We start from the raw sequence: 56995 nt of genomic DNA, 5'->3' as shown, positions 1-56995 counted from the left end.
CACCGACTTCGAGGTCGGCAACCCCGAGGCCGTGTTCAACGGTGAGATCGACGGTTTCCTTGAGGCCGGCATTCGCTGGCGCAAGCAGCAGGAGAAGTAACTCCGGGTGCCCGCCGCGGGCCGACCGCCCCGGAAGCCCCGTTTTGTCGACAAGGCAACTGCCGCCCTCGTGGCGACAGTTGCCTTTTTTCTGCGGCCTCTCGTGACGAAAGCCGCGACATAGGACATCACGTCCGCAACGGCCTTGACGTTGCTTAAAAAAATCGGAAAGGTGTCGGGTGGCATGCGCATTATCGGGGCGCATGTGAACCGGGGGAGATCCACTTCATGACCTGCCCCCGTTGATCACGGCCCCGTGGCGCTGCTCCACTGACGATCAGCTACTGGGGGTAGCAGTCATATGACGAAGAAGACGCGGATCCGCGTGGCGCGTGTCGCCGCGGGTGCCGTGATTGCGGCGGGTGCGTCGCTGGCGGCGGCGGGGGTGGCCTCGGCCGCCGGCGCCGACATCGGCCTCGACGCCGGTGTGGCCACTGTCGACGTGAAGGTGAACGCACCGGCGGACAGCGAAGGTGCCGACAACGGCGGCACCGACGACGGTGGCACCTCCGTCGGCGCCACGGTCGGCGGCGGCATCGGTGGCACCGACGACGGTGGCACGGGTGACGTCGGCGGTAACGGCGACGACGGCGGTGCGGGTGACGTCGGCGGCAATGGCGACGACGGCGGTGCGGGTGACGTCGGCGGTAACGGCGACGACGGTGGCGCGGGTGACGTCGGCGGCAATGGCGACGACGGCGGTGCGGGTGACGTCGGCGGTAACGGCGACGACGGTGGCGCGGGTGACGTCGGCGGTAACGGCGACGACGGTGGCGCGGGTGACGTCGGCGGCAACGGCGACAACGGCGGCGCGGGTGACGTCGGCGGCAACGGCGACAACGGCGGCACCGGTGACGTCGGCGGTAACGGCAACGGTGGCGGCAACGGCAATGGCGGCGGTCACGGCAACGGCGGCGGCTCCGGCTCCGGCGGTACCGAGACCGACGGCGGCGGCAACAAGCCCGTCGAGCAGAGCAAGGGTTCCTCCGCTCTGACCGACACCGGCACCGAGACGTCGGACACCACCGCCCAGGGCGGCGACGGCGGCGAGCTGGCCGAGACGGGCGCCGGTCAGACCGCGTTCCTGCTCATCGGCGCGGCCACGATGATCGCGGGCGGCATCGGCTTCCGCTTCCTGCCCCGCCTGGTGAGCGGCCGGGACGGCGCCGCGGCCTGACGTCCGTGGGTCGTGGACCCGCCACGACGTACCGCGTGACGTAACGCGAAGAGACAACGAAGAAAGGCCCGGAGCAGCCGGCTCCGGGCCTTTCTCACGCCGGCCCGGACCGACGGGCCCGGGAAGATCAGCTGTGCGCGATCACACCGTCTGGTGCGCCACCAGTACCAGCGCCGCGATCAGCGCGACGAGCAGCGCGATCAGCACCATCGGATTCAGGTCGGTGAACGGGCTCTGCCGCTGCATCCGTTCCCTGCTGGCCCGGCACACCGGGCAGCGGCCCTCACTCACAGGCCCGGCACAGTTCGCGCACACCAATCGGTCGTACGTCATGCGCCTCGCCTTCCTCGCCCGTCTTCACCCCGTACAACGTGCCGGACGCCCATTCCGTTCCCGGAGCCCGTCACCACCTCCCACTGTGCCAGGTTCCGCGAGGTCGCGCGGCGGCGCGGGGGAAGCCGTACGTGCCTTCGGCCCCCCGACAAAACGCACAACATTCGCGCATGCCCACCGGCGACTGCACGCACACACCCGGTTCGCGTATGGTCACGCTCACCAACCCCGGCGACTTGTGGTGCATCCCGTGATCCGATTCGACAACGTCTCCAAGGTCTACCCCAAGCAGACCCGCCCCGCGCTCAGGGATGTCTCCCTGGAGGTGGAGAAGGGCGAGTTCGTGTTCCTCGTGGGATCGTCCGGCTCCGGAAAGTCCACCTTCCTGCGTCTGATCCTGCGCGAGGAGCGGTGCAGCCAAGGTCAGGTGCACGTCCTGGGCAAGGACCTCGCCCGCGTCTCCAACTGGAAGGTGCCGGGAATCCGGCGCCAGTTGGGAACGGTGTTCCAGGACTTCCGGCTGCTGCCCAACAAGACCGTCGCCGAGAACGTCGCCTTCGCACAGGAGGTGATCGGCAAGTCGAAGGGTGAGATCCGCAAGTCCGTGCCGCAGGTGCTCGACCTCGTCGGGCTCGGCGGCAAGGAGGACCGCAGACCGGGCGAGCTGTCCGGTGGTGAGCAGCAGCGCGTCGCCATCGCACGCGCCTTCGTCAACCGGCCCAAGCTGCTGATCTGCGACGAGCCCACGGGCAACCTCGACCCGCAGACCTCCGTCGGCATCATGAAGCTGCTCGACCGCATCAACCGGACGGGCACCACCGTGCTGATGGCGACCCACGACCAGAACATCGTGGACCAGATGCGCAAGCGCGTCATCGAGCTGGAGAAGGGCCGCCTCGTCCGCGACCAGGTGCGCGGCGTCTACGGCTACCAGCACTGACGACGAGGAACGAAAGGCTTAACCAGACGCCATGCGCGCCCAGTTCGTGCTCTCGGAGATCGGCGTCGGTCTCCGCCGCAACCTGACGATGACCTTCGCGGTCATCGTCTCGGTCGCCCTGTCCCTGGCCCTGTTCGGCGCGTCCCTCGTGCTGAGCGACCAGGTGTCCCAGATGAAGGGCTACTGGTACGACAAGGTCAACGTCTCGATCTTCCTCTGCAACAAGAGCGACGCCGACTCCGACCCGAACTGCGCCAAGGGCGCGGTGACGCCGGAGCAGAAGGAACAGATCAAGTCCGACCTGAGCAAGATGTCGGTGGTCGAGAAGGTCACCTACGAGTCGCAGGACGAGGCGTACAAGCACTACAAGGAGCAGTTCAAGGACTCCCCGCTGATCAGCTCCCTCACCCCGGACCAGATGCAGGAGTCGTACCGCATCAAGCTGAAGGATCCGCAGAAGTACCAGGTGATCGCGACCGCCTTCGACGGGCGGGACGGCGTGCAGTCGGTGCAGGACCAGAAGGACACCCTGGACAACCTGTTCCAGCTGCTGAACCTGATGAACCGGGCGGCGCTCGGTGTGATGGCGCTCATGCTGATCGTCGCGCTGCTGCTGATCGTCAACACCGTGCGCGTCTCGGCGTTCAGCCGCCGCCGCGAGACCGGCATCATGCGGCTCGTGGGCGCCTCCGGCTTCTACATCCAGGCCCCGTTCATCATGGAGGCGGCCGTCGCCGGCCTGATCGGCGGTGGCGTGGCCTGTGTCTTCCTGGTCTTCGGCCGCTACTTCACGGTCGACCACGGCATGGCCCTGTCCAGCAAGCTCACCCTGATCAACTTCGTCGGCTGGGACTCGGTCCTGACGAAGCTCCCGCTCATCCTCGCGGCGAGCATCCTGATGCCGTCCCTCGCCGCGTTCTTCGCGCTGCGCAAGTACCTGAAGGTCTGACGGTGTGAGGCACGCCGGTGGTGCGACACCCACCGGACGCGTGACGCACACCGAGGGTGTGACGTACGCCAACGGGGCGGGCGGGTCAACCGCCCGCCCCGTCACTTCCCTACCCGAGGGCCTGCCCGGCGGACCCTGCCGGAGACGCGGGGTGCGGCACGCCCATCTGCGGCGTTGTCGTCGGTCACCGACGTTCCGCGTCGATTCCCTCCTCCGCCTTGCAGTTGGACGCACCACACCCCGCTCACCCCTGCTCACGAGGTGCCTTCGGTCTCCTCCGACATGATCCGCCGGGCAGGCTCTAGACTCACCGCCATGCCTGGCCGAGATCCGCTCTTCTCACCGCCCCGCCACGCGGGCCGCGGGGCCGCGTTGACACTGCTCTTCGCGAGCGTGCTGGTGACCGGCGCCGCGAGCGGCTCGTTCAACGAGACCCTGGGCGCGAGCCGGGCCGCCGCCCGGCAGACCCGCACCGACGGCGCGGGCGGCCCCACCGCCCCGGCCGCCGCACGCCGGCAGGAGGTCACCCGGGCCGCCGCCCGCGCGATGGCCGACGGCACCTCGCCCATGGAGGCCGCCGAGCGGGCCGTCAGCCGCAGCGGCGACCGCTGGGGCGCCGTCTACTCCCCGGACGAGTACGAGGAGTTCCAGGAGGCCCTCGACGGCGAGTACACCGGCGTCGGGCTCTCCGCCGGACGCGAGAGCGACGGCCGCATCGAGGTGACCCGGGTCCGCTCCGGCTCGCCCGCGGCCGCCGCCGGGATCCGGACCGGGGACCTGCTGCGCAGTGTGGACGGGAAGCGGGTCGACGACCGCCCCGTCACCGAGGTCGTCGCCCTGCTGCGCGGGGACGCCGGGGGCGGCGGCAGCCAGGACGCCACCGAGGGCACCCGCGTCTCCCTCGGCCTCCAGCGCGGCTCGCACACGTGGACGAGGACCCTGCACCGGGCCCGGCTGTCCACCGAGGACGTCACCACCCGCCGGGTCGCCGGCCGGACCACCGTGATCCGGGTGGCAGCCTTCACCAAGGGCTCCGGCGACCTGGTGCGCGCCGCCGTCGCCGGGGCGCCCGCGGGCGACGGGATCGTCCTCGACCTGCGTGGCAACTCCGGCGGACTGGTCACCGAGGCCGTCTCCGCCGCCTCCGCGTTCCTCGACGGCGGCCTGGTCGCCACGTACGACGTCGGCGGCGAGCAGCGGGCGCTGCACGCCAGGCGCGGCGGCGACACCACCAGACCCGTGGTCGTGCTCGTCGACGGCGGCACGATGAGCGCGGCCGAACTCCTCACCGGCGCCCTCCAGGACCGCTGCCGGGCGATCGTCGTGGGCACCCGCACCTTCGGCAAGGGCTCGGTGCAGATGCCGAGTCGGCTGCCCGACGGCTCCGTCGCCGAACTGACCGTCGGCCACTACCGCACCCCCTCCGGCCGCGGCGTCGACGGCCGCGGCATCACCCCCGACCTGGAGGCCGACGAGGACGTCCTCGCCCGCGCCGGACACGTCCTGTCGGGCCTGGGCCGCTCGTAGCCCCGCCCCCGCGGCAGGTCGGGAAACGGTTTTCCCTCCACCCCCTCCGAGGTGCGAAAATGGCCAGCACTATGGCCAAGGGAATGTACGTACCGAAAGAGGCCCAGCCGAAGCAGGGCAAGGCGACCGCGAAGGCGCGGGACGGCGAGAAGGGCGGCAAGCGGCGGATCGTCGCGCAGAACAAGAAGGCACGCCACGACTACGCGATCATCGACGTCTTCGAGGCCGGCCTCGTGCTGAGCGGCACGGAGGTGAAGTCGCTGCGCCAGGGACGGGCCTCGCTGGTCGACGGCTTCGTGCAGATCGACGGGAACGAGGCGTGGCTGCACAACGCGCACATCCCGGAGTACAGCCAGGGCACGTGGACCAACCACTCCGTGCGCCGCAAGCGCAAGCTGCTCCTGCACCGCGAGGAGATCGACCGCCTGGAGACGAAGTCCCAGGAGACGGGCCACACGATCGTGCCGCTGGCCCTCTACTTCAAGGACGGCCGCGCGAAGGCGGAGATCGCCCTCGCGCGCGGCAAGAAGGAGTACGACAAGCGGCAGACCCTGCGCGAGCGCCAGGACCGCCGCGAGTCCGACCGCGCCATCGCGGCGGCGAAGCGGCGCGAGCGGGCGGCGCAGGCGTGAGCGTCCCGGAATAGGCTGGCACCGGACAGCGTTGGTCACGTACGATGGGATCGCACTGCTCAGCCGGTGCAAGCGATTGAAAAATCAACATGGGGATGATCGGTTTCGACAGCGGATGTCGAAGCAGGGGAAGCGTGTCGAGGAAGCGGCCATGATCTCGTAAACCACAGGCCGAAAACAATAATCGCCAATACCAAGCGCGATTCCTCCGCCTTCGCCCTCGCTGCCTAATTAGGTAGCAGGCGAAGACTCTGCGGAGTGTCAGCCCGGGGCTGTTCCCGACCCGGATCCTGGCATCAGCTAGGGGACTAAACCTTGATCCCGGTCACGGGGTGAAGAGGGAAATCTAACAGTGACTGGGCCCGTCGGAGACTTGTTCGCGTGATCTCCGGGGCCGAGAAAAGCGCAGCGAACTGCACACGGAGAAGCCCTGATTCCGCACCGTTGGACGCGGGTTCGATTCCCGCCATCTCCACCACCAGAAGCCCGGGGGTTCGCCCCCGGCCTCCCGGTACCCCATGTGGGCAAAGGCCCCGCCGCGCAAAGCGGCGGGGCCTTTGTCGTGCGCGAATGGTCAGAGGTGATCGGTGGCTCTCACTGGATTGTTCGGTGACCGGAGCATGGCATCAGTCTCCTCTGATGAAGAGGTACAGACTCTCGCGCCAGGCGTATCGAGCGGCGTCGAGGATGTCGACGACAACCGGTGGAGGTTCCCCTTCGAGTGCTTCAAGCTCCTCGATCAGCCTCATCAGCTGATTCCTGTTGAACATGGCGTCTCCGTATTTCATGACACCGCTGCGCACACTCTCCGGCGGGGCGGACTCGCAGATTTTTATGAAGCTGTTGTCCATGTCATCACTGAGGTACCTTGATTGCCGCCCTGATCGATCCAACACGTACACGCCAAGACTCATCAGGCCTCACTGGGGTTTATCGATGAAGTGACCGGGTGGGGTTCGCAAGCGATGGCGAATTCTTCCGCTGTCAGTCCCGCACGAGACAGAACGGGTGTCCTGCTGGATCCGCGTAGATCCGCCAACTCCGCCTTCCGGCTCCCTCGTCGAGCAGCGTGGCGCCGAGAGTGAGGACGTCTTCCTGGGCCTGGTCCAGGTCCTCGACCGCCAGGTCGAGGTGAAACTGCTGAGGGTGAGCGGAGTCCGGCCACTGTGGCGGTTGATAACCCTCCACGCGTTGGAAGGCCAGTACGAATCCGTTGTCGGCGTGCAGCGTCGCCCAGCCGCCGCCGAGCGACCACCGTGGATCCGGCCGGTTCATCACGCCGCCCAGAAGCGCTTGGTAGAACTGGGCCAGCGCATCCACATCGACACAGTCCAGCACCACACACTGCAGCTTGGCGACGACCATAGACGCAGCGTCTCACGACGCCGGGCCACGATCTCCTGGCGGACAACACCGGTAGCAAACTCACTTCAGCCGATGCGGCGGCCAAGGGCTGTCCCGTGATCCCCGGCGGGCGCGCGACGACAGCTACGGCACCTCGCCGCGTTGTCGGGACGTCCGCATACATCCAGTATGCGGACGCCCCTCCGCCTTGCGATGCACCGCACCCGACGCCGCGCGCTGATCCACCGGGGATCACGGGACAGCCCTTAGCGGGGCGCGGTGCGGAGTTCGCACCAGACCGTTTTGCCGATGCCGCAGGGGCGGGGTTCCGCGCCCCAGTCGTCCGCGAGGGCGGCGATGAGGGGGAGGCCGCGGCCGGATTCGTCGTCCGGGGTGGGCTCTCGCAGGGCCGGGAGTGTGTCGCTCGCGTCCATGACTGTCAGGCGGAGGCGGTCGTCGGTCTCCACGCACCGGGCCCAGATCTCGCGGCCGGCGGGGGCCTTGGCGTGCCGGTAGGCGTTGGTCATCAGTTCGCTGAGCAGGAGTACGGCCGTCTCGGCGACGTCCTCGGGGACCTTCCACAGCCTGGCCTGCTCGCGGAGGAGTGTGCGGGCGCGGCCCACGCTGCGGGGGTGGCGGGGGAGCCGCCATTCGATGTCGTGGGGGAGTGCGGTGCTGTTGAGGGGTCGGGATGACGTGGTCGCCATGGGGGATGGATTCCTTGCGTGTGATTACCCGTCGTTCGGTGAAATCAGGGTGGCGACCTGTGTCTACTCTCGCGAGTAGCGGTCCGGGTACGCAGTGTGGCTGTACCTCGGGTGAGTCCAGGGAGCGGGTGGTGTGGATGGTGCGGGTGGCGACGGGGGAGTCCCAGCAGGCGCAGCAGAACTGGCGTTACTGCGGCGGTCAGATCAAGCTGTGGCGCGAGAGCGCGGGCGTCACGCGGCAGGGCCTCGCGGACGAGGCGGGCTACGACTACGAGTACGTCAAGTCGATGGAGTGCGGCCGCCGTCGCCCAACCTTGCGGTTGCTGCAGATCGCGGACCAGATGTGCAGGGCGGGCGGCAAGCTGACAGCCGCGCACGAGTTCCTCAAGCCGGAGCCGTTCCCGCAGCGCACGCAGCAGTACGTGGCGGTGGAGGCCGAGGCGATCACTGTGCAGTGGTATGAGCCGTTGCTGATCCCGGGCCTACTGCAGACCGAGGAGTACGCAAGGGAACTGATCGGCAACGACTGCCCTCCGTTGGACGAGGAGACCGTGGAGGAGCGGGTCGCGGCACGCCTGAAACGGCAGGTGAAGCTCACGAGCAAGCCGCTGGCCCGGTTCACCTTCGTCATGCACGAGGCGGGTTTGAAAGCCGTCGTCGGCGACAGGTTGGTGATGGGCAGGCAATTGGAACACCTTCTGCACGTCGCCGAGTTGCGCAACCTCACCCTCCAGGTGCTGCCCTTCGGGACTGCTCCCACAGTCGCGCTCAGCGGTGCGCTCATTCTCGTGGAGACGACTGAGCACGATGTCTACGCACACGTCGAGGCGCAGGAGACGGGAGCGCTCTATGCTGACGGCGGCAAGATCAGCGCGCTGTCGCAACGCTATGGTCTGATCCGGTCGCAGGCGCTTAGCGTTGAGGAGTCTGTCCGGTTCATCAAGGAGTTGGCGGAGGAACTATGAGCGCGGAACTGGCCTGGTTCAAGTCGAGTCACAGCGATTCGTCCGGCGGCGCATGCCTCGAAGTCGCCCACTCCCCGCACACGTCGCACCACACCGACGCCGAGGCAACCGTCCACCTGCGGGACTCCAAACTGGGGGCCCGCAGCCCCCGCCTCGGCCTGCCCGCGAGTGCCTGGGCCGCGTTTCTCGGGTACGTCTCCCGCGACGGCGCTTGAGCTCCGGGGCACTCGTCGCGCGGCTTCGCGAGGCCGGGGTACGCGGTCGCGGTTGCCGGAATAGCGACCCCTGAGGACGACTTGCAGGTGTTCGCGAAGACACTGCCGTCAGTCCTCACACGAGCTGAGGGCTGACGGCTGACGGCCGATCGTCAACCGATGAGGGGTCCCGTCTCGAATTCGCCGGTTCAGGCGGGGCCCCGCCTTCATGCCACCGCAGCGGGGCCCCACGCATCACCCGCACGGGTGAGGGCACCCCCTCACCCGGCGTCCCGCACCTCCAGCGACACACCCCCCGTCCCCGCCTCCGCCCACACCACCCGTTCCCCGGTTGCCAGGGCCCACGGGGCCCTCGGGGTGTCGCAGGACGCGTGCAGGGTGTGGCCGTGCCGTTCGACGGTGAAGGTCACCTCTGCCACCTTCACCGTCACCCGCGCCCCGTCCGCCAGTTCGTACGCGCGCAGGGTGACGCCGTCGGCGTGGTCGTAGTCGGGGCGGTCCGCCACCGCGCCGACCGGGATCACCGACCCCGGGCGCACCAGCAGCGGCACGCTCAGGAAGCCGTGGCGTTCGCGGACCCAGCGAGGGCCCGTGACCGTGCGGCCCGTGCCGTAGTGGGTCCAGATGCCCTCGGGGACGTAGTAGGAGACCTCGCCCTCGTCGTCGAACACGGGGGCGACCAGCAGATCCGGGCCCAGCATGTACTGGCGTTCCAGGTGCGCGCAGCCGGGGTCGTCGGGGAACTCCAGGACCATCGCCCGCATCATCGGCACCCCCTCCTCGTGCGCGGCACGGGCGGCCGCGTGGAGGTACGGCATGAGGCGCAGCTTCTGCCGGGTGAAGTGGCGCAGGACGTCGACGGACTCCTCGTCGAACAGCCACGGCACCCGGTACGACGAGGAGCCGTGCAGGCGGCTGTGGGAGGAGAGGAGGCCGAAGGCGATCCAGCGTTTGAAGAGGGCCGGTGACGGGGTGCCCTCGAAGCCGCCGATGTCGTGGCTCCAGTAGCCGAAGCCGGTCAGCCCGAGGGAGAGGCCGCCGCGGAGCGATTCGGCCATGGACGCGTACGTGGACTCGGAGTCGCCGCCCCAGTGCACCGGGAACTGCTGGCTGCCGGCGGTGGCCGAGCGCGCGAAGACGACGGCCTCCTCCTCGCCCCGGTGCTTGCGCAGCACGTCGAAGACGGTCCGGTTGTAGAGGTGCGTGTAGTAGTTGTGCATCCGCTCCGGGTCGGAGCCGTCCGCCCAGGCCACATCCACCGGGACGCGCTCGCCGAAGTCGGTCTTGAAGCAGTCGACGCCCTGTGCGAGCAGCGCCTCCAGTTTGGTGGCGTACCACTCGCGGGCGGCGGGGCTGGTGAAGTCGACCAGGGCCATGCCCGGCTGCCACAGGTCCCACTGCCACACGCTGCCGTCGGGGCGTTTCAGCAGGTGGCCCAGGTCCCGGCCCTCGGCGAAGAGGGGGGAGCGCTGGGCGATGTAGGGGTTGATCCAGACGCAGATCCGCAGGCCCTTGTCCTTGAGCCGGGCGAGCATCCCCTCCGGGTCGGGGAAGACGCGCGGGTCCCACTCGAAGTCGCACCACTGGAACTCGCGCATCCAGAAGCAGTCGAAGTGGAAGACGGAGAGAGGGAGTTCGCGCTCCTTCATGCCGTCGATGAAAGAGGTGACGGTGGCCTCGTCGTAGGAGGTGGTGAAGGAGGTCGACAGCCACAGGCCGAAGGACCAGTCGGGCGGCAGGGCCGGGCGGCCGGTGAGGGCCGTGTACGTGCGGAGGATCTCCTTGGGGGTGGGGCCGTGGATGACGTAGTACGTCAGCTCCTGCGTCTCCGCGCTGAACTGGACGCGGGACACCGCCTCCGAGCCGACCTCGAAGGAGACCCGGCCGGGATGGTCGACGAAGACGCCGTAGCCGCCGTCCGTGAGGTAGAACGGGGCATTCTTGTACGCCTGTTCGGTGGCGGTGCCGCCGTCCGCGTTCCACATGTCGACGGCCTGGCCGTTCTTCACCAGCGGGCCGAAGCGTTCACCGAGGCCGTAGACGTGCGTGCCGACGCCCAGGTCGAGCTGTTCGCGCAGGTAGTGCGCGCCGGTCGCGTCCCGCACGATGCCCATGCCCTTGGGACCGCTGGTGGTCAGGACGCGGCCGTCGGCGAGGAAGTCCAGGTGCCAGGGCGCGGTCCGGGCCACCCGGAGCGTGAGCGCGCCGGAGGTGAGGGTCGCGGACTCCTCGTCGCACTTCGCCTCGGCGGTGAAGTCCTCGCGGGCCACGGCGAATTCGGGGCCGTGCGGGGGTGCGCCCCGGAAGTGGGTGAAGGTGACGCCGATGACCCCGGGCATCGGCGCGTGCGCGGTGATCGTGACGACCGGCCCCTTCAGCAGGTCGCCGCGGTGCCGGATGGGCCGGGTGGGCGCGTGGATCTCCAGCGTGCCGGGCCCGGCGGTCGCGTCGAGGACCTCGGCCGGGTGGGCGGCGGTGACGCCTTCGCGCAGCATCCAGTAGCCGTCGGTGAACTTCACGCGGGATCCCCTTACTTGACGGCACCCACGGCGATGCCGCGGGTGAGGGTGCGTTGGAAGACGAGGAAGAAGACGAGGGCGGGGAGCACGCCGAGGAGGGCGGCCGCGTTGGTCATCGTCGCGTCCATCAGGTGCTGGCCCTGGAGGACGCCGAGCGCCACCGACACCGTCTGGTTGTCGTTGGAGATCAGCATGACCAGGGGGAGCAGGAACTCGTTCCACGTCCAGATGAAGAAGAAGACCATCAGCACGCCGAGGGTGGGCCGGCTCATCGGCACCACGATCCGCCACAGCACCTGCCAGGCGTTCGCCCCGTCGATGCGGGCCGCCTCGATGATCTCGCGCGGGAAGGTGCCGAGGACGGAGGAGAGCAGATACGTGCCGAACGCGGCCTGGATCACCGTGAAGACGATGATCACGCTGAGCCGGGTGTCGTACAGACCGGTCTCCTTGCTCAGGTAGTACACCGGGTAGACCAGCGCCTCCTGCGGGAGCACGTTGGCCAGCACGAAGAACGCCAGCACCCAGGTGCGGCCCCGGATCCGGCCGATCCCGATGGCGTACGCGTTGAGGACGGAGAGGATCACGGCCAGGACGGCTACCGAGCCACTGATCAGGACCGAGTTCCACAGCTTCTGCCCGTAGTCGACGCGCTCCCAGAAGTCCTTCAGGCCGTCCAGGTGGACGCCGTGCGGCAGGCTGAGCGGACCGTTCTGCGCGTACTCGGTGGGCGACTTCAGCGCGTTGACGGTGACGATGACGAACGGCACGACCATGAACAGCGCGCCGATGCACAGCGCCACCAGGACGGGGTAGCGGGCGACGACGGAGCGGGAGGGGCGGGGCACCTTCCGGGTCCGCGGCGCGGTGGTGGGTACGGCGGTCATGCGCGGCCCCCTTCCTCGGCGTCCTCGGCGCGGGTCTGGAGCTTCAGACCGACCAGGGACAGCAGCAGGATGATCACGGTGAGCACGGTGGAGATCGCCGCGCCGTAGCCCACCTGGGTCTTTTCGAAGAAGGTGGTGAAGGAGAAGTACGAGGGCACGTCGGTCGCGCCGCCCGGGCCGCCCTTGGTGAGGACGTACACCGCGCCGAACACCTTGAGCGCGGCGATGGAGCACCAGGTCAGCACGACGTAGATCTCGGGCCGGATCTGCGGCAGCGTGATGTGCCAGAAGCGGCGCCACCAGCCGGCGCCGTCCAGCTCGGCCGCCTCGTAGAGCCCCGGGTCGACGCGCTGGAGCCCTGCCATGAAGACGACGAGCGGGAAGCCGATCTGTACCCACACCATCACCCCCATCACGCTGTACAGCGCGATGTCCGGGTCGCCCAGCCAATCCTGCTGCCAGGAGCCGAGCCCGACGGCCTTCAGCAGCTCGTTGAGCGAGCCGTTCTCGGGCGCGAGGATCCAGCTCCAGACGATCCCGGCGACCGCGATCGGCAGCACCTGCGGCAGGTAGAAGCAGGCGCGCAGCACGGCCGCGATCCTGGGGCCGAAGTGCTTGCCGACGAAGTCGAACAGCGCTGCCGCAAGCACGAGTCCGACGACGGTCGGCACGGCGGCCATCGCGACCACCATGAACAGGCTGTGCCGGAACGACGCCCAGAACTCGGAATCGTCCAGCAGTTCGCGGTAGTTGGCGAGCCCGGTCCACTTCGGGCTGCCCACGCCCGACCACTCGGTGAAGCTCACGCCGGTGTTCATCAGGAACGGCCCGACGATCACGACGAGGAAGGCGAGCACGCCGGGGAGGAGGAAGAGCGGATACGGGTTGCGGGGGCGCCGCGGGTGCGAGGGACCGGCGGGGGCGCGCCCGCCGCGGTCGACGGTGACCGTCATTTCTTCGGCGCACCCTTGTCGTAGGCGCTCTGCAGGTTGTTCAGGAACGCGTCGGGCTTCTCGCTGCCGGTGATCAGCTTCTGCGTCTCGGAGACGAGGACGTCGTAGAAGCCGGCGACCGGCCAGTCGGGGTAGAAGGCGAGGCCGTCACGGTCGGAGACGGTGGTGAAGTCGCCGATGAGGGTCTTGGCCCGCGGGTCGGTGACGGCCGAGGCATCGGCGGCGACGGGTATGCCGCCGCTGTTGCCGAGCAGGTTCTGGATCTTCTTCGACATGGTGATGTCGATGAAGTCGTACGCCAGCTTCTTGTTCTTGGCGCCCTTGGGGACCACCCAGAGGTTGCCGCTGGAGCCGAGGGTCAGCTTGGAGCCGGGCCACAGGGCGGTGTCCCAGTCGAACTTGTTCTCCGACTTGAAGCGCCCGTACCACCAGCTGCCGCTGAAGAAGATCGGTGCCTTGCCCTGGATGAAGGAGAGCCCGGTGTCCTCGGCCTTGGTGCTGCTGGACCTGTCGCTGATGTACCCCTTCTTCACCCAGTCGGCGAAGGTGGTGGCGGCGTAGGTCCAGGCAGCGTCGTGGAAGTCGACCTTGCCCTTGTAGAGCTGGTAGCCGTCGACCCAGGAGCGGTCGGCCTTGGAGAGGGCGAGCTGGTAGAGGTACTGCTGGGCGGGGTATTCGGCGCCGCCGTTGGCGAGCGGGGTGACGCCCTTGGCGACGAAGGCGTCCATCGCGGCGGTGAGGTCGGCAATGGTCCTGGGGGACTTGGGCTCGGCGACGCCGTACTTCTTGAACAGGTCCTTGTTGAAGTAGACCATCGCGTACTCGGCGTAGTTGGGCACGCCGTACCACTTTCCGGAGCCCATCACGCCGTTCGCGTCGTAGCGGGCGGTGGTGGCGACGCCGGCGCTCAGCTTCTTGTCCCAGCCGTGCCCGGTGACCTCGCCGGACAGGTCGGTGAGCAGACCCTGCTTGGAGAGCAGACCGGCGGTGGCGTTGCCCTTGTTGTACTCCATGACGTCGGGGGCGTCGGAGGAGTTCAGGACCATGGGCGCGGTCTTCTGGATCTGTTCGAAGCCTTTCTCCTCGAACTCGACCTTCACGCCCGGGTGCTGGGCCTTGAACTCCTTGATCGCCTCGTTCCAGGCGATGCCCATCGCGCTGTCCGCGGTCTCGTAGTGCCACAGCTTGAGTGTCTTGCCGTCCCCGGACGCGCCGTCCGAGTCGCCGCCGCAGGCGGTGAGCAGCAGGGCTCCGCTGAGCAACGCGGCCGCGGTCGCGACCAGACGCCTTCGTGCCGTCAACATCCCGTGCCTCCTGGGGGCGTCGGAGTGGGGTGGGTGCCGTGGAGGGGCGTGGGGGCGCCTACCGTCCCGTCGAACCGCTTCGATGCGATTGATCGAAGCGCTTCGACGGGACGGTAGGCGGGGGGAGGGGGCGCGTCAATGGGGTGTGCGGGAATCAGTGTTTTCGAGGGGGGTTTTTGAACGCGTTCAAGATTCTGGGCTATGGTCGTTCCGAGGTGAGGCGAAGGAGGGGGAGACGATGAAGATCGTGGTACCCGGTGGGACCGGACAGGTCGGTGCGATCCTGCGGCGCGCGCTCGGCGCCGCCGGACACGAGGTCGTGGTGCTCACCAGGCACCCGCGGGGCGAGGGCGAGATCGCGTGGGACGGCCGGACGCCGGGGCCGTGGACGGCGGCGGTCGACGGCAGTGACGTCGTGATCAACCTGGCCGGGCGGAGCGTCAGCTGCCGGTACACCGAGGCCAATCTGCGGGAGATGATGGCCTCCCGGGTCGACTCGGCCCGGGTCGTGGGCACCGCGATCGCGGACGCCGCCCGGCCGCCCCGGCTCTGGCTGCAGATGAGCACCGCCACGGTGTACGCCCACCGCTTCGACGCACCCCACGACGAGGCCACCGGTGTGATCGGCGGCGGCGAGGCGGGCGTGCCGGACTACTGGTCGTACAGCGTCGACATCGCGAAGAACTGGGAGCGGGCGCAGGAGGAGGCGGACACGCCGGCCACCCGCAAGGTCGCCCTGCGCGCGGCCATGGTGATGAGCCCGGACCCCGGCGGCGTCCTCTCCGTCCTGCTGGGCCTGACCCGCCTCGGACTCGGCGGCCCGGTGGCCGGCGGGGCACAGTACGTCTCGTGGATCCATGAGCACGACTTCGTACGCGCGGTGGAGTTCCTGATCGACCGTGAGGACATCACGGGGCCGGTGAACCTGGCGGCCCCGGGCCCCCTGCCGCAGCGGGCGTTCATGCGCGCACTGCGTTCCGCGTGGGGGATGCCGGTGGGCCTCCCGGCGACCAGGTGGATGGCCGAACTCGGCGCGTTCGCGCTGCGCTCGGACACGGAACTACTGCTCAAGAGCCGTCGCGTGGTCCCGGGACGGTTGACGGGGGCGGGGTTCGCGTTCCGGTACCCGGAGTGGGACGGGGCGGCGCAGGAGTTGGTGGGGCGGGTGCGCGGGCGCCTTCTCGGGCGGGCGCGTGGGCGGGTCGGGGGAGGGACGGGTGCGCCGGTACGGCGCTGAATTCGGGAGCCATTTCTTCGGTTCCATGAATTCGTGAAGTGTGCCCGCACGGACCGACCTGAAGGGCAACCTTTCGGGGTCGCCGTATCACCTCGGACTTCCAAACCCCCGTTCCGGACAACTTCCGGGCGATTCTGCGGTGGTGGCCAAAAGATAATCTTGCCTCCTTCTCCGACGCATACCTAGCGTGCTGCTCGGCAGAACAGTCAGCTCCGCATCCAGGTCGTGTCTCGTACAGGAGGAATACATGCGCACTCTTCGACGGATCGCCGCAGCGGTCGCGGTGCCGGTGGCGGCAGGTGCCGCGGTCGCGCTTCTGCCTGCTACGGCCCAGGCGTCGGCAGCGGGGGGAACGCTCACGCTGTGTTCCCGCGGCTCCTACGCCTCCCAGATCGAGTTCCCCAATCGAGGCCACTGGATCAGTGACCTGGTTCAGCCCGGACAGTGCCGAAACGTCGCCAATATCGGCAACAGCGGTGTGGAACAAGTCAACGTGGACAGCGCCGGCGGAGGTTACATAGCCTCATTCCAGTGGGACATCTCCCGGACCCTCACCATCAATACCATCGACACGTCGAGCGGTAAGAGTTTCTACCTTTCCTGACTCGGAGCGGCGGCCCCGGCTCGCTGCCGTCCCGAGCAGCAGAGCCAGGGCCGCCGCCACCGCCGGCACGGCGTAACCCGTCCGCGGTGAGAGGTGTTCCGCCATCGAGCCGCCCGTCGCCGAGCCGCCCGCCATGCCCGCCAGCAGTGCCGTCACCGCAAGACTCATGCCCTCGTTCAGGCGGCCCCGCGGGGAGCGGCGCTGGACCAGGGTCATCGCCGTCACCATCGTGGGAGCCGTCCCCGTCCCCGCGAACAGCAGGGCGACGGCGAGCAGGACGAGGGAGCCGGACGTCCGGACGGACACGCCCGGCAAAGTCATGAGACCGGTCATCGCCAGCAGGCACCACGGCAGCCGACGTTCCGCAGGGCCCTTCCCGCCCGCGCGCAGCGCCCCGTACACCAGCCCCGCCGCGCACGACCCGGCTGCCTGCAGCGCCAGGATCACGCCCGCCGCCGAGCGGTGCCCGCGCGCGTCGGCGTACGCGATCGTGACGACCTCCATCGCCCCGAACACCGCGCCCGTCGCCACCAGGGTGAGCAGCAGCGCCGGCATCCCGGGGCTGCGCAGGGGCGAGCGGCCGCGGGTCCCCGCACGGGCCGGGGGCGGTTCCGTGGCGCGCTGGGCGGCGAAGACCAGGATGCCCGCGATGAGCAGGACCGCCGCGACCAGCGTGCCCGCCTCGGGAAGGAGCGAGCCGCACAGGAAGGCCGCGAGTACCGGGCCGAGCATGAAGCACAGCTCGTCCGCGGCCTGTTCGAAGGAGTTCGCGGTGTGCGCGGCGGCCGGGTCGTCGCGGAGAAGGTGCTGCCAGCGGGCGCGGGACATGCCGCCGGTGTTGGGAGTGGTGGCGGTGGCGGCGTAGGCGGCGAACAGGGTCCACCCGGGTGCGTCGAAGTGCACGCAGAGCAGCAGGGCGAGGCTGCCGAGCGCCGCGGTCAGTGCGGCGGGCACGGCGATCCGGGCCTGGCCGTACCGGTCCACGAGCCGCGCGGTCCAGGGCCCGGCCACCGCGGTCGCCGCGAGCCCCGTGGCGGTGACGGCACCGGCCAGGGCGTACGACCCCCGCGCCCCGGCGATCATGGTCACCGCACTGACACCGAACATCCCGGAGGGCAGCCGTGCCATGAGATTGCCGAGCGTGAAGGCGCGGGTCCCGGGGCGGGAGAAGAGGGTGCGGTAGGGGGCGAGGAGGGTGGTGGCGGAGGTGGGCCGGGTCGGGGAGGGGGACGCCGCCGGGGCGGTGGAGGCCGCGGGGGCGGTGGATGGGGTTGCGGCGGGGGGCGCGGTCGCGGTCGCCGGCGCGGCCGTGAGGTGGGCTCGGGCGGGTGGCGCGTCCGGGGCTTCCGGGTTCGGTATCGGCACGCGTCCACCGTCGCGGCGGCGGTGAGCCGGGGTCCAACACCTGTTGTGGCGTCATTCACGCACCTCGGTTGTAGATTCACCCGATGTCAGCGATGTCGGCGACGCCATCCAGTCCCTCGGGCACTCCCGGTTCCTCCGGCCGTGCGCTCGATCCCCGTCTGCTGCGCGCCTTCGTCGCCGTCGCCGAGGAGTTGCACTTCACGCGGGCCGCCGCCCGGCTGTACGTCGCCCAGCAGGCGCTCAGCCGGGACGTCCGGCGGCTCGAACGGGAGCTGGGCGTCGAACTGTTCGAGCGCAGCACCCGGCAGGTCTCCCTCACCGCCGACGGTGTCCGCCTGCTGCCGTACGCCCGCCGGGTGCTGGACGCGCAGCGCGCGCTGCTCGCGGCGTTCGGGCGCGGGGAGCCCGAACGGCCGCTGCTCGTCGACGTCAACAGCCCGGGGCTGTTCGGGCTGCGGGTGCTCGACCGGGCCCGGGAGCTCGTCCCGGAGCTGGAGTTGATGGCCCGCTTCGAGTCCGGGCTGACCTGGGCCGCCGGCGAGATCCTGGCCGGTCGCGTAGACGCCTCCTTCGGCCGGTTCGCCGGGCTCGACCCCGCGGTGCGCGACCGGCTGCTGCACCAGCCGGTCCGGTACGAGCGGATGGCGGTGCTCCTGCCCGAGGGACACCCGCTCGCGGACCTGGAGGAGGTGCCGGTGCGTGCGCTGGCGGGCGAGACCGTGTACGCGGGCGCGGGCAACCCGCGCACGCTGGAGTGGACCGACCTCGCGCGTCGCCTGTTCGAGGGGCGTGGTATCGAACTCGCGCCCCCTGCGCCCCTGGCCGTCGGCGTCGAGGAGTTCCGGCGGATCATGGCGAAGACCCGGTACCCCGTCCTCGCCGTGGAGGACTTTCCGGCCATGCCTCATACCGTCATACGACCTCTGGTTGACCCCGTTCCGCTGTCTCCCGTATCACTCGTGTGGCGAAAAGGAGCGGTTCATCCGGGATTGGATGCACTCAGGCGTTCTGTTACCGAACTGGCGATCGAGGAGAGGTGGCTCGACCGGCCTGAGGGGGGCTGGATTCCGGCCATGGATGCACTCGTCATGGTGACCTCTCGTTGAGAACGATCTCCACCACATGGGCACATGCGCTACATTCAGTGCCCCGGGCGCAATGTGATAAAGGGGGCGCTCGGACCGGGTGGGGGCCCGGTCCGACAGTAAGTACGTAGGCCCGGACGCGTACGCCCACCTGAAGTGTGATGCCCCTGGGGGGATGTACGTGCGCGTGGAGAAGTGGCGGAATAACGCCCAACCGAACGAGCGGAAAACCCGTACCGAACAGGGCGGGACGGCCGGAGGTCCGAACGAACCGGCCGAGCGCTCCGCCGTACGGGAGCCGGGCGGAACCGGCGAGGCCGGTGACGGCCCCGGCAGTCGCGGCCCGGTCGTCTGGCCGGAAGCGGGCGGTCGTACGGCCGCCTGGCGGGCGGTCCGTCCGGAGGGCGGGCAGGCGGGACAGCCGGGCGCCTCGGAGGAGCCCGCCGGTACGCCGGGGTCGTGGTTCGACAAGAAGCGGGGCCCTGGCGCCGGCGCCGCGGCGCTCGACGAGGGTTCCGGGCCGCCGGGCAAGGCGTCGGGTGTCGCGCCGGACTCCGTGCCGGGCACGGCCTCGGGGGTCACGCCGGACTCCGCGTCCGTCGGGGCGGATCTGCTCGCGCCCTTCGACACGGCACGTCCGTCGGCACGTCCGGCGGCTCCTGTGCCGGGCCGTCCGCCGACACCTTCGTCGACCCGCCGTCTCTCGCCGCGGCCGGGAGCCGGAGTGCCAGGAGGCAGACCCGGGCCCTCCGTGACCGCCGCGCCCGCCGAGCCCGAGACGCGCCCGTTGTCGAAAAAGGACCAGGTCGAGGCGTCCGCACCAGTGACACGTGTGACGTCTGACATGAACATGTTTGGGGTGTCCGAGCCGGGGACCGCCGTCCTCCCCGAGCCGGTCCCCGGTGCCTCCCGCACCACCGGCACCCCCTCCACGCCCGGCGGCGCACCCGCACCCGCGCCCCGCCCGCCGAAGGGCGCCGGCCCCCGCCCCGCCTGGGAGCGCACCGGCGAGCCCGGCCGCAACCACGACCCGCACGAGGTCACCGTGCAGCTCGACGGCGTCGGCCGGCGGCTGGACGGCGGCCGTACGCCCGCGCCCGGCACGGCTCCCGGAGCCGCCGGGACGGGGCGACCCACCGGCCCCGTCGCCGACGGTGGTGGCAAGGACTCCGACGGGCCCGTCTTCGTCGACGAGTCGGGCCGCCGCAGCCGTCGCTTCCGCCGCATCGGCATCGCCGTCGGCATCGCCTGCGGCCTCTACGCCGTCGTGATCGTCGCGACCCTGCTGTCCGGCAACTCCGCCGCGCCCTGGGTCCCCGTGCCCATCCCCGGCGCGGCCGACAAGGCTCCGGCGAACAAGGTCGAGACCTCCTCCCGTCCCTCGCACTCCGCCGCCCCGTCCGCGGTCACCGGTGGTGTCCTTCCCGGCGTCAGCGCCGACCCCGGTGGCCCGACCGGCGGTGCCGCCCCGCCCGTCGGTGCCTCCGCCTCGCCCGGGGTCTCCGCGGGCAGCAGCAAGAAGCCGGGCACCTCCGGCAAGAAGCCCAAGCCGTCGGCCTCCACCACGAAGAAGTCGTCCGGCGGCGGCACCAAGACCGACCCGGGCACCGGCGGCGGTGGCACGGGCACCGTCGACAACCCGCCCGCCTCCCCGTCCCCGACCACCTCCGCCGTCACCTCCCCGGACCCCTCCCCGTCCGTCGGGCCCGGCGCCGCGGGCGGCACCACCGACAACGCCGCCGACGGACCCGCCGCCCAGACCCCCGTCGCGGCCGACGGCCCGTCCGCCGCCCCGCCCGCCCAGTCTCCGGAGACCACCCTCTGATGGCACGCCGCTCCGACCGACGCCGCTCCTCCGGGGGCGACGCCCACTCCCAGACCGGCGCGCGAAAGGTCGACGCCCGCCGCGTCCGGCTGCCGATGCGCTTCTTCCTGCCGGCCGCGCTGCTGCTCGCCATGACGGCGATGCTGCTGCTGCGCGGCTACGTGCACAGCGAGATCCTCGCCGACTACCGGGTCCGCCCCGAGGCCGCCACCGACCAGGTGCCGGACAGGATCCTCGACGGCGGCCCGGTCATCGACACCCGCAACGGCAAGGCGTCGACGCTGAGCGTGCCCCGGCACAGGCTCGTCCTCACCTTCGACGACGGCCCCGACCCCACCTGGACCCCGAAGGTGCTCGACGTGCTGAAGAAGCACCACGCGCACGCGGTCTTCTTCATCACCGGCACGATGGCCTCGCAACACCCCGACCTGGTCAGGCGCATCGTCGACGAGGGCCACGAGATCGGGCTGCACTCCTTCAACCACCCCGACCTCTCCTACAAGTCGCACAGCGGCATCGACTGGCAGCTCTCGCAGAACCAGCTCGCCCTGGAGGGCGCCGCCGGCATCCGGACCTCGCTGTTCCGGCCGCCGTACTCCTCCTTCGCCGACGCCATGGACAACAAGTCCTGGCCGGTGACGGAGTACGTCGGCTCGCTCGGCTATCTCACCGTCGTCAACAACACCGACAGCGAGGACTGGCAGAAGCCGGGCGTCGACCGGATCATCGAGAACGCCACCCCGAAGGACGGCGAGGGCGCCATCGTCCTGATGCACGACTCCGGCGGCGACAGGCACCAGACCGTGCAGGCGCTCGACCGGTTCCTCCCCGAACTGCGGGCCAAGGGGTACCGGTTCGAGAACCTCACCGACGCGCTCGGCGCACCCAGCGCCCACACCCCGGTCGGCGGCGCGGAACTGTGGAAGGGCCGGGCATGGGTCTTCCTCGTCCAGGCCTCCGACGGCATCACCGACGCGATGGTCGTCTGCCTCGCCGTCGTCGGCTTCCTGGTCTTCGCCCGCTTCGCCCTGATGCTGCTGCTCTCCGGCCGGCACGCCCGCCGGGTGCGCCGCAAGGGCTTTCGCTGGGGTCCCGACGGGCCGATCACCGAACCGGTCAGCGTGCTGGTGCCCGCGTACAACGAGGCCAAGTGCATCGAGAACACGGTGCGTTCGCTCGTCGCCAGTGACCATCCCATCGAGGTGCTGGTCATCGACGACGGCTCCAGCGACGGCACCGCCCGCATCGTCGAGGACCTGGACCTGCCCGGCGTACGGGTAGTGCGCCAGCTCAACGCGGGCAAGCCGGCCGCGCTCAACCGGGGCCTGGCCAACGCCCGGTACGACATCATCGTGATGATGGACGGTGACACGGTCTTCGAACCGGCCACCGTGCGCGAGCTGGTGCAGCCGTTCGCCGACCCGAAGGTCGGCGCGGTCGCGGGCAACGCGAAGGTCGGCAACAAGGACTCGCTGATCGGGGCCTGGCAGCACATCGAGTACGTGATGGGCTTCAACCTCGACCGCCGGATGTACGACCTCCTCGGCTGCATGCCGACGATCCCCGGCGCGGTCGGCGCCTTCCGCCGCAGCGCGCTGGAGCGGGTGGGCGGCATGAGCGACGACACGCTCGCCGAGGACACCGACGTCACCATGGCCCTGCACCGGGACGGCTGGCGCGTGGTCTACGCGGAGGACGCGCGCGCCTGGACCGAGGCGCCGGAGTCCGTGCAGCAGCTCTGGTCGCAGCGCTACCGCTGGTCGTACGGCACGATGCAGGCGATCTGGAAGCACCGCGGGGCGCTCGTCGACAAGGGACCCTCGGGCCGCTTCGGCCGCGTCGGCCTGCCGTTCGTCTCCCTGTTCATGGTCGTGGCACCGCTGCTGGCGCCGCTGATCGACATCTTCCTGGTGTACGGGGTGGTCTTCGGCCCCACCCAGAAGACGATCGTGGCCTGGCTGGGCGTCATGGCGATCCAGGGGGTCTGCGCGGCGTACGCGTTCCGGCTGGACCGCGAGAAGACGCGGCACCTCGTCTCGCTCCCGCTCCAGCAGATCCTCTACCGGCAGCTCATGTACGTGGTCCTGCTCCGCTCCTGGGCCACGGCGCTCACCGGCGGCCGGCTCCGCTGGCAGAAACTGCGGCGTACGGGCGTCGTGGAGGCACCGGGCGTCATCCCGCAGCAGCGCACGGGTGAGCGAAGCGGCAGCGGTGTCGGCAGCGGCAGCGGTGCCGGCAGTGAACGGAGGCCCGTCGGATGACGGCACATGAGGGTAGGGGCGCGTCCGGCGCTGGATCGTACGGGGAAGGCGCGAGTGTGGGGGACCGGCGGCGGCCGGCGGGTTCCGCGGCGTCCGGGGGGCCCGCCTACGGTGGTCCGGACGCCGGTTCGGACGCCGGCCCGGACTCCTGGACGCGCGCCTCGGCCGCCGGGCGGGAGGCGTGGGCGGGTGCCCCGGTCGCGGGTGCGGACACGTACGACCCGGCGACGGACCCGGCGCTTGTCACGGACCCGGTCCCGGCGTCGGCGGCCGGCCCGCTCACGGACGGCTTCCCGGTCCGGCGAACGGCGGCGACGGCGGGGAAGGCGGCGACGACGGAGGCCGAGACCGAGGCCGCCCCGGGAACGCCCCCGTCGAGGAAGCCCGGCCGGGACCGCTACCTGGACCTGCTGCGCTCGCTCGCCCTGGTCCGCGTCGTCGCGTTCCACATCTTCGGGTGGGCCTGGCTGACGATCCTGTTCCCCTCCATGGGCGTCATGTTCGCCCTGGCGGGCTCGCTGATGGCCCGATCGCTCAAGCGCCCGGCGGTCAGCGTGATCCGGGGCCGGCTGCGTCGGCTGCTGCCCCCGATGTGGCTGTTCGCGGCCGTCCTGCTGACGATGATGATCGTCGGCGGCGGCTGGAACCCCACCAAGGACCCCGACCTCGGCTCCGGTTTCGCCGGACTGGTGAAGCTGCTGGAGTACATCGTCCCGGTCGGCGCCCCGCCGTACCCGGCCGAACTCGGCAGCGACTCCACCGGCATCCTCGGCGCCACCTGGCCGGACGACGCGGCCGGCCCCCTGTGGTACCTGCGCGCGTATCTCTGGTTCGTGGTCGCCTCCCCGCTGCTGCTGTGGGCGTTCCGCCGCTTCCCGTGGCCGACACTGCTCGCGCCGCTGGGCCTGACGGTGCTGATCGACGCGGGTCTCGTGAGCATCCCGGGCGAGACCGGCAACGCCGTGACGGACTTCGCGGTCTACGGGAGCTGCTGGGTGCTCGGGTTCGCGCACCACGACGGCATGCTGAAGAGGATCCCCCGCTACGCCGTCGTCTCCGGCTCCGCCTTCGTGATGGCCTTCGCCCTGTGGTGGGCTTCGGGCCACCTCGGCGACGAGGGCTGGAACCTGGACGAGATGCCGTTCGTGCAGGCGGCCTGGTCGCTCGGGTTCGTGGCCATCCTGCTCCAGTACTCCCCGTCGTGGCAGGAGCTGCCGGGCAGGCTGGCCAGGTGGGACAGGCTGGTGACCCTGTCGAACAACCGCGCGGTCACGATCTACCTCTGGCACAACCTGCTGATCGCGTTCACGTTCCCGATCCTCGACAAGGCCTACGAGCTGCCGTTCATGCAGAGCGAGGGCGCGGTGTCGATGCTCGACTCCACATACGACTACTGGCCGTTCGTCCTGGTCTGGCCGATGCTCGCGGTGGCGATCGTCGCCTTCGGGTGGATGGAGGACCTGGCGGCGAGGCGACGGCCGAGGCTGTGGCCGAACGGGGCCGGGAAGGGGCGGGCCAGGGCGGCCGGCTCCCGGTCGGCGGGCCACCCCGCCTGACGGTGGAGCCGCCGCCGCACGCGCTGCGGGGCAGCCGGACTCCCGGCTGCCCTACCGCCCTTCTGATTCCCCGGCCCGGCTCTCCGACCTGGCGCGATGCCCGAACCGTATCGGCCCGTGCGAAACAGGCTTTGGACGCAGTGGGCCACCCGCTCCGATCCTGAAGGAGGACGACGGAACGAAGCGGTGAGAGGACGGCGGTCAGGGTGTCGGAGAAGACGGGGACCGAAACGGAAACCGGGCCGGCCGGTGACGGCGGCGGCATCTGGATCCTGGGCGCGACCGGCCGCACCGGCCGGGCGATCGCCGCGCTGCTGGCGGCGCGCGGCCTCGCCCTGGTCCTGGTGGGCCGCGACGCCGGCCGCCTGCGCGACCTGGCCGGAGAGGTGGGCGGGGACGCGCGCACCGTCGTGGCCGGCACGGTGGAGGAGACGGCCGCGGTACTGGCGCGCAGCGCGCCGACCGTGATCGTCAACACGATCGGCCCGTTCACCTCCACCGCGGTCCCGCTGATCCGCGCCTGTCCGCCGGGCACCCACTACCTCGACCTCTCCAACGAACTCACGTCGATCCGCCAGGTCCTCGACCTGCACGACGAGGCGGTGGCGGGCGGCAGCACCCTGGTCCCCGGTGCCGGCTTCGGCGTGTGCGCCACCGAAAGCGCCGTACGCAAGGTGTGCGAGGGCAGGCCGCCGGCGGAGCGGCTGCGGGTGGACGCGGTGCCGTCGGTCCGCACGGAGCCCGGCCTGCTCGGCGAGGCGCTGGCGGCCAGCCTGGTCGACGGCGCCACGGTCGGCGGCCGCCGCTACGAGGGAGGCCGTCTCGTCCGCGCCCGGACCGGCGGCGGAGTCGAGAGGTTCACCCTGCCGGACGGCTCCGCGGTCCGGGCCATGGCGCTGCCGTCCGGTGACCTGGAGGCCGCCCACCGCGCGAGCGGCGCCCCGTATGTGACGGCAGGCAACACGGAGATCCCGAGCGCCCTGGTGGTCCGCGCGCTCCTGCCCCTCGCGGCGGCCCTGCTGGCCCGCCCGGCGATCGGCAACGCGGCGAAGCGGCGGCTCGCCCGGGTCCGCGCCACCGAACGCGCGGCCCCCCGCCCCCACTCCTGGGCCCGCGCCCGCGCGACCTGGCCCGACGGCACCACCCACGAGGCGTGGCTGCGCACGGGCGAGGCCATGGAGTTCACGACGGCGGTGGCCGCGGAGGTCGCGGCCCGCCTGGCCCGCGGCGAGGCCACCCCGGGCGCACGAACCCCCGCCACGTTGTTCGGCCCGGGACTGGCGGAGGCGGCGGGAGCCCAGTTCCTGACGGACGGTGCTACGTGAGGGAGCGTATGAGCTGCCGCAGGGCGGAGGGGGGCGGTGGTGAGGACGCGGTCCTCGGGTTCGTCGCTCTCGCGGAGGAGGATGGTGCCGGGGGCCGCCGCGGCGATGTGGACGCAGTCCGAGCCGTCACCGCTGTAGGTGGACTTCTGCCACTCGATGTCGTGCATCGTCGGTCCTCTCAGATCTCTTGTGCCAGACCGTGAACGGAGTCGCGCGACTGCGGCTGGGCAAGCGCGCAGGAGTCCAGATGGTCCAGCACGGCCCGCTGAGCGGGGACCTCTTGGGGCGGGGCGGCGGCAAGCTGCTGTGGTTCGAGAGGGGCGCGCGGTGACGCGGCGGGCCGAGGGCCTCTCAAGCCACCGCCGCGCCGCGTGAGCGCAACGTTCCTCTGTGGTGACGTGCTGCCACAGGCGTGAAACGCCGTGTGCCTAGCGTCGGAGGCCGGCACCGACAGTGGAGGCACGATGACCAGTCCGAGCACCCAAGCCGGCCGCTGGATCGAGCGCTGGGATCCGGAGGACGAGGCGTTCTGGGAGGAGAAGGGGGAACGGATCGCCCGCCGCAACCTCTTCTTCTCCGTGCTGTCCGAGCACATCGGGTTCTCCGTGTGGACCCTGTGGTCCGTGCTCGTGCTGTTCATGGGGCCCGAGTACGGGCTCACCCCCGCCGACAAGTTCCTGCTGACCTCGGTCGTCACTCTCGTCGGCGCGGTCGCCCGCGTCCCCTACACCTTCGCCGTCGCGGTGTTCGGGGGGCGGAACTGGACCGTGATCTCCGCGAGCCTGCTGCTCGTCCCGACCATCGCCGCGTTCGTGGTGATGAAACCCGGGACCGGCTTCACGACCTTCCTTCTCGTGGCCCTCCTCGCCGGTGTCGGCGGCGGCAACTTCGCCTCCTCCATGACCAACATCAACGCCTTCTTCCCGCTGCGGAAGAAGGGGTGGGCCCTCGGCCTCAACGCGGGCGGCGGCAACATCGGCGTGCCCGTGATCCAGCTCGTCGCGCTCGCGCTCATCGGCGCGGGCGGTGGTCCGCGGCTGCTGCTCGGCATCTACATCCCGCTGATCCTGCTCGCCGCCGTGCTCGCCGCGCTGCGCATGGACAACCTGGCCTCCGTGAAGAACGACACCGGTGCCGCGAAGGACGCCGCGCGGGACGTCCACACCTGGATCATGTCCTTCCTCTACGTCGGCACGTTCGGCTCGTTCATCGGCTACAGCTTCGCCTTCGGGATGGTGCTGCAGAACGAGTTCGGGCGTACGCCGTTGCAGGCCGCGTACCTCACCTTCATCGGCCCGCTGCTGGGCTCGCTGGTCCGCCCCCTCGGCGGCAGGCTCGCCGACCGTTACGGCGGCGCGCGGATCACCCTGTGGAACTACGTCGGCATGGCGGCGGCCACCGCGGGCCTGCTGGCGGCCGGTCTCGCCGGGTCGCTGCCGCTGTTCGTGACCGTGTTCGTCGTGCTGTTCGTGCTCAGCGGGCTCGGCAACGGGTCGACGTTCAAGATGATCCCCGGCATCTTCCGGGCCAAGGCCCTGGCCGAGGGGCTCGTGGGGGAGGAGGCGGCGGCGTACGGGCGCCGGCTCTCCGGCGCGTCGATGGGGCTCATCGGCGCGGTGGGCGCGCTCGGCGGCGTCGGCATCAATCTCGCCTTCCGCCAGTCCTTCCTCTCCTACGATTCCGGCACCGGCGCCTTCGCCGCCTTCCTCGCCTTCTACGCCCTCTGCTTCGGCCTCACCTGGGCCGTATACCTTCGGCGCCCGGCGGGCCCGGCCCGCGACACCGCGGCCCCGGACCCGAAGGCCCAGCTCAGCTACGTTGAGGTGTGAGGCAGGACGTAACACGGGCGACACCGGACCGAACCGGTACCGTCACGCGGTGTTGGCAGGCTCGAAACGCGGGCGGAGAGGGACGGGGGCCCGGTACGCCGACCGAGCACGGGACGAGCAGCGAACGAGCACGGAACGAGAGCCATGGACGATCAGCAGCAGTCACCGCACGGACCGCTCGCCGGGTTCACCGTCGGCGTGACCGCCGCGCGCCGGGCGGAGGAGCTGGGCGCGCTGCTCGAACGGCGCGGCGCCGTCGTCCAGCACGCCCCCGCCCTGCGCATCGTGCCGCTCTCCGACGACGGCGAACTCCTCGCCGCCACCAAGGGGTTGCTGCGCCAGAAACCCGACGTGGTGGTCGCCACCACGGCGATCGGCTTCCGCGGCTGGGTCGAGGCCGCCGACGGCTGGGGGCTCGGCGAGGAACTCCTCGCCCTGCTCCGCGACGGCGACGTCGAACTGCTCGCCCGCGGGCCCAAGGTCAAGGGGGCGGTACGGGCCGCCGGGCTCACGGAGCGGTGGTCGCCCTCGTCGGAGTCGATGGCCGAGGTGCTCGACCGGCTCCTCGACGAGGGCGTCGAGGGCAGCCGCATCGCCGTCCAACTGCACGGCGAACCGCTGCCCGGCTTCGTCGAGGCGCTGCGGGAGAGCGGGGCAAAGGTGGTCGGGGTGCCGGTGTACCGGTGGATGCCGCCGGAGGACATCGGCCCCCTGGACCGGCTGCTCGACGCGACGGTGGCGGGCGGGATAGACGCCTTGACGTTCACCAGCGCGCCCGCCGCCGCCTCCCTGTTCTCCCGCGCGGAGCGGCGCGGGATGCTCGACGACGTCCTGGCCGTGCTGGGGCACGACGTCCTGGCCGCGTGCGTCGGACCGGTCACCGCGGTGCCGTTGCAGGAGCGCGGGGTGCCGACGGTGCAGCCCGAGCGGTTCCGGCTCGGCCCGCTGGTGCAGCTCCTGTGCCGCGAGCTGCCGGCCCGCGCCCGCACCCTCCCCGTCGCCGGGCACCGGCTGGAGATCCGCGGCCACGCGGTGCTGGTGGACGGGGAGTTGCGGACGGTGCCGCCGGCCGGCATGTCCCTGCTCCGGACCCTCGCCCACCGCCCGGGCTGGGTCGTCCCGCGCGCCACCCTGCTGCGGGCCCTGCCCGGCACGGGCCGCGACGAACACGCCGTGGAGACGGCGATGACCCGCCTGCGGGCGGCACTGGCCACGCCCCACCTGATCCAGACGGTGGTGAAGCGGGGGTATCGCCTCTCCCTGGACACGGCCGAGGACTGCGCCCGCTGAGGACGGGAGCGAGGGAACTCCCCGGGGCGGGCCGGGACGGGCCGGGGCGGGGAACACCCCCGCCCGTCCCGGGGGGTTCCCGTCCCGCTTCCCGACGGGCACTGTAGAAGGACCGGCGCGCCCCGGCCCTCCGGGTCTGTCGTTCGGATCAGGTCGCAGGGGGCCGACGGCGCCGATCCAGCACCGTGAGCGGGGTCTGGTGCGTGCAGCCGCAAGGCGGAGGAGGGAGTCGACGCGGAGCGTCGGCGAGTGACGACAACGCCGCAGATGTGCGTGCCGGACCCCGTGTCTGCGAGCTGATCCGAACGACAGGCCCTAGGCGGTGACCCCCATGCTCCCGTCCACAACCGGCGCCGGCGCCGGTACCCCCCGCTTCGACGCCGGCCGCCCCTGCCTCGACCTCCTCGCCACCACGCACCCCGCCGAACACCTCCTCACCCCCGCCTCCCTGCGCACCTGGATCACCACCACCCCCCTGGTCCCGCCCGGCACCCCGCTCACCCACGTCGACACCACCTGGCTCCCCCCGTTCCGTGAACTGCGCGACCGCACGGCCCGGTTGATCGAGGCGAGCCTCCGCCCGGACGGGGGCCCCGCCGACGACCTCGCCCTCGCCCTCGCCCACCTCAACGCCCGCGCCCGCCAGGAGCCCCCCACGCCCCACGCGCTCCGCGCCCCCGACGGCACCCTCGTCCGCGCGCTGCGGACACCTCCCACCTGCGCCGCGCTGCTCGCCGTCCTCGCCCGGGACGCCCTGGACCTGCTCACCGACCCCGTCGCCCGTGCGGGGCTGCGCCGCTGCGAGGGCGACAACTGCCCCCTCGTCTACCTGGACACCTCCCGGGGCCGGCGCCGCCGCTGGTGTTCGAGCGAGATGTGCGGCAACCGCGAACGCGTCGCCCGCCACCGCCGCCGCGCGGCCCTGGCCCGCGCCTGAACCCCTGTACGGCCTCGACGAACGTGCCCCTCACCGCGACCGGGTACGAGCCCGCACGAGCACGTCCGAGCCCGCACGAGCACGTCCGAGGTCGCACGAGCCGTACGAGATCGCACGAGGTCGTACGAGTCCGTACGACCCGGACACGCCGTCTCGACATTTCCTCCACACGGGCCGGGCCGAATTTTCACGTACGGATTTCCGTGCATCACGAAGTGATTAAGACGCCCCTGTGACCTGTGTCTCCCGGTGGCGACGGTCGAATGTCCCGTAGCGGGTGAAATGGATGCCCACTGGCGTGAGCTCCCACACCTCCCGTCACAAAATCGTGCTGTCACGTTGAACACAACGACACCCGCCCACGTACCCGGATGTGAGCGACCGACTGGGGGAACCCCCGGACATCGGAGGTGGGCGTGCGCAAGGATTCCGCCGTGGCTGATGAACGAAGGCCAAGGGCCCGACATCGCATGGCTCCGTCCGCGTCGAGTTCTTCGACCGAACCGGACGAGGAGCTGATGCGTGCGTTGTACCGGGAACACGCGGGACCGTTGCTCGCCTATGTGCTGCGTCTGGTCGCGGGTGACCGGCAGCGTGCCGAGGACGTCGTGCAGGAAACGCTCATCCGTGCTTGGAAGAACGCCGGTCAGCTGAATCGAGCGACCGGTTCGGTACGCCCCTGGCTGGTGACGGTCGCCCGGCGCATCGTCATCGACGGCCACCGCAGCCGGCAGGCCCGGCCGCAGGAGGTGGACCCGTCGCCGCTGGAGGTCATCCCCGCGGAGGACGAGATCGACAAGGCGTTGTGGCTGATGACACTGTCGGACGCGCTCGACGACCTGACCCCTGCTCATCGGGAGGTCCTGGTCGAAACCTACTTCAAGGGGCGTACGGTCAATGAGGCGGCCGAAACGCTCGGAATACCCAGTGGCACGGTGCGCTCACGGGTGTTCTACGCCCTGCGGTCGATGAAGCTGGCTCTCGAGGAGCGCGGGGTGACGGCATGAGCAACATCTACGGGGGATACGGATCCGGTTCCCCCGGCTCCGTGCACGGTCCACGCGGCGGTTCCGGGGACGACAACATCCACGAGACGGTCGGCGCGTACGCCCTCGGCATCCTCGACGACGCCGAGGCGACCGAGTTCGAGGCCCACCTCGCCACGTGCGAGTGGTGCGGACAGCAGCTCGACAGCCTCTCCGGAATGGAACCGATGCTGGCCGCGCTGGCGGACCTGCCCGGTGCCGGAACCCCCGCGATCGGCGAGTCCCTCTCCGCGAAGCCCAGCCCACGCCTCGTGGAACGCCTGGTCGACGAGGTGTCGGAGAAGCGGGCGCTCAAGCGTCGCCGCGGCTTCTACCTGGTGGCCGCCGCGGCGGCACTCGTCATCGGCGGCCCCCTCGCCGTGCTGGCGGTCAACGGCGGCGACGACGGCGGCGGTTCGACGGCACAGGCGGCACCGGCCGCCGCGAAGGAAGCGTTCCAGAGCATCGACGACAAGGTGTCGCACACGGACGCCGGGACGGCCGTCAGCGCGGTCGTCGCGATGCAGGAGAAGGACTGGGGCACCGACGCGGTCCTGCAGCTGAAGAACGTCAAGGGCCCGCAGAAGTGCTCGCTGATCGCCGTCGGCAAGAACGGCGAACGCGAGACGGTGAGCTCGTGGTCGGTCCCGAACTGGGGCTACGGCATCGCGAACGCGAAGGCGGAGGAGGCGAAGCAGCCGCTGTACGTCCGCGGCGGCGCGGCCTTCAAACCGAACGACATCGACCACTTCGAGGTCATGACCTTCGACGGCAAACGATTGGTCGAGGTCGACGCGTAGGGGCTCCGCTCTGGGCCCGGCCCCGTTCGGTCCGTCCTCCGCCGACGGCCGACGGGGCCTCTCGCGCCCACGCGGCGGAGCCGCACCTCGATACAGCCCCGCGCCCCTGTCAGAAGCGCCCCCGACAGGGGCGCGGGGAACCGCGCGATCTTTTCGGGGGCCCGGGGGCGGAGCCCCCCGGGGTCGGGAAGGGAAGGGGCGGCGGGGGCGAAACCCTTCCGGGGCGCCCGGCGCGTAGCCGCACGCGCCCCCCTTCGCGTACGGTGGACGGCTGCTCAGCACGTCAGAAGGGGAGCCGGTGGCCGCTCAGGTTCAACCGCCGCACATCAAGCCCGCCGCAGGCGACACCGCACGCGACACCGACACCGCGGCCGACTCCGCGCGCGACCAGGAGATCCTCGTCGAACAGCGGCACCTCGACCGCGTCTACCACCGCCTCGAGGAGAAGATCCACGAGGCCGAGTTCCTGATGCACGACGCGGCCCGCCGCGGCCAGGTCGGCACGCCCGGCGCCCTCGCCGAGCGCGACGCGCTGGTCTTCCGGGCCGGCATCCACCTCAACCGCCTCAACAACGAGTTCGAGGACTTCCTCTTCGGCCGAGTCGACCTGCTCCTCGGCAAGGACGGCAAGAAGGGCCCCGACGGCGCGTACACCGCCGTCGAGCCCGCCGACGGCGCCGTCCGCGAGGACGCCACCGCCGACATCGCCGAGACCCTGCACATCGGCCGCATCGGCGTGCTCGACGCCGACTACGCGCCGCTGGTCATCGACTGGCGGGCGCCCGCCGCGGCCCCGTTCTACCGGGCCACCCCGGTCGACCCCGGCCGGGTCGTACGCCGCCGGGTCATCCGCTCCAAGGGGCGGCGCGTCCTCGGCGTCGAGGACGACCTGATGCGGCCCGAGCTGACCGCGTACCTCGACGGCCGCGAGCTGCCCGTGATCGGCGACGGCGCCCTGATGGCCGCGCTCGGCCGGGCCCGTACGCACTCGATGCGGGACATCGTCTCCTCCATCCAGGCCGAGCAGGACCTGGTGATCCGCGCCCCCGCCGCCTCGGTGACCTACGTCGAGGGCGGGCCCGGCACCGGCAAGACGGCCGTCGCGCTGCACCGGGCCGCGTACCTGCTCTACCAGGACCGGCGCCGCTACGCGGGCGGCATCCTCGTCGTCTCGCCCACCCCACTGCTCGTCGCGTACACCGAGGGCGTGCTGCCCTCGCTCGGCGAGGAGGGCCAGGTCGCCATCCGCGCCCTCGGCTCCCTCGTCGACGGCGCCGAGGCCGCCTTGTACGACACCCCGGCCACCGCCCGCGTCAAGGGCTCCCTGCGCATGCTGACGGTACTGCGCAGGGCGGCCCGCGGCGCCCTGGAGGGCGGCGGCGCCCTGGAGGGCGGCGGCGCCCCCGACCGGCTGCGGGTCGTCGCCTTCAACCGCCGGCTGGAGCTGGAGGCGCGCGAGCTGGAGGACATCCGCCGCACCGCGCTCGGCGGCACCGCCCCCGTCAACCTGCTGCGCCCGCGTGCCCGCAGGCTGCTCCTGGACGCGCTGTGGGCGAAGTCCGGCGCCGGGTCCCGGCACACCGACCCCGAGCTCGCCGCCGAACTGCGCTCCTCCTTCGACGAGGACGTCTCCACCGAGGACCCCTTCACCGAGTTCCTCGACGCCTGGTGGCCCGAGCTGACCCCGCGCGGGGTGCTGGCGGCCATGGCCGACGAACGGCGGCTCGGCCGCTGGGCCCGGCGCGTCCTCAACCCCGGCGAGGTCCGCCGGATCGCCAAGTCCCTGCGCCGCGACGGGCTGACCGTGCACGACGTGGCCCTGCTCGACGAACTCCAGGCGATCCTCGGCGTGCCCGCCCGCCCCCGCAGGAGGCGCGAGGCGGACCCGCTGGACCAGTTCACCGGCCTGGAGGAGCTGATGCCGGTGCGCGAGGAGTCCCAGCGCGAGCGCGCCGAACGGCTGGCGCAGGAGCGCACCGAGTACGCGCACGTGATCGTCGACGAGGCGCAGGACGTCACGCCGATGCAGTGGCGGATGCTGGGCCGGCGCGGCCGGCACGCCACCTGGACCGTCGTCGGCGACCCCGCCCAGTCCTCCTGGTCCGACCCCGACGAGGCCGCCGCCGCCCGCGACGAGGCCCTCGGCTCCCGGCCCCGCCGCCGCTTCACCCTCACCGTCAACTACCGCAACCCCGCCGAGATCGCCGACCTGGCCGCCCGGGTCCTGGCCCTGGCCATGCCCGGCTCGACGGCCCCGTCGGCGGTCCGCTCCACCGGCGTCGAACCCCGTTTCACGGCCGTGCGGGAGTCGCTCGCGGCAACCGTGCGGGAGGAGTCGGCCCGGCTGCTGGAACGGGTCGACGGCACGGTCGGCGTCGTCGTCGCCATGCGGCGGCGCGAGGAGGCGGCACGCTGGCTGGCCGGGCTCGGCGACCGCGTGGTCGCGCTGGGCAGCCTGGAGGCCAAGGGACTGGAGTACGACGCCACGGTCGTCGTCTCACCCGCCGAGATCGCCGACGAGTCGCCCGCCGGGCTGCGCGTGCTGTACGTGGCGCTGACCCGGGCGACCCAGCAGCTCACCGTCGTCTCCGGCGACCGGGACGAGCCGGACGCGCACGGGGTCCCGGACCTGCTGCGGGACTGAGGCCTGTCCCCGGGTACAGGCCGGTCCCCGGGTACAGGCCCTGTACCCGGGTACGCCCGGCGAACGGGGCAGTTCCCGGGAACCGGAGAGGGGCCCGGGAACGGAAGAAGGGCCCGTACCGTGCGGTACGGGCCCTTCTCCTGTGCTTGTTCCCGCTACGTCTATGACACCGGCCCGCCATGCTCGCCTCGCGGCAAGTGGTCGCTCGAAGCGACTAAGGTTGGGCCCGGGGGCTTGGATCGAGCCGGTGCCACGTCCAAGGTAACAAACGATTCCCGTACGGCAATTCCCTGCTCGGGACTTCCTTGCCGAAACCCGTATCTCGCGGTGTTTTCCCGGACGAGTGTGCTCCGGCCGCGAGGTTTCCGGTGAACGTGTCCACGAACACAACGTTCGCAATCGAGGGCGGCTACCGCGTACTCCGCGGTAGGTGCGACGATCGGACGGCACAGCACGCGCATACCACGCGCGGACGCGGCCGCGCGAGCCCCCGGAAGAGGGCCGTTCGGGCGGCCGCGGTCACCGCACTACGCCTATACACGGTGAAAGCAGAGGAAGTCGGCCATGGCAACGGCGCCCAGCGTCTCCTACTCGATGACCATCCGGCTGGAGGTGCCCGCGAGCGGAACGGCCGTCTCGCAGCTCACCAATGCGGTGGAGTCCTCCGGAGGCTCGGTGACCGGCCTCGACGTGACCGCCTCCGGTCACGAGAAGCTCCGCATCGACGTCACCATCGCGGCGAGTTCGACGTCGCACGCCGACCAGATCGTCGCGCGGCTGCGCGACATCGAGGGCGTCACGCTGGGCAAGGTCTCGGACCGTACGTTCCTGATGCACCTCGGCGGCAAGATCGAGATGGCGTCGAAGCATCCCATCCGCAACCGTGACGACCTCTCCATGATCTACACCCCCGGCGTGGCCCGGGTCTGCATGGCGATCGCGCAGAACCCCGAGGACGCCCGCCGGCTGACCATCAAGCGCAACTCCGTCGCCGTCGTGACCGACGGCTCGGCCGTGCTGGGCCTGGGCAACATCGGACCCAAGGCCGCGCTGCCGGTGATGGAGGGCAAGGCCGCCCTGTTCAAGCGGTTCGCGGGCATCGACGCCTGGCCGCTCTGCCTGGACACCCAGGACACCGACGCGATCGTGGAGATCGTCAAGGCGATCGCCCCGGGCTTCGCCGGCATCAACCTGGAGGACATCTCCGCCCCGCGCTGCTTCGAGATCGAGGCGCGGCTGCGCGAGGCCCTGGACATCCCCGTCTTCCACGACGACCAGCACGGCACCGCGATCGTGGTGCTGGCCAGCCTGACCAACGCGCTGCGCGTGGTCGGCAAGCCGATGGAGAGCGTGCGGGTCGTCATGTCCGGCGCGGGCGCGGCCGGCACGGCCATCCTGAAGCTGCTGCTGGCGGCCGGGGTCAAGAACGCCGTCGTCGCCGACATCCACGGCGTCGTGCACGCGGGCCGCGAGGACCTGGTGGACGCCGCCCCCGACTCGGCGCTGCGCTGGATCGCGGACAACACCAACCCGGAGAACCTCACGGGCACCCTGAAGGAGGCCGTGCGCGGCGCCGACGTCTTCATCGGCGTCTCGGCCCCCAACGTCCTGGACGGCGACGACGTGGCCGCGATGTCCGACGACGCGATCGTGTTCGCGCTCGCGAATCCCGACCCCGAGGTCGACCCCGCCGTCGCACGTCAGACGGCCGCGGTGGTGGCCACCGGCCGTTCGGACTTCCCGAACCAGATCAACAACGTGCTGGTCTTCCCGGGCGTCTTCCGCGGCCTGCTGGACGCCCAGTCCCGCACCGTCAACACCGAGATGATGCTGGCCGCGGCGAAGGCCCTGGCGGACGTGGTGAGCGAGGACGAGCTCAACGCGAACTACATCATCCCGTCCGTCTTCAACGACAAGGTCGCCGGTGCGGTGGCCGGGGCGGTCCGTGACGCGGCGAAGGCCGCGGGCGTCACCGCCTGACGTATCCGGAGGTCCGGTACGTTCCGTGCCCCCGCTGTGACGATGACCACGGCGGGGGTGTACCCGGCGCGTCGCGGGGCAGACGGGCCGGGACCGCCGCCTAGGGTGGCGGCCGGTCCGGGCCCGCCCGATCGCCCGGGAACGCGGACAGGCGGAAACGCTGAAACGCTGAAACGCAGAAACGCTGAAACGCTGAAACGCTGAAACCCAGCATCCGGGAAGCGGGGGGAACGCGGGTCGTCGGCCGGTGGCCGGGGGCCGCTCTTCGTGTGACACGCGGGGGTGTTCTCACCGTTCATGCGGGTGCCGGATTGGCTTTACCGCCGCAGGTAGGGGCAGGATGCCTCCCTGGGCGCGAGGGTCTGGCGACGGACCCGGGTCCGGGGACTCACCGGGGACCCTGGCAGCATCGGCTTCGCCGTGCCCGACATGCGGCCTGGCCGCGTGGCACGCCTCCATGGCAAGAAGAACACGGGAGTAAGAACATGAACCGCAGTGAGCTGGTGGCCGCGCTGGCCGACCGCGCCGAGGTGACCCGCAAGGACGCCGACGCCGTTCTGGCCGCCTTCGCCGAGACGGTCGGCGAGATCGTCGCCAAGGGCGACGAGAAGGTCACCGTCCCCGGCTTCCTGACCTTCGAGCGCACCCACCGTGCCGCTCGCACCGCGCGCAACCCGCAGACCGGCGACCCCATCCAGATCCCGGCCGGCTACAGCGTGAAGGTGTCGGCGGGCAGCAAGCTCAAGGAAGCCGCGAAGGGCAACTGACGTTGCCGATCCCGCGGGCCGGAGAACGGCGCGCGGCACCGTGACAGACACCGCTGGGGCGGCCCCGGGATCCGGGGCCGCCCCAGCGACGTGTGCGCCGCGCCCGCGCGGCGGAGATCAGAAGGGTCACGGGACCGGGGCCCGGGACCACGGCCCGGGACCGGGGTCAGGCCAGGGACCTGGCCGGAAGCTCCACCTTGGCGCCGAGCTCCATCAGCTTCTCCATGAAGTTCTCGTAGCCGCGGTTGATGAGGTCGATGCCGTGGACCCGCGAGGTCCCCTGCGCGGCGAGCGCCGCGATCAGGTACGAGAACCCGCCCCGCAGGTCGGGGATGACCAGGTCCGCGCCCTGCAGCTTCGTCGGGCCGGACACGACCGCCGAGTGCAGGAAGTTGCGCTGCCCGAACCGGCAGTGCGACCCGCCGAGGCACTCGCGGTAGAGCTGTATGTGCGCGCCCATCTGGTTCAGCGCCGAGGTGAACCCGAGCCGCGACTCGTACACCGTCTCGTGGATGATCGACAGCCCTGTGGCCTGCGTCAGCGCGACGACCAGCGGCTGCTGCCAGTCCGTCTGGAAGCCGGGGTGCACGTCCGTCTCCAGCGCGATGGACTTGAGCTGCCCGCCCGGGTGCCAGAACCGGATGCCCTCGTCGTCGATCTCGAACGCCCCGCCCACCTTGCGGTAGGTGTTGAGGAAGGTCATCATCGACCGCTGCTGGGCCCCGTGGACGTAGATGTTGCCCTCGGTGGCGAGCGCGGCGGACGCCCAGGACGCCGCCTCCAGGCGGTCCGGCAGTGCCTGGTGGGTGTAGCCGCCGAGCGCGTCGACACCGGTGATGCGGATCGTCCGGTCGGTGTCCATCGCGATGATCGCGCCCATTTTCTGCAGGACGCAGATCAGGTCCTCGATCTCCGGTTCGACCGCCGCGTTGGACAGCTCGGTGACACCCTCCGCGAGCACGGCCGTCAGCAGCACCTGCTCGGTGGCGCCCACCGACGGGTACGGCAGCGCGATCTTCGTACCGCGCAGCCGCTGCGGCGCCTCCAGGTACTGCCCGTCTGCCCGCTTCTCGATCTTCGCGCCGAACTGCCGCAGCACGTCGAAGTGGAAGTCGATGGGCCGGCCGCCGATGTCGCAGCCGCCGAGACCCGGGATGAACGCGTGACCCAGCCGGTGCAGCAGCGGACCGCAGAACAGGATCGGGATGCGCGAGGACCCCGCGTGGGCATCGATGTCGGCGACGTTCGCGCTCTCGACCCGCGTCGGGTCGAGCACCAGTTCGCCGGGCTCCTCGCCGGGCCGCACCGTCACGCCGTGCAGCTGCAGCAGTCCGCGCACCACGCGGACGTCGCGGATGTCGGGGACGTTGCGCAGCCGGCTCGGCGCGCTGCCGAGCAGGGCCGCCACCATGGCCTTCGGTACGAGGTTCTTCGCACCGCGGACACGGATCTCGCCCTCCAGCGGGGTTCCGCCGTGGACAAGCAGTACGTCGTCATTGCCGTTGACGGTCATGTATCTCGCGTTCCGGTGAGTGAGGGAGGCAGGGCCGAAGAGGCAAGCGTAATGGCCGGGGACCCGCCTGCAGTAAGCCCGAGGGCCGCCCGGCAGGTCATGGATTCGCCACAACACGGGGCGTGCGTGCACGGCGACTCGGGGTGACCGGCGGACGGCCGGAAGGCATCCGTCCGCGGCGGCCGGAGGTGCGCGTCCCGGCAACCGGAAGCTGCGCGTCCGGGTGGCTGGAACGTGGCCGGAACCATACCCGCCCCGCCCGTGCGCCGGGGCCGCTTCCCTGCGCCCCGGCCGGCCCCCCGGCCGCGTACCCGGATTGCCTCCCCACGCCGGGGAAGATGCGGGATCATGTCTGGCATGACCGAGGTGTCCTCGCTCACCGGGCGGCTGCTCGTGGCCACGCCGGCCCTGTCGGACCCGAACTTCGAGCGCGCGGTGGTGCTCCTCCTCGACCACGACGAGGAGGGCTCGCTCGGCGTCGTCCTCAACCGGCCGACCCCGGTGGACGTGGGCGACATCCTCGAGGCCTGGGCCGACTTCGCCGGCGAGCCCGGAGTCGTCTTCCAGGGCGGCCCCGTCTCTCTCGACGCGGCGCTCGGCGTCGCGGTCATCCCCGGCGGCGGCTCCGGCGAGCGGACCCCGCTGGGCTGGCGGCGGGTGCACGGCGCGATCGGCCTCGTCGACCTGGAGGCCCCGCCGGAGCTGCTGGCCTCGGCGCTCGGCTCGCTGCGGATCTTCGCCGGGTACGCGGGCTGGGGACCGGGCCAGCTGGAGGACGAGCTCTCGGACGGCGCCTGGTACGTCGTCGAGTCGGAGCCCGGAGACGTCTCCTCGCCGTCCCCGAAGACGCTGTGGCGCGAGGTGCTGCGGCGGCAGCGCAGCGAGCTGGCGATGGTGGCCACATATCTGGACGACCCGTCGCTCAACTGAACCCGCCACGTTTCAGTACCCTTGGCCGCATGAGCACTCTCGAGCCCGAGCGCGGGACCGGTACGGGGACCCTCGTCGAGCCGACGCCGCAGGTGTCGCACGGCGACGGCGATCACGAGCGCTTCGCGCACTACGTCCAGAAGGACAAGATCATGGCGAGCGCCCTCGACGGCACGCCCGTCGTGGCGTTGTGCGGCAAGGTGTGGGTCCCGGGGCGGGACCCGAAGAAGTACCCGGTGTGCCCCATGTGCAAGGAGATCTACGAGTCCATGGAGAGCGGCGGCGACGGCGACGGCGACAAGTAGCGCCACCCGGCCGTCGTGACCTCCGGGCGACGGACGACGGGCGTCGTGACCTCCGGGTGACGGGCGTCGGGGGTGCGGGGGAGGGGTAGGGACGGCGGGGGCGTACCCCGCCGCCACGGCCCTCTTCGACGGGGCCGCCGCCCCGGCCCTGGGAGGCGACCGCATGAACCACCCCTCACCACCCCCCGCACCGACCCCCGCCCTCGTCCCCGCCCCTCGCCACGCCGTGCCCGCGGCGCCCACCCGCACGCCCGTCCTCGACCCGCACACCACGATCGAGGAGCCGTGCGGCACCACCGCCGTCGCGAACTGGCTGCGCGGCACCCTCGGCGCGGCCCTCGGCCTCCCGCTGTCGCCGCACACCCCCGGCAGCCCCGCCCGCACCCGCGTCCGGCTCACCCTCGCGCCCGACCTGGCCGGGGAGCTCGGCGGCCCGGAGGGCTACCGCATCGGCACCACGCCCCACTCCGTCATCCTCACCGCCGCCGCCGAACCGGGGCTCTTCCACGCCGCGCAGACCCTGCGTCAGCTCCTCGGACCCGAGGCCTTCCGCCGTGCCCCCGTCACCGCGCGCCGCCACTGGCCGGTCCCGGCCGTCACCCTGGAGGACGGCCCCCGCTTCCGCTGGCGCGGGCTCATGCTGGACGTGGCCCGGCACTTCATGCCGAAGGACGGCGTCCTGCGCTACGTCGACCTGATGGCCGCGCACAAGCTCAACGTCCTCCACCTCCACCTCACCGACGACCAGGGCTGGCGCATCGAGATCCGGCGCCACCCCCGCCTCACCGAGGTCGGCTCCTGGCGGACCCGTACCAAATTCGGCCACCGCGCCTCGCCCCTGTGGGAGGACAAACCGCACGGCGGCTTCTACACGCGGGACGACATCCGCGAGATCGTCGCGTACGCCGCCGCCCGGCACATCGCCGTCGTCCCCGAGATCGACATCCCGGGGCACTCCCAGGCCGCCATCGCCGCGTACCCGGAACTCGGCAGCACGGACGTCGTCGACACCTCCTCCCTCACCGTCTGGGACGACTGGGGCATCTCGCCCAACGTGCTCGCCCCCACCGACACCGTCCTCCGCTTCTACGAGGAGGTGTTCGAGGAGGTCCTGGAGCTGTTCCCGCCGGACGCGGTGCCGTACTCCGGTTTCTCACGGTTCGTCCACATCGGCGGGGACGAGTGCCCCAAGGATCAGTGGCGCCGCTCACCGGCCGCGCAGGCGCGCATCCGGGAACGGGGGCTGGACGGCGAGGACGGGCTCCAGGCGTGGTTCGTCCGCCACTTCGACGACTGGCTCGCCGCCCGCGGCCGACGCCTCATCGGCTGGGACGAGATCCTAGAGGGCGGCCTCGCGCCCGGCGCGGCGGTCTCCTCCTGGCGCGGCTACGAGGGCGGTGTCGCGGCCGCACGGGCCGGCCACGACGTCGTCATGTGCCCCGAGCAGCAGGTGTACCTGGACCACCGTCAGGACCCCGGCCCGGACGAGCCCGTGCCCATCGGCTTCGTGCGCACCCTGGAGGACGTCTACCGGTTCGCGCCCGTTCCCCCGGAACTGACCCCGGACCAGGCCCGGCACGTCCTCGGCGCCCAGGCCAACGTCTGGACGGAGGTGATGGAGGACCAGGGGCGCGTCGACTACCAGGCGTTCCCCCGCCTCGCCGCGTTCGCCGAGGCCCTCTGGTCCCCGCTGCCGCCGCCCGCCGAACGGGACTTCGCCGACTTCGACGCCCGCATGACCACCCACTACGCCCGCCTCGACGCCCTGGGTGTCGCCTACCGCCCGCCCCAGGGCCCCCATCCCTGGCAGCGCCGCCCAGGGGTGGAGGGCCGCCCCCGCTAGGGGGGACCCGCCGGGGGCGTGCCCCAAGGGGCGCGGGGCTGTGCCGACATGCGGCTCCGCCGCGTGGGCGCGAGAAGCCCCGCCCACCCGCACGTCCGGGGTCGAAGGGGCAGCGCCCCTTGGCAGGGACGGGAAGGGCGAGGGCGGCGGGGGCGACGAGAAAAGGCCCGCCCCCCACGGCCGAAACCCGCACCCCGCACCCACCCGCACACTCGCCCAACCCGGGTGAACAACCCCAACCCGCCCCGACCCGTAATGAACGGCCAAACCCACCCAACCGCGCACGGGAGGGGCGAACGCCCCCTAGCGGACCCCCGCATCCGCCCCCCGCGAAGATGTGCCAGAGTTGCCACGTCCGCCCTGTCGGCACGTACCGTACGGCAGCACAGGCAGGACCAGGTGGGGCAGCGGGAAGGGGCAGCCGGTTTGACCACGCACGCACCGCAGGCGGCGCAGGCCGTGACACTGCCCGGGTCGCTGGACGAGGCCGTGGCGGCACTCGCCGCCATGCCCGCCGCAGTGCCCGTGGCGGGCGGTACGGACCTCATGGCGGCGGTCAACTCCGGGCAGTTGCGCCCCGCCGCCCTCGTCGGACTCGGCCGCATCAGCGAGATCCGCGGCTGGCAGTACCAGGACGGCCACGCCCTCCTCGGCGCCGGCCTCACCCACGCCCGCATGGGCCGCCCCGACTTCGCCGCGCTCATCCCCGCCCTCGCCGCGGCGGCCCGCGCGGCCGGCCCCCCGCACATCCGCAACGCGGGCACGCTGGGCGGCAACATCGCCTCCGCCGCCCCCACCGGGGACGCGCTGCCCGTACTGGCCGCCCTGGAGGCGACGCTGGTCATCGCGGGACCGGGTGGCGCCCGCCGCGAGATCCCGGTCTCGCACCTGCTCGCCGGCATGGAGATGCTCGGCGCGGGCGAACTCATCGGCTACGTGCGCGTACCGCTGCTGCACGCCCCCCAGGTCTTCCTCAAGGCCACCGGGCGCACCGGACCCGGCCGCGCCGTCGCTTCCGTCGCCCTGGTCCTCGACCCCGCCAGGCGCGGGGTGCGCTGCGCGGTGGGCGCCATCGCGCCGATGCCGCTGCGCCCCCTGGACGCCGAGCACTGGGTCGCCCAGCTCATCGACTGGGACAACAACCGTGCGCTCGTCCCCGAGGCGCTGACAGCCTTCGGGGACTATGTCGCCGCGGCCTGCATCCCCGACGCCGTCCCGGCCGAGGACGGCACCGTGGAGCAGTTGCCGCCCGCCGTACTGCACCTGCGGCGCACCGTGGCCGCGCTGGCCCGACGAGCACTGGGGAGGGCACTGTCATGACCGACGACCAGCACGGGGAGGAGCCGCGCCGGGAGTCCCCCCAGGGCTCCTGGGAGCGGCTGCCCCAGGGGGACTACGACGACGGTGCCACCACCTTCGTCCAGCTCCCCGAGGGCGGCATCGACGCGCTGCTCGCCTCGCACACCCCGCTCGCCGCGCCCGGTCACGGCTACGTGCCGCCGTCCTTCACGCCGAGCCCGCAGCAGGGCGAGGCCGGGCCGCACGGCGAATGGGGCGCCCCCGCCGAGGGCACGGGCTGGCCCGAGGCGGCCCCGGGCACGGACCCCCGGTACGACCGGCACCCGCAGCAGGGGCAGCCGTACGAGGAGTCCGGCCACGACCCCCGCCGGGAGCAGAGCGGCGGCGACACGTCCGGGCACGGCTTCGCCTACCACCCGCAGTCCACCGGTCAGTGGACCTTCGAGGAGCCCGCGAACCCGGGCGGCCCCCAGGGTGGTCCCGCCCCGGGGCACGACGTCACCGGCGAGTGGTCGATCCCCGTCGCCGGGGGCGATCTGCCGGACGAGTCGGGCGAGTTCACCACGTCGTCCCTGGTCGAGCAGTGGGGCGGCACCCCGCCCCCGACCCTGCCCGGCGGCGCCGCCGCGCCCTGGGCGCCCCCGGAGTCCGGTGACCGGTCCACCGAGGCCCCTGGCGGCCCGTTCGACGGGTCGTACGCGCCGGAGGGTGCCGCGAGTGCGCCGGGCGGCCGGCAGGCCCTCCAGGAGCCGTCCACGCCCGCCGACCCCGCTCGCACCGACGAGCAGGCAACCTCCGCCTACGCCGGGGACCACACCGGCACGGACCCCTACGCCCCGCACGACGGCCCGGCCCCGGCCCGCCAGGAGCCGTACGCCGCTCCGGCCCCGGCCGGACACCGGGACCCCGACACCGGCGCCGACACCGGCCCGGCCCGGCAGCCGTCCCCGGACGTCGAACCGCCCGTGGCCGAGGCCGCCCCGCAGGCACCCGGGGCGACGGAGACGGCGGGAACGACGGAGCGGCACCGGGAGCCGTCCGAACCCTCCGCGTCGTTCGAGCCGTTCGCGCGGCCCGCCCCGTCGCCGCAGCCGCAGGAGCACCCGGAGCAGCAGCCCCCCGCCGAGGACCGCGCCCCGCGCCGCCGGCCCGCACGACCGGACCCCGACGCCGACGCGCGTCCCGACGGACCGGCGGACGCCCCAGGTTCCGCCCCCGAGGACCCGGCCGCCCAGGACCCCGTCCCCGAGGACCGGGTCCCCGAGGACCACGCCTCGGAGGACCCCGTCCCCGCCGGCGCCGTGCCCTTCCCCGACGAGCACCCCCTCGTCTCGTACGTCCTGCGGGTGAACGGCGCCGACCGCCCCGTCACCGACGCCTGGATCGGCGAGTCGCTGCTCTACGTGCTGCGCGAACGGCTCGGCCTCGCGGGCGCCAAGGACGGCTGCTCGGAGGGCGAGTGCGGGGCCTGCAACGTCCAGGTGGACGGCCGCCTCGTCGCCTCCTGCCTGGTGCCCTCGGTCACCGCCGCCGGCACCGAGGTGCGCACCGTCGAGGGGCTCGCCGTCGACGGGCAGCCCTCCGACGTGCAGCGGGCGCTCGCCCGGTGCGGTGCCGTGCAGTGCGGATTCTGCGTGCCGGGCATGGCGATGACCGTGCACGACCTCCTGGAGGGCAATCCGGACCCCACCGACCTGGAGGCCCGCCAGGCGCTCTGCGGCAACCTGTGCCGCTGCTCGGGCTACCGGGGCGTGCTCCACGCCGTGCGGGAGGTCGTCGCCGAGCGCGAGGCCCTCGGCGCGGCCGACGAGGAGTCCGGCGAACGGACGGGCGACGAGGCCGCGGCACCGTCCGGGGGCGGGGAACCGCTCATCCCGCACCAGGCGGGTCCCGGCGAGGGCGGCATCCACCACGACCAGTCGTACGGCCAGGACGGAGGCCAGCGTTGAGCAACGAAGCCGCCACCGCGCCCGCCGCGGCGGCCGCACCCGCCCCCGAGCCGCTGCCGCACGGCATCGGTGTGTCCCTGCCGAGCGCCGACACCCGCGCCAAGACCGAGGGCACCTTCCCCTACGCCGCCGACCTGTGGGCCGAGGGCCTGCTGTGGGCGGCCGTGCTGCGCTCGCCGCACCCGCACGCGCGTGTGGTGTCCATCGACACCAGCCACGCCCGCGAGATGCCCGGCGTGCGCGCCGTCCTGACCCACGAGGACGTGCCCGGCACCCCGGTGCACGGCCGGGGCCGCGCCGACCGCCCGGTGTTCGCCTCCGAGGTCGTACGCCACCACGGGGAGCCGCTGGCCGCCGTCGCCGCCGACCATCCGGACACCGCGCGGATGGCCGCCGCCGCCGTCATCGTCGAGTACGAGGTGCTCGAACCGGTCACCGACCCCGAGCAGGCGTTCGAGGCCGAGCCGTTGCACCCGGACGGCAACCTCATCCGGCACATCCCGCTGCGCCACGGCGACCCGGAGGCGGCCGGTGACATCGTCGTCGAGGGGCTGTACCGCATCGGCCGCCAGGACCCCGCCCCCATCGGCGCCGAGGCCGGACTCGCCGTGCCGCGTCCCGACGGCGGCGTCGAGCTGTACCTGGCCTCCACCGACCCGCACGCCGACCGCGACGCGGCCGCCGCCTGCTACGGCCTGCCACCCGATCAGGTGAAGATCGTCGTCACCGGGGTGCCGGGCGCCACCGCCGACCGCGAGGACCAGGGCTTCCAGCTCCCGCTCGGCCTGCTCGCGCTCAGGACGGGCTGCCCGGTCAAGCTCGCCGCCACGCGCGAGGAGTCCTTCCTCGGCCACGTCCACCGCCACCCCACCCTGCTGCGCTACCGCCACCACGCGGACGGCGAGGGCAGGCTCGTCAAGGTCGAGGCGCAGATCCTGCTCGACGCGGGCGCCTACGCCGACACCTCGTCCGAGGCACTGGCCGCCGCCGTCTCCTTCGCCTGCGGCCCCTACGTCGTCCCGCACGCCTTCATCGAGGGCTGGGCGGTGCGCACCAACAACCCGCCCTCCGGGCACGTGCGCGGCGAGGGCGCCATGCAGGTGTGCGCCGCGTACGAGGCGCAGATGGACAAGCTGGCCAAGAAGCTCGGCGTCGACCCGGCCGAGCTGCGGCTGCGCAACGTGCTGGCCACCGGCGACGTGCTGCCCACCGGACAGACCGTGACCTGCCCGGCGCCGGTCGCCGAACTCCTCCAGGCGGTACGGGACTTCCCGCTGCCGCCGCTGCCCAAGGACACCCCCGCCGACGAGTGGCTGCTCCCGGGCGGCCCCGAGGGCGCGGGCGAGCCCGGCGCGATCCGCCGGGGCGTCGGCTACGGCCTGGGCATGGTGCACATGCTCGGCGCGGAGGGCGCGGACGAGGTCTCCACGGCGACGGTGAAGGTCCAGGACGGGGTCGCCACCGTGCTGTGCGCGGCCGTCGAGACCGGCCAGGGCTTCAGCACGCTGGCCCGGCAGATCGTCCAGGAGACGCTCGGCGTCGACGAGGTGCACGTGGCGCCCGTCGACACCGACCAGCCGCCCGCGGGCGCCGGCGCCCGGGGCCGCCACACCTGGGTGTCGGGCGGTGCGGTGGAACGGGCCGCGAAGATGGTCCGCACCCAGCTCCTCCAGCCGCTCGCACACAAGTTCGGCATGTCCACCGAGCTGCTCCAGATCACCGACGGCAAGATCACCTCGTACGACGGGGTCCTGTCGACCACCGTCGCCGAGGCGCTGGACGGCAAGGAACTGTGGGCCACCGCCCAGTGCCGGCCCCACCCGACCGAGCCGCTGGACGGCTTCGGCCAGGGCGACGCCTTCGTGGGCCTCGCGTTCTGCGCGATCCGCGCGGTGGTCGACGTCGACATCGAGCTCGGCTCGGTGCGGGTGGTCGAGCTGGCGCTCGCCCAGGACGTGGGCCGCGTCCTCAACCCGGCGCAGCTCGCCGCGCGCATCGAGGCGGGCGTGACGCAGGGCGTGGGCGTGGCGCTCACGGAGAACCTGCGCACCGCGCGCGGCGTCGTCCGCCACCCCGACCTCACGGGGTACGCGCTGCCGACCGCGCTGGACGTCCCCGACATCAAGATCGTGAAGCTGGTGGAGGAACGGGACGTGGTGGCGCCCTTCGGCGCCAAGTCGGTGAGCGCGGTGCCGGTGGTGACCTCGCCGGCCGCCGTCGCCTCGGCGGTGCGCGCGGCGACGGGCCGCCCCGTCAACCGCCTGCCGATCCGGCCGCAGGCGGCGGTGGTGACGTCATGACATCACCGGACGCGGCGGATCGGGGCCCCGCGAGGGGCCACGCGAGGGGCCCCGAGACGACGCCGACGTCGGTGTCGGAGCCGGGACCGGTGCCGGGCGAGCGGTACGAGCCGCCGCCGAGCATGGGCAAACTGCTGCTGTGGATCCTGCTGTTCGTCCTCGCCGCGGTGGTCGTGGTGGCGGGCGGCGTCTACTTCACCTGAGGTCGGGCGAGGTCGCCCGAGGCCACCTGCGGTCGCCTCGGATCGCCTGGGGTCCGCCCGGGGCGACCGCCCGCGGACGGAACCGGCGGCTCCCCCCGAGTGTGCCCCAATTCACGCCCCGTATCGGGCTGTTGGGGCCTCCAGGCGGTGCGTTGTGCGGGCCGTTGTCAGTGGGGCGGCGTATGGTTTTTCGTGTCGGGGAGGCCTGCGGGGGACGTGGGCCGCCTCGCCGCCACGACCACGTGCGGCGAGGTGCAGGGACACGGGCCACGGTGCACGGGGGAAGCGATGAACACGATCTGTCCGAAGGGGATGGCGGACGCGGCGGCGGAGCGGCCGCCGGGAACGCGGGCGCGCACGGGGACGCGCCGGTGGCCGACGGGCCACGCCGGCCGGCCCGGCCGCCCCGGCCGTCCGGTCGGACTCGCCCTGGACCTCCCGGACCGCTTCCTCGACGACACGTTCGGCGCGGGCGCGATCATCCGCTTCGAGGACGTCGACTTCCCGGCCACGCTCACGCACGAACCGACCCGCCGCTTCCTGCGCGAGGTCGGCCTGCCCGAGCGGGAGTACGGCTTCGAACTCGACACGGACGTGCCGCTGCCGACGCTCACGGAGTACGCCGAGTACGAGGCGGAGCACGCGCACTTCCTGCCGGACGTGGCGCCCCGCCGGCTCCCGTACCTGGCCGACCGCCTGATACGCCTGGGCACGCTGCTGCCCGGCACGGACCTGGTCCTGGACGGAACCACCGGCGAGGTGCGGTGCTGGCGCGCCCCCGACCGGACGGCCCACCCGCTGACGGCCGACCTCTCCACGCTCACGGTCACCCTCTGGCTCCTGCACCGCGACCGCCGCACCTCCGTGGCCCGCCGGGCGCACGCCTGACCCACCGCGGCACCGCCACGGTGTTCTACGCGACTCTGACCACGTACTTGCCCCGGACACCGCCCGCCTCCAGCGCCCGGTGGGCCGCCGCGGTCTCCTCCAGGGGGAAGACCGTGTCCACTGCGGGGCGCAGCTTCCCCTCGACCACATGGCGGGCGAGGTCGTCGAAGTGCGCCCGCGTGGGGTTGCCGCTGAAGGCGCGCACCCGGCCGCGTCCGTGGACCGTGCTGGCGGCGAGGTAGCCGAGCGACGCGGCGAGCCGTTCCAGGTCGAAGGCGATGGTGACCATGCGCCCACCGGGGCTCAGCAGGCGGCGGAAGGTCCGCAGTCCGGTCCCCACGGTGTCCAGGACCACGTCGAAGCGGCCCAGTTCCGTCGGCCGCACGCTCCGGTGGTCGACGGCCTCGTGCGCGCCGAGCCCGCGGACGAAGTCGAGGTTGGCCGCGCGGGCGAGGGCCGTGACCTCGGCGCCGTACGCCCGTCCGAGCTGTACGGCGGCGTTGCCGACGCCGCCCGCCGCGCCCCGGACGAGGAGTCGTTCGCCGGGGCGCAGCGCGGCCTTGTCCCGCAGGGCGGTGACGGCCGTGGTGGCCACCGGCAGCGCGGCGGCGTCCACGAGATCCAGTCCGTCGGGAACCCGGCCGGTCCGCTCGGCGGCCACGGTCACGTACTCGGCGGCGCTGCCGAACCCGGAGGTGCGGCCCAGGACCCCCCATACCCGGTCGCCGTCCGCGAACCCCGCGACTCCGGCACCCGATGCCGCGACCTCGCCGGTGAAGTCCACGCCGACACGCTGGGGAAATCTCCGGCCGGTCACGAGACGGAGGCGGCCGGCACGGGCGGCCAGTTCTCCGCCGTTGACACTGAACGCGTGCACCCTCACCAGCACCTCGCCGGCGGCCGGCTCGGGGCGTGGCACACGGCCCACGTACAGCACGTCGGGGCCGCCGTAGCGGTCGTACAGCACTGCTTTCATCATGCGGTCGTTCATCGTTCCGCCTCTGCCGCCGGTGGTCGTGGGTCGTTCGAGGAAGCAGCGCCGACGGTAGGCTCCGAAGTGGACGTGATCGTCCGTTCGGGCCCGAAGCGAGAGGCAGTGATGGTGGAATCCCCTCGGATCGCGGCCCAGGACGGGCTGCGGGCCGACGCCCGGCGCAACCGGGAGCGCATCCTCGCCGCCGCCCGTACGGTCTTCGCGGAGCGTGGGATCGACGCCCCGATGGCGACCGTGGCGCGTCGGGCCGGAGTCGGCGTGGCGACGCTGTACCGGCACTTCCCGACCCGGGACGCCCTGGTGCGGGGCGCGTACGCGCAGCAGATGGAGACCTGTGGACGGGCGCTCACCGATGCTCTGGCCGACCCCGACCCGTGGCACGGCTTCCAGCAGCTGATCGAGACGGTCTTCGCCCTGCAACGGGAGGAACGCGGGTTCCCGGCCGCGTACGTCGCGGCCTTCCCGGACAGCGGGCCGGAACACGCGCGGTACCGGCGACAAGGCGAGCGGGACTTCGCGACGCTCGTACGCAGGGCCCAGGCCTCGGGCGCTCTGCGGGCCGATTTTCACCCTTCCGACCTCGCCGTGGTCCTGCTGGCACACTGCGGCCTGGTCACCGCCCTGCAGGGGGACGGTGCGGCGTCCCGGCGTCTGCTGGCCTACCTGCTCGCGTCGTTCCGCGCCGGCCAGGCCGACGATCCGCTGCCTCCGCCGTCCGCGCTGACGCTGGGCGGTCTCCCGATCCCGGCCGACGGCCCCCCGCGGCAGCGGGCCTTTAGAACCTGACCCGACGGACACGGCACCCGACGCGGCTTCGGCCGCCGTTCGCCGAGGCGGCGGGCAGCGCACTCACCGGAGGCCGTGGCGGGAATCGAACCCGCGTTATTCGCTTTGCAGGCGAATCCCTGAACCACTCGGGCACACGGCCGGGCAGTGGCGAAACGGTCGGCCCGTTCCGCCCTGATGTCCTCGACCGTACGGGGGCGTGCCGGGGCGGCTCAAGGGAACCGGGGGCCGTGCAACGGGACTGCCATGCGGCGTTCACAAAGGGGCCGCGGGCCGAGGTGCGCACCGGGTCCCGGGACCATGGTCGTAGGGGAGACCGGACCTCCGACAGGGGTCAACATCGCCGACGCCCCTTACCCTGGCCTGCATGAGTGCCCCCGACCCGCGCGACAGCGACACCGACGTCGCCGACGCCGTACCGACCCCGCCGTCCCCGCCGTCCCCGCCGTCCCCGCCGTCCCCGCCGTCCCCGTCCGTCGCCGCCGAGGGAGTACTGAGCCGGCCGTACCGGGCGCTGAGCATCGGCGTCGTCTCCGTCGTCCTGCTGATCGCCTTCGAGGCGACGGCGGTGGGGACGGCGATGCCGGTTGCCGCGCGGGAGCTGCACGGGGTGTCGCTGTACGCGTTCGCGTTCTCCGGGTACTTCACCACCAGCCTGTTCGGCATGGTGCTCGCCGGGCAGTGGGCCGACCGGCGCGGCCCGCTCGGCCCGCTGACCACCGGCATCGCCGGCTTCGCGGCCGGGCTGCTGCTGTCCGGGACCGCCGGGACGATGTGGATGTTCATCCTGGGGCGGGCGGTGCAGGGGCTCGGCGGCGGGCTGGTGATCGTCGCGCTGTACGTGGTCGTGGGGCGGGCGTATCCGGAGCCGCTGCGGCCCGCCATCATGGCGGGGTTCGCGGCGGGCTGGGTGGTGCCGTCGATCGTCGGCCCGCTGGCCGCCGGCGCGGTCACCGAACACCTGGGCTGGCGCTGGGTGTTCCTCGGGATACCCGTACTGGTGGTCCTCCCCCTCGCGCTCGCCCTGCCGCAGATCCGCCGCCGGGCGGCCGGCCCCACCACGGCCGCGGCCACGGCCGCGACGGACGGTCCCGGGGACTCCGGCCGGCGCCGGCTGCGGCTCGCCCTCGCCCTCTCGCTGGGCGCCGCGCTGCTGCAGTACGCCGCGCAGGACCTGCGGTGGCTCTCGCTCCTGCCCGGCCTCGCCGGGGCCGCGCTGCTGGTACCGGCGGCGCGCGGACTGCTGCCGCACGGCACGTGGCGGGCGGCGCGCGGGCTGCCTTCCGTGGTGCTGCTGCGCGGGGTCGCGGCCGGTTCGTTCATGGCGGCCGAGTCGTTCGTGCCCCTGATGCTGGTCACCCAGCGGGGCCTGTCGCCGACGCTCGCCGGATTCTCGCTCGCGGCGGGCGGCGGAACGTGGGCGATCGGCTCGTGGGTGCAGTCCCGGCCGCGCCTGGAGCCGTACCGGGAGCGGCTGGGCACGGTGGGGATGGCGCTGGTCGCGGCGGCCGTCGGGGCCGCCCCGAGCGTGCTCCTCAACGCCATGCCCGCCTGGACGGTCGCGGTGGCCTGGGCGTTCGGCTGCTTCGGGATGGGCCTGGTGCTCTCCTCCACCAGTGTGCTGCTGCTGAAGCTGTCCGCGCCGGAGGAGGCGGGCGCGAACAGCGCGGCGCTGCAGATCTCCGACGGACTCAGCAGCGTGCTGCTGCTGGCCGCCGGGGGAGCGGCCTTCGCCGCGCTCGGCGGCGGCTCGGTCACGGCTCACACGGCCGCCGACGCGACGACCGGCGCCCACCCGGCCGCCTTCGCCGCGGTGTTCCTGCCGATGGCGGCGGTGGCGCTGGCGGGGGTGTGGGTGACGAGGCGGCTGCGGACGCAGCTGCGCTGACACCAGGCGGTACCGTGCGGTACCGTGCTGGCATGGCCGGATTGAACCTTCGCTTCACCGACGAAGAACTCGACGCCCTCCGCGAACGCGCGGCCGCCGAGGGGCGCAGCATGCAGACCTTCGCTCACGACGCGGTGATCGCAGCCATAAACGAGCACTCACGGCTGTTCAACGAGGCCGCCGAACACGTACTCCGGGCCAGCGCCGAGCTGAACCGGAGGCTCGCCTGATGCACTACCTCACGCTCCCCGAGCTGCTGGACCTCTCGAAGCGGCTGGGGGCCGCCGAGGTGCGCGATTATGGGCTCCTGGACTCCGCTCTGGCCCGCCCCCAGTCGAGCGTGTTCGGCCAGGACGCCTACCGGGACGTGTGGCAGAAGGCTGCCGCGCTGATGGAGTCCCTCGCCCGCAACCACGCCCTCGTGGACGGGAACAAGCGCACCGCCTGGTACGCGACGTGGGTCTTCCTCCACATGAACGGACATCCACTGGACCCGGAGTTCGACGTGGACGAGGCCGAGCAGTTCGTGCTGGACGTGTCGCAGGGGGCCCTGGACGTGCCCAAGATCGCTGCTCAGCTGCCGCAGTTCGCACGCTGAGACCCATGGCCTCTCCTGTGACGCCTGTCGCAGTCGCGGGGGAGGCGGCACCGTTGGCCCGGGGACGGGGCCGCGTCCCCGGTAGGGTGGCCCGGTTGCCGTGACCGTGACCGACCCCGCCCCGGAGACCGTGACTACTACCCCGGCCGCCCCCGCAGCCTCCTCGCACCACCTGTCGCCCGCCTTCCCCGGCCGCGCCCCCTGGGGCACCGCCGGCAAGCTGCGGGCCTGGCAGCAGGGGGCGATGGACCGGTACCTCCAGGAGCAGCCGCGCGACTTCCTCGCCGTCGCCACCCCCGGCGCCGGCAAGACCACCTTCGCGCTCACCCTCGCCTCCTGGCTGCTGCACCACCACGTCGTGCAGCAGGTCACCGTCGTCGCGCCCACCGAGCACCTGAAGAAGCAGTGGTCCGAGGCCGCCGCGCGGGTGGGCATCAAGCTGGACCCCGAGTACAGCGCGGGCCCGCTCGGCCGGGAGTACGACGGCGTCGCCGTCACCTACGCGGGCGTCGGCGTACGGCCGATGCTGCACCGCAACCGGGTCGAGCAGCGCAAGACGCTCGTCATCCTCGACGAGATCCACCACGCCGGTGACTCCAAGTCCTGGGGCGAGGCCTGCCTCGAGGCCTTCGAGCCGGCCACCCGGCGCCTCGCGCTCACCGGTACGCCGTTCCGCTCCGACACCAACCCGATCCCCTTCGTCGCGTACGAGGAGGGCCAGGACGGCATCCGGCGCTCGGCAGCCGACTACACCTACGGCTACGGCAACGCGCTCGCCGACGGCGTCGTCCGCCCCGTCATCTTCCTGTCCTACAGCGGCAACATGCGCTGGCGCACCAAGGCGGGCGACGAGATCGAGGCCCGGCTCGGCGAGCCGATGACCAAGGACGCCGTCAGCCAGGCCTGGCGCACCGCGCTGGACCCGCGCGGCGAATGGATGCCGAGCGTGCTGCGCGCCGCGGACCGGCGGCTCACCGAGGTCCGCAAGGGCATCCCGGACGCCGGCGCCCTCGTCATCGCCTCCGACCAGGACTCCGCCCGCGCCTACGCCAAACTCATCCGCGAGATCACCGGCCACAGGCCCACCCTCGTCCTCTCCGACGACGGCGGGGCCTCCGACCGCATCGACGAGTTCAGCCAGGGCGACGACCGCTGGATGGTCGCCGTCCGCATGGTGTCCGAGGGCGTCGACGTGCCCCGCCTCGCGGTCGGCGTCTACGCGACGACGATCTCGACGCCGCTGTTCTTCGCCCAGGCCGTCGGCCGTTTCGTACGGTCCCGGCGGCGTGGCGAGACCGCGTCCGTCTTCCTGCCGACCGTGCCCGACCTGCTCTCCTTCGCGAACGAGATGGAGCGCGAACGCGACCACGTCCTCGACAAGCCGAAGAAACACGGCGAGGAGGACCCGTACGCCGAGTCCGAGAAGGAGATGGACGAGGCCAACCGGGAGCAGGACGAGGACACCGGCGACCAGGACATGCTGCCCTTCGAGGCGCTGGAGTCCGACGCGGTGTTCGACCGGGTCACGTACAACGGCGCGGACTTCGGGATGCAGGCGCATCCCGGCAGCGAGGAGGAGCAGGACTACCTCGGCATCCCCGGACTGCTCGAACCCGACCAGGTCCAACTGCTGCTGCAGAAGCGGCAGGCGCGGCAGATCGCGCACAGCCGGAAGAAACCGGCCGAGGAGGCGGATCTGCTGGAGATGCCCGCGGAGCGGCGGCCCGTGGTGACCCACAAGGAGCTGCTGGAGCTGCGCAAGCAGCTCAACGGCCTGGTCGGCGCGTACGCCCACCAGAGCGGCAAGCCGCACGGCGTCCTCCACACCGAACTGCGCCGGGTCTGCGGCGGCCCGCCGAGCGCGGAGTGCACGGCGGGGCAGCTCAGCCAGCGCATCGCCAAGGTCCGCGAATGGGCCACCCGCATGAAGTGACGCGCCCCGTCAGGGGACGGCGGCGGGGCGGCATACAGGGACAAAGCCTGCCCGTCCCTCCCCGGTCATGCCCGGATTCTGGACGGAGGCTTCCGCTCAGCGAACCCGCTTCGCTACTGTCCCGGCTACGCACACGCCCCGTGGCAGTGCAGCCGCGGAGCGCAGCCGTGAAGCGACTCGAGTCCGGAACACCCCGGGCCGCCGGCCGATCGGCGGCCTTCACGCGCGCCACTGACGGGACTCGGTGACGCAACCGCCGGCGCGGAGGCCCGCCGACCTCACCACTGAAGGAGTGGGCGTCGTGACCGCGGAGACATCCCAGACGCTCGATCGGGGCCTGAAGGTCCTGAAGCTGCTCGCCGACACCGACCACGGGCTGACCGTCACCGAACTGTCCACCAAACTGGGCGTCAACCGGACCGTGGTGTACCGGCTGCTCGCCACCCTCGAACAGCACTCCCTCGTCCGCCGCGACCTCGGCGGCCGCGCCCGCGTCGGCCTCGGCGTGCTGCGCCTGGGCCGCCAGGTGCACCCGCTGGTACGGGAGGCGGCACTGCCCGCGCTCCGCTCGCTCGCCGAGGACATAGGGGCCACCGCCCACCTCACCCTCGTCGACGGGACGGAGGCACTGGCCGTCGCCGTCGTCGAGCCGACCTGGACCGACTACCACGTCGCCTACCGGGCCGGCTTCCGTCACCCCCTCGACCGCGGCGCCGCCGGCCGGGCCATCCTCGCGGCCCGCCGCACCCCGCCGGACGACCTCGGCTACACCCTCACCCACGGCGAACTCGAGGCCGGGGCGAGCGGTGCCGCGGCCCCGCTGCTCGGTGTCACCGGGGTCGAGGGCAGCGTCGGGGTGGTCATGCTCGCGGACGCGGTGCCCGAACGGGTCGGCACCCGCGTCGTCGACGCCGCCCGGGAGGTGGCGGAGGCACTCCGCTGACCGGAGGCCGGACAGCCCCCTGACCGGAGACCGCAAGGCGCGCTTCCCGCCGCACGATCGCTCGGCACCGGGCGCACGGCCGCCGCCCACCGGCGTCACGTTAGATTGAACCCCGTGCTCTCTCGCCTCACGCGCCCCCGGGCCCTCGCCGTCTGCGCCCTGCCCGTCGTGGCCCTGCTCGCCACGGCGGGCTTCGCGCCGCTGCCGTTCTCCCTGGCGCAGCCCGGGATGACCGCGAACGTCCTCGGCGAGAACAAGGGCGACCCGGTCATCACCGTCGCCGGCGCCCCCACCCGCCGCACCACCGGCGAGCTGCGCATGACGACGATCGAGGCGACCGGACCCGACGCGCACGTCTCGCTCGGCGACGTGCTCGACGGCTGGTTCCGCACCGACCGGGCGGTGATGCCGCGCGACTCGGTCTACCCGGGCGGCGGCGACGTCAAGGAGATCGAGCGGCACAACGCCGCCGAGATGAAGGAGTCGCAGGACGACGCCACCAAGGCGGCCCTCGCCTACCTGGACAAGTCCGCCTCGGACGTCGACGTCACGCTGAAACTGGCCGACGTCGGCGGCCCCAGCGCCGGCCTGCTGTTCACCCTCGGCATCATCGACAAGCTGGACGGCGACGGCAGCGGCGGCGACCTCACCGGCGGCCGCACCGTCGCCGGTACGGGCACGATCGACGCGCGCGGCAAGGTCGGCGCGGTCGGCGGCGTCGGGCTCAAGACACAGGCCGCCCGGCGCGACGGCGCCACCGTCTTCCTGGTGCCGAAGGCGGAGTGCTCCGACGCCGGCGCCGAACTCCCCGAGGGGCTGCGGCTGGTCCCGGTGACCACCCTCAAGGGCGCGGTCTCCGCACTCGTCGCCCTGGAGAAGGGCAAGGGCCCGGTCCCCAGCTGCTGAACCGAGCCCCTCACCACCGACCCCTCGACGGGTCACAGATTGCCGCGCTTCTCCTGCTCCCGCTCGATCGCCTCGAACAGGGCCTTGAAGTTGCCCTTGCCGAAGCCCATCGAGCCGTGCCGCTCGATGAGTTCGAAGAAGACCGTCGGCCGGTCCTGCACCGGCTTGGTGAAGATCTGCAGCAGGTACCCGTCCTCGTCCCGGTCGACGAGGATCTTCAGCTCGCGCAGGGTCTCCACCGGCACCCGGGTCTCGCCCGCCCACTCGCCGAGCGTGTCGTAGTACGAGTCCGGCGTGTTCAGGAACTCGACCCCGGCCGCGGACATCGTGCGCACGGTCCGCACGATGTCGTTGGTGGCCAGCGCGATGTGCTGGACGCCGGGACCGCCGTAGAACTCCAGGTACTCGTCGATCTGCGACTTCTTCTTGCCCATCGCGGGCTCGTTGATCGGGAACTTGACCTTCAGTGTCCCGTCGGCGACCACCTTGGACATCAGCGCGCTGTACTCGGTCGCGATGTCGTCGCCCACGAACTCCTTCATGTTCGTGAAGCCCATGACCTTGTTGTAGAACCCGACCCACTCGTTCATCCGGCCGAGTTCGACGTTGCCGACGCAGTGGTCGACGGCCTGGAAC

General features: G+C 72.1%; 50 protein-coding genes, 1 tRNA gene, 1 other RNA gene and 1 pseudogene (2 of these 53 only partly in view). 39 read left to right on the top strand and 14 right to left on the bottom strand.

The genetic code is table 11. The features are described 5' to 3' along the window. Window positions 1-100, top strand: the 3' end of a protein-coding gene (gene prfB, locus QFZ64_RS14020) for a peptide chain release factor 2 (RefSeq protein WP_307065594.1). 1007 nt of this gene lie to the left of the window's left edge; 100 of the gene's 1107 nt are visible here — the last part of the coding sequence; its start codon lies off the left edge, out of view; its stop codon occupies window positions 98-100. A 300-nt stretch (window positions 101-400) separates the two neighbouring features. Further along, on the top strand, window positions 401-1276 hold the full coding sequence (locus tag QFZ64_RS14015) for a hypothetical protein (RefSeq protein ID WP_307065592.1): 876 nt from the start codon (window positions 401-403) through the stop codon (window positions 1274-1276). A 141-nt stretch (window positions 1277-1417) separates the two neighbouring features. On the opposite strand, the gene QFZ64_RS14010 is transcribed toward QFZ64_RS14015, so the two are convergent. Next, on the bottom strand, window positions 1418-1609 hold the full coding sequence (locus QFZ64_RS14010; RefSeq protein ID WP_307065590.1) for a hypothetical protein: 192 nt from the start codon (window positions 1607-1609) through the stop codon (window positions 1418-1420). A gap of 250 nt (window positions 1610-1859) precedes the next feature. Between QFZ64_RS14010 and ftsE the strand changes: the two genes are divergently transcribed. The 5 genes from ftsE (at window position 1860) to ssrA (ending at window position 6135) form a co-directional block, all read left to right on the top strand. After that, on the top strand, window positions 1860-2549 hold the full coding sequence (gene ftsE, locus QFZ64_RS14005; protein WP_307065588.1) for a cell division ATP-binding protein FtsE: 690 nt from the start codon (window positions 1860-1862) through the stop codon (window positions 2547-2549). A 31-nt stretch (window positions 2550-2580) separates the two neighbouring features. Further along, a complete protein-coding gene (gene ftsX / locus QFZ64_RS14000; protein WP_307065586.1) occupies window positions 2581-3498 on the top strand; it encodes a permease-like cell division protein FtsX in 918 nt (305 codons plus the stop codon). Window positions 3499-3813: 315 nt separating this feature from the next. Next, entirely contained in the window at window positions 3814-5025 is a 1212-nt protein-coding gene (locus QFZ64_RS13995) for a S41 family peptidase (protein WP_307065584.1), read from the top strand. Window positions 5026-5108: 83 nt separating this feature from the next. Next, the gene (smpB, locus tag QFZ64_RS13990) at window positions 5109-5657 is read left to right on the top strand and encodes an SsrA-binding protein SmpB (RefSeq protein ID WP_307071697.1); all 549 of its coding nucleotides are present in this window, start codon (window positions 5109-5111) and stop codon (window positions 5655-5657) included. 91 nt (window positions 5658-5748) lie between these two features. After that, window positions 5749-6135: a transfer-messenger RNA gene (gene ssrA / locus QFZ64_RS13985) on the top strand. 148 nt (window positions 6136-6283) lie between these two features. Here ssrA and QFZ64_RS13980 read toward each other — a convergent pair. The 3 genes from QFZ64_RS13980 to QFZ64_RS13970 form a co-directional block, all read right to left on the bottom strand. Next, entirely contained in the window at window positions 6284-6508 is a 225-nt protein-coding gene (locus tag QFZ64_RS13980; RefSeq protein WP_307065583.1) for a hypothetical protein, read from the bottom strand. A 133-nt stretch (window positions 6509-6641) separates the two neighbouring features. Further along, window positions 6642-7022 carry a VOC family protein gene (locus QFZ64_RS13975; RefSeq protein WP_307065582.1) on the bottom strand — a complete coding sequence of 127 codons (381 nt, stop codon included), beginning with the start codon at window positions 7020-7022 and terminating at the stop codon, window positions 6642-6644. Between the two features lie 245 nt (window positions 7023-7267). After that, window positions 7268-7708, bottom strand: coding sequence for an ATP-binding protein (locus tag QFZ64_RS13970; RefSeq protein ID WP_307065580.1), 441 nt, complete (start codon window positions 7706-7708; stop codon window positions 7268-7270). A 137-nt stretch (window positions 7709-7845) separates the two neighbouring features. Here QFZ64_RS13970 and QFZ64_RS13965 point away from each other — a divergent pair, with 137 nt between their 5' ends. Both QFZ64_RS13965 and QFZ64_RS13960 read left to right on the top strand, forming a co-directional pair. Continuing rightward, on the top strand, window positions 7846-8673 hold the full coding sequence (locus QFZ64_RS13965) for a helix-turn-helix transcriptional regulator (protein ID WP_307071696.1): 828 nt from the start codon (window positions 7846-7848) through the stop codon (window positions 8671-8673). Then, window positions 8670-8888 carry a DUF397 domain-containing protein gene (locus QFZ64_RS13960; RefSeq protein ID WP_307065579.1) on the top strand — a complete coding sequence of 73 codons (219 nt, stop codon included), beginning with the start codon at window positions 8670-8672 and terminating at the stop codon, window positions 8886-8888. The genes QFZ64_RS13965 and QFZ64_RS13960 overlap by 4 nt, the downstream gene beginning before the upstream one ends. 260 nt (window positions 8889-9148) lie before the next feature. On the opposite strand, the gene yicI is transcribed toward QFZ64_RS13960, so the two are convergent. The 4 genes from yicI to QFZ64_RS13940 are packed head-to-tail and all read right to left on the bottom strand — an operon-like array spanning window position 9149 to window position 14551. Next, window positions 9149-11407 (bottom strand): alpha-xylosidase, encoded by a 2259-nt coding sequence (yicI, locus tag QFZ64_RS13955; protein ID WP_307065576.1) that lies wholly within the window; start codon window positions 11405-11407, stop codon window positions 9149-9151. 11 nt (window positions 11408-11418) lie between these two features. Then, entirely contained in the window at window positions 11419-12294 is an 876-nt protein-coding gene (locus tag QFZ64_RS13950; RefSeq protein ID WP_373430606.1) for a carbohydrate ABC transporter permease, read from the bottom strand. Beyond that, window positions 12291-13247 carry a carbohydrate ABC transporter permease gene (locus tag QFZ64_RS13945; RefSeq protein ID WP_307065574.1) on the bottom strand — a complete coding sequence of 319 codons (957 nt, stop codon included), beginning with the start codon at window positions 13245-13247 and terminating at the stop codon, window positions 12291-12293. The genes QFZ64_RS13950 and QFZ64_RS13945 overlap by 4 nt, the downstream gene beginning before the upstream one ends. Continuing rightward, entirely contained in the window at window positions 13244-14551 is a 1308-nt protein-coding gene (locus tag QFZ64_RS13940; RefSeq protein ID WP_307065572.1) for an extracellular solute-binding protein, read from the bottom strand. Before QFZ64_RS13940 ends, QFZ64_RS13945 begins: the two co-directional genes overlap by 4 nt. A gap of 238 nt (window positions 14552-14789) precedes the next feature. On the opposite strand from QFZ64_RS13940, the gene QFZ64_RS13935 reads away from it, so the two are divergent. After that, complete coding sequence (locus tag QFZ64_RS13935; protein WP_307065571.1) at window positions 14790-15788, top strand: TIGR01777 family oxidoreductase; 999 nt, start codon at window positions 14790-14792, stop codon at window positions 15786-15788. Window positions 15789-16311: 523 nt separating this feature from the next. Here the strand turns inward: QFZ64_RS13935 and QFZ64_RS13930 are convergent. Next, window positions 16312-17757, bottom strand: a complete 1446-nt coding sequence (locus QFZ64_RS13930; protein WP_373430605.1) for an MFS transporter — start codon at window positions 17755-17757, stop codon at window positions 16312-16314. A gap of 92 nt (window positions 17758-17849) precedes the next feature. Between QFZ64_RS13930 and QFZ64_RS13925 the strand changes: the two genes are divergently transcribed. From QFZ64_RS13925 to QFZ64_RS13905, 5 genes are all read left to right on the top strand, one after another. Next, window positions 17850-18863, top strand: coding sequence for a LysR family transcriptional regulator (locus QFZ64_RS13925; RefSeq protein ID WP_307071693.1), 1014 nt, complete (start codon window positions 17850-17852; stop codon window positions 18861-18863). Window positions 18864-19701: 838 nt separating this feature from the next. Beyond that, complete coding sequence (locus QFZ64_RS13920; RefSeq protein WP_307065568.1) at window positions 19702-20667, top strand: hypothetical protein; 966 nt, start codon at window positions 19702-19704, stop codon at window positions 20665-20667. Further along, a complete protein-coding gene (locus QFZ64_RS13915) occupies window positions 20667-22928 on the top strand; it encodes a glycosyltransferase (protein WP_373430604.1) in 2262 nt (753 codons plus the stop codon). The genes QFZ64_RS13920 and QFZ64_RS13915 overlap by 1 nt, the downstream gene beginning before the upstream one ends. A 56-nt stretch (window positions 22929-22984) precedes the next feature. Further along, on the top strand, window positions 22985-24484 hold the full coding sequence (locus QFZ64_RS13910) for an acyltransferase (RefSeq protein ID WP_307065565.1): 1500 nt from the start codon (window positions 22985-22987) through the stop codon (window positions 24482-24484). A 206-nt stretch (window positions 24485-24690) separates the two neighbouring features. Further along, complete coding sequence (locus QFZ64_RS13905; RefSeq protein WP_307065564.1) at window positions 24691-25809, top strand: saccharopine dehydrogenase NADP-binding domain-containing protein; 1119 nt, start codon at window positions 24691-24693, stop codon at window positions 25807-25809. An 89-nt stretch (window positions 25810-25898) separates the two neighbouring features. Here the strand turns inward: QFZ64_RS13905 and QFZ64_RS13900 are convergent. Continuing rightward, window positions 25899-25976: pseudogene (locus tag QFZ64_RS13900) on the bottom strand (DUF397 domain-containing protein); the annotation flags it as partial. A 32-nt stretch (window positions 25977-26008) separates the two neighbouring features. Here QFZ64_RS13900 and QFZ64_RS13895 point away from each other — a divergent pair. From QFZ64_RS13895 to QFZ64_RS13855, 9 genes are all read left to right on the top strand, one after another. Continuing rightward, window positions 26009-26140, top strand: coding sequence for a hypothetical protein (locus QFZ64_RS13895; RefSeq protein ID WP_307065562.1), 132 nt, complete (start codon window positions 26009-26011; stop codon window positions 26138-26140). A gap of 133 nt (window positions 26141-26273) precedes the next feature. Beyond that, window positions 26274-27638 (top strand): nitrate/nitrite transporter, encoded by a 1365-nt coding sequence (locus tag QFZ64_RS13890; RefSeq protein ID WP_307065560.1) that lies wholly within the window; start codon window positions 26274-26276, stop codon window positions 27636-27638. A gap of 144 nt (window positions 27639-27782) precedes the next feature. Further along, entirely contained in the window at window positions 27783-28928 is a 1146-nt protein-coding gene (locus QFZ64_RS13885; RefSeq protein ID WP_307065558.1) for a uroporphyrinogen-III synthase, read from the top strand. Between the two features lie 331 nt (window positions 28929-29259). Then, window positions 29260-29865, top strand: coding sequence for an ABATE domain-containing protein (locus tag QFZ64_RS13880; RefSeq protein ID WP_307065556.1), 606 nt, complete (start codon window positions 29260-29262; stop codon window positions 29863-29865). A gap of 410 nt (window positions 29866-30275) precedes the next feature. Then, window positions 30276-30872, top strand: coding sequence for a sigma-70 family RNA polymerase sigma factor (locus QFZ64_RS13875; RefSeq protein ID WP_307065555.1), 597 nt, complete (start codon window positions 30276-30278; stop codon window positions 30870-30872). Next, the gene (locus tag QFZ64_RS13870; RefSeq protein WP_307065553.1) at window positions 30869-31690 is read left to right on the top strand and encodes an anti-sigma factor; all 822 of its coding nucleotides are present in this window, start codon (window positions 30869-30871) and stop codon (window positions 31688-31690) included. The genes QFZ64_RS13875 and QFZ64_RS13870 overlap by 4 nt, the downstream gene beginning before the upstream one ends. A 298-nt stretch (window positions 31691-31988) precedes the next feature. Further along, the gene (locus QFZ64_RS13865; protein ID WP_373430603.1) at window positions 31989-34334 is read left to right on the top strand and encodes a UvrD-helicase domain-containing protein; all 2346 of its coding nucleotides are present in this window, start codon (window positions 31989-31991) and stop codon (window positions 34332-34334) included. A 564-nt stretch (window positions 34335-34898) separates the two neighbouring features. Further along, on the top strand, window positions 34899-36314 hold the full coding sequence (locus QFZ64_RS13860) for an NAD-dependent malic enzyme (protein WP_307065551.1): 1416 nt from the start codon (window positions 34899-34901) through the stop codon (window positions 36312-36314). A gap of 485 nt (window positions 36315-36799) precedes the next feature. After that, entirely contained in the window at window positions 36800-37081 is a 282-nt protein-coding gene (locus QFZ64_RS13855) for an HU family DNA-binding protein (RefSeq protein WP_307065549.1), read from the top strand. 166 nt (window positions 37082-37247) lie between these two features. On the opposite strand, the gene murA is transcribed toward QFZ64_RS13855, so the two are convergent. Further along, window positions 37248-38594: a UDP-N-acetylglucosamine 1-carboxyvinyltransferase gene (murA, locus tag QFZ64_RS13850; protein WP_307065547.1), complete on the bottom strand. Its 1347-nt coding sequence runs from the start codon at window positions 38592-38594 to the stop codon at window positions 37248-37250. Between the two features lie 357 nt (window positions 38595-38951). Between murA and QFZ64_RS13845 the strand changes: the two genes are divergently transcribed. The 8 genes from QFZ64_RS13845 (at window position 38952) to QFZ64_RS13810 (ending at window position 48311) form a co-directional block, all read left to right on the top strand. Next, window positions 38952-39524, top strand: a complete 573-nt coding sequence (locus QFZ64_RS13845) for a YqgE/AlgH family protein (RefSeq protein WP_307065545.1) — start codon at window positions 38952-38954, stop codon at window positions 39522-39524. 29 nt (window positions 39525-39553) lie between these two features. Further along, window positions 39554-39829: a DUF3039 domain-containing protein gene (locus tag QFZ64_RS13840; RefSeq protein ID WP_307065543.1), complete on the top strand. Its 276-nt coding sequence runs from the start codon at window positions 39554-39556 to the stop codon at window positions 39827-39829. 163 nt (window positions 39830-39992) lie between these two features. Continuing rightward, complete coding sequence (locus tag QFZ64_RS13835; RefSeq protein WP_307065541.1) at window positions 39993-41672, top strand: beta-N-acetylhexosaminidase; 1680 nt, start codon at window positions 39993-39995, stop codon at window positions 41670-41672. A gap of 426 nt (window positions 41673-42098) precedes the next feature. Further along, complete coding sequence (locus QFZ64_RS13830) at window positions 42099-42992, top strand: xanthine dehydrogenase family protein subunit M (RefSeq protein WP_307065539.1); 894 nt, start codon at window positions 42099-42101, stop codon at window positions 42990-42992. Then, window positions 42989-44920 (top strand): (2Fe-2S)-binding protein, encoded by a 1932-nt coding sequence (locus QFZ64_RS13825; protein ID WP_307065537.1) that lies wholly within the window; start codon window positions 42989-42991, stop codon window positions 44918-44920. Before QFZ64_RS13830 ends, QFZ64_RS13825 begins: the two co-directional genes overlap by 4 nt. After that, complete coding sequence (locus QFZ64_RS13820; protein WP_307065535.1) at window positions 44917-47220, top strand: xanthine dehydrogenase family protein molybdopterin-binding subunit; 2304 nt, start codon at window positions 44917-44919, stop codon at window positions 47218-47220. Before QFZ64_RS13825 ends, QFZ64_RS13820 begins: the two co-directional genes overlap by 4 nt. Before the next feature lie 71 nt (window positions 47221-47291). Beyond that, window positions 47292-47423, top strand: coding sequence for a hypothetical protein (locus tag QFZ64_RS13815; RefSeq protein ID WP_307065533.1), 132 nt, complete (start codon window positions 47292-47294; stop codon window positions 47421-47423). 288 nt (window positions 47424-47711) lie between these two features. Then, entirely contained in the window at window positions 47712-48311 is a 600-nt protein-coding gene (locus QFZ64_RS13810) for an SUKH-4 family immunity protein (RefSeq protein ID WP_307065531.1), read from the top strand. A gap of 25 nt (window positions 48312-48336) precedes the next feature. On the opposite strand, the gene QFZ64_RS13805 is transcribed toward QFZ64_RS13810, so the two are convergent. Continuing rightward, window positions 48337-49302, bottom strand: a complete 966-nt coding sequence (locus QFZ64_RS13805) for an NAD(P)-dependent alcohol dehydrogenase (protein ID WP_307065529.1) — start codon at window positions 49300-49302, stop codon at window positions 48337-48339. Window positions 49303-49410: 108 nt separating this feature from the next. Here QFZ64_RS13805 and QFZ64_RS13800 point away from each other — a divergent pair, with 108 nt between their 5' ends. After that, window positions 49411-50091: a TetR/AcrR family transcriptional regulator gene (locus QFZ64_RS13800; protein WP_307065527.1), complete on the top strand. Its 681-nt coding sequence runs from the start codon at window positions 49411-49413 to the stop codon at window positions 50089-50091. Window positions 50092-50161: 70 nt separating this feature from the next. On the opposite strand, the gene QFZ64_RS13795 is transcribed toward QFZ64_RS13800, so the two are convergent. Then, window positions 50162-50233 (bottom strand) — tRNA-Cys (locus tag QFZ64_RS13795). 225 nt (window positions 50234-50458) lie between these two features. Between QFZ64_RS13795 and QFZ64_RS13790 the strand changes: the two genes are divergently transcribed. From QFZ64_RS13790 to QFZ64_RS13765, 6 genes are all read left to right on the top strand, one after another. Then, complete coding sequence (locus QFZ64_RS13790; RefSeq protein ID WP_307065526.1) at window positions 50459-51979, top strand: MFS transporter; 1521 nt, start codon at window positions 50459-50461, stop codon at window positions 51977-51979. A gap of 32 nt (window positions 51980-52011) precedes the next feature. Continuing rightward, window positions 52012-52209 (top strand): hypothetical protein, encoded by a 198-nt coding sequence (locus QFZ64_RS13785; protein WP_307065524.1) that lies wholly within the window; start codon window positions 52012-52014, stop codon window positions 52207-52209. Beyond that, window positions 52209-52577 carry a type II toxin-antitoxin system death-on-curing family toxin gene (locus tag QFZ64_RS13780; RefSeq protein ID WP_307065521.1) on the top strand — a complete coding sequence of 123 codons (369 nt, stop codon included), beginning with the start codon at window positions 52209-52211 and terminating at the stop codon, window positions 52575-52577. The genes QFZ64_RS13785 and QFZ64_RS13780 overlap by 1 nt, the downstream gene beginning before the upstream one ends. Before the next feature lie 130 nt (window positions 52578-52707). Continuing rightward, window positions 52708-54510: a DEAD/DEAH box helicase gene (locus QFZ64_RS13775; RefSeq protein ID WP_307071690.1), complete on the top strand. Its 1803-nt coding sequence runs from the start codon at window positions 52708-52710 to the stop codon at window positions 54508-54510. Window positions 54511-54811: 301 nt separating this feature from the next. After that, window positions 54812-55453 carry an IclR family transcriptional regulator gene (locus QFZ64_RS13770; RefSeq protein WP_307065519.1) on the top strand — a complete coding sequence of 214 codons (642 nt, stop codon included), beginning with the start codon at window positions 54812-54814 and terminating at the stop codon, window positions 55451-55453. Between the two features lie 114 nt (window positions 55454-55567). Next, window positions 55568-56359 carry a S16 family serine protease gene (locus QFZ64_RS13765; protein ID WP_307065517.1) on the top strand — a complete coding sequence of 264 codons (792 nt, stop codon included), beginning with the start codon at window positions 55568-55570 and terminating at the stop codon, window positions 56357-56359. 32 nt (window positions 56360-56391) lie between these two features. On the opposite strand, the gene hppD is transcribed toward QFZ64_RS13765, so the two are convergent. Continuing rightward, window positions 56392-56995, bottom strand: the 3' portion of a protein-coding gene (hppD, locus tag QFZ64_RS13760) for a 4-hydroxyphenylpyruvate dioxygenase (RefSeq protein ID WP_307065515.1). Its footprint extends 542 nt past the window's final position; only the last 604 of its 1146 coding nucleotides appear in the window; its start codon lies beyond the right edge, outside the window — the gene reads right to left on this strand; it ends in the stop codon at window positions 56392-56394.

The sequence above is a fragment of the Streptomyces sp. B3I8 genome (assembly GCF_030816915.1).
Lineage (GTDB): Bacteria > Actinomycetota > Actinomycetes > Streptomycetales > Streptomycetaceae > Streptomyces.
Note: the sequence above shows the minus strand (reverse complement) of the source record. Positions and strands in the feature narration are given on the sequence as shown.

Excerpts from the sequence above, each read along its gene's own strand:
- QFZ64_RS13880 (WP_307065556.1), top strand. The coding sequence starts at position 29,260 with ATGCTCCCGTCCACAACCGGCGCCGGCGCCGGTACCCCCCGCTTCGAC.
- QFZ64_RS13835 (WP_307065541.1), top strand. The coding sequence starts at position 39,993 with ATGAACCACCCCTCACCACCCCCCGCACCGACCCCCGCCCTCGTCCCC.
- QFZ64_RS14015 (WP_307065592.1), top strand. The coding sequence starts at position 401 with ATGACGAAGAAGACGCGGATCCGCGTGGCGCGTGTCGCCGCGGGTGCC.
- murA (WP_307065547.1), bottom strand. The coding sequence starts at position 38,594 with ATGACCGTCAACGGCAATGACGACGTACTGCTTGTCCACGGCGGAACC.
- QFZ64_RS13980 (WP_307065583.1), bottom strand. The coding sequence starts at position 6,508 with ATGGACAACAGCTTCATAAAAATCTGCGAGTCCGCCCCGCCGGAGAGT.
- QFZ64_RS13845 (WP_307065545.1), top strand. The coding sequence starts at position 38,952 with ATGACCGAGGTGTCCTCGCTCACCGGGCGGCTGCTCGTGGCCACGCCG.
- QFZ64_RS13890 (WP_307065560.1), top strand. The coding sequence starts at position 26,274 with ATGACCAGTCCGAGCACCCAAGCCGGCCGCTGGATCGAGCGCTGGGAT.
- QFZ64_RS13800 (WP_307065527.1), top strand. The coding sequence starts at position 49,411 with ATGGTGGAATCCCCTCGGATCGCGGCCCAGGACGGGCTGCGGGCCGAC.
- QFZ64_RS13925 (WP_307071693.1), top strand. The coding sequence starts at position 17,850 with ATGTCGGCGACGCCATCCAGTCCCTCGGGCACTCCCGGTTCCTCCGGC.
- QFZ64_RS13965 (WP_307071696.1), top strand. The coding sequence starts at position 7,846 with ATGGTGCGGGTGGCGACGGGGGAGTCCCAGCAGGCGCAGCAGAACTGG.
- QFZ64_RS13915 (WP_373430604.1), top strand. The coding sequence starts at position 20,667 with ATGGCACGCCGCTCCGACCGACGCCGCTCCTCCGGGGGCGACGCCCAC.
- QFZ64_RS13860 (WP_307065551.1), top strand. The coding sequence starts at position 34,899 with ATGGCAACGGCGCCCAGCGTCTCCTACTCGATGACCATCCGGCTGGAG.
- QFZ64_RS13805 (WP_307065529.1), bottom strand. The coding sequence starts at position 49,302 with ATGAACGACCGCATGATGAAAGCAGTGCTGTACGACCGCTACGGCGGC.
- QFZ64_RS13840 (WP_307065543.1), top strand. The coding sequence starts at position 39,554 with ATGAGCACTCTCGAGCCCGAGCGCGGGACCGGTACGGGGACCCTCGTC.
- QFZ64_RS13825 (WP_307065537.1), top strand. The coding sequence starts at position 42,989 with ATGACCGACGACCAGCACGGGGAGGAGCCGCGCCGGGAGTCCCCCCAG.
- QFZ64_RS13870 (WP_307065553.1), top strand. The coding sequence starts at position 30,869 with ATGAGCAACATCTACGGGGGATACGGATCCGGTTCCCCCGGCTCCGTG.
- QFZ64_RS13855 (WP_307065549.1), top strand. The coding sequence starts at position 36,800 with ATGAACCGCAGTGAGCTGGTGGCCGCGCTGGCCGACCGCGCCGAGGTG.
- QFZ64_RS13780 (WP_307065521.1), top strand. The coding sequence starts at position 52,209 with ATGCACTACCTCACGCTCCCCGAGCTGCTGGACCTCTCGAAGCGGCTG.
- smpB (WP_307071697.1), top strand. The coding sequence starts at position 5,109 with ATGTACGTACCGAAAGAGGCCCAGCCGAAGCAGGGCAAGGCGACCGCG.
- QFZ64_RS13785 (WP_307065524.1), top strand. The coding sequence starts at position 52,012 with ATGGCCGGATTGAACCTTCGCTTCACCGACGAAGAACTCGACGCCCTC.
- QFZ64_RS14010 (WP_307065590.1), bottom strand. The coding sequence starts at position 1,609 with ATGACGTACGACCGATTGGTGTGCGCGAACTGTGCCGGGCCTGTGAGT.
- QFZ64_RS13790 (WP_307065526.1), top strand. The coding sequence starts at position 50,459 with ATGAGTGCCCCCGACCCGCGCGACAGCGACACCGACGTCGCCGACGCC.
- QFZ64_RS13945 (WP_307065574.1), bottom strand. The coding sequence starts at position 13,247 with ATGACGGTCACCGTCGACCGCGGCGGGCGCGCCCCCGCCGGTCCCTCG.
- QFZ64_RS13970 (WP_307065580.1), bottom strand. The coding sequence starts at position 7,708 with ATGGCGACCACGTCATCCCGACCCCTCAACAGCACCGCACTCCCCCAC.
- QFZ64_RS13885 (WP_307065558.1), top strand. The coding sequence starts at position 27,783 with ATGGACGATCAGCAGCAGTCACCGCACGGACCGCTCGCCGGGTTCACC.
- QFZ64_RS13950 (WP_373430606.1), bottom strand. The coding sequence starts at position 12,294 with ATGACCGCCGTACCCACCACCGCGCCGCGGACCCGGAAGGTGCCCCGC.
- QFZ64_RS13960 (WP_307065579.1), top strand. The coding sequence starts at position 8,670 with ATGAGCGCGGAACTGGCCTGGTTCAAGTCGAGTCACAGCGATTCGTCC.
- QFZ64_RS13940 (WP_307065572.1), bottom strand. The coding sequence starts at position 14,551 with ATGTTGACGGCACGAAGGCGTCTGGTCGCGACCGCGGCCGCGTTGCTC.
- QFZ64_RS13995 (WP_307065584.1), top strand. The coding sequence starts at position 3,814 with ATGCCTGGCCGAGATCCGCTCTTCTCACCGCCCCGCCACGCGGGCCGC.
- ftsX (WP_307065586.1), top strand. The coding sequence starts at position 2,581 with ATGCGCGCCCAGTTCGTGCTCTCGGAGATCGGCGTCGGTCTCCGCCGC.
- QFZ64_RS13975 (WP_307065582.1), bottom strand. The coding sequence starts at position 7,022 with ATGGTCGTCGCCAAGCTGCAGTGTGTGGTGCTGGACTGTGTCGATGTG.
- QFZ64_RS13810 (WP_307065531.1), top strand. The coding sequence starts at position 47,712 with ATGAACACGATCTGTCCGAAGGGGATGGCGGACGCGGCGGCGGAGCGG.
- QFZ64_RS13935 (WP_307065571.1), top strand. The coding sequence starts at position 14,790 with ATGAAGATCGTGGTACCCGGTGGGACCGGACAGGTCGGTGCGATCCTG.